Below are 54,004 nucleotides of genomic sequence, written 5' to 3' on the forward strand. Positions count from 1 at the left end.
CGTCCGCTTGGCGGCGACGATGACGGCTTCGCGCATCGAAAGATCCTGACGTTGCGTGTTGGGGAGGATGGAAGGACGGCGGGACGGCCCAGGCCGTCCCGCCGCGCTTTGGATCAGGCCTTGAGGTCGGAGAACTTCTTGCCCTCGGCGACCAGCTTCTCGAGCAGGGCGGCCGGCTTGAAGTCGTCGCCCATGGCGGCCTGGAACTCCTGCATCTTGGCGAGCACCTTCGCCGGGCCGACGAGGTCGCCGTAGAACATCGGGCCGCCGCGATAGACCGGCCAGCCGTAGCCGTTGACCCAGACCACGTCGATGTCCGACGGGCGGATGGCCTTGCCCTCCTCGAGGATCTTCGCGCCCTCGTTGATCATCGGATAGACGCAGCGCTCCAGGATCTCCTCGTCGGAGATGGTGCGGGCGTTGACGCCCTTCCTGGCGCGGAAGTCCTGGATGATCTTCTCGGTCACCGGCGAGGGCTTGGCGGTGCGGTTCTCGTCGTAGTCGTAGAAGCCCGCGCCCGTCTTCTGGCCCCGGCGGTCCATCTCGCAGAGCACGTCGCGCAGGGTCTCGCCATTGGACTTCTCCTTCACCCAGCCGATGTCGAGGCCGGCCAGGTCGCTCATCGCGAAGGGACCCATCGGGAAGCCGAAGTCGTAGAGCACGCGGTCCACGTCCCAGGGCATGGCGCCTTCCATCACGAGCTTGTTCGCCTCGCGCTGGCGCTGGGCCAGGATGCGGTTGCCGATGAAGCCGGGGCAGACGCCCGCCAGGACGGCGATCTTGCCGATCTGCTTGGCGAGCTTCATCGAGGTGGCGATCACGTCCTTGGCCGTGTGGTCGGCGCGGACCACTTCAAGCAGCTTCATGACGTTGGCCGGCGAGAAGAAGTGCAGGCCGATCACGTCCTGCGGCCGCTTCGTCACCGAGGCGATCTCGTCGATGTTCAGCGCCGAGGTGTTGGTGGCCAGGATCGCGCCCGGCTTGCAGATCGCGTCCAGCTTGGTGAACACGTCCTTCTTGATGTCCATGCGCTCGAACACGGCCTCGATCACGAGGTCGCAGTCGGCGAAGGCGTTCATGTCGAGCGAGCCCGACAGCAGGCTCATCCGCTTCTCGGTCTCTTCCGGCTTGGCGCCGCGCGAGCGCTCGTAGTTCTTGCGGATCGTCGCGAGGCCACGGTCCAGCGCCTCCTGCTTCACCTCGACGATCACCACCGGGATGCCGGCGTTGGCGAAGTTCATCGAGATGCCGCCGCCCATGGTGCCGGCGCCCAGCACGCCCACCTTCCGGATCGGCCGCACGGGGGTGTCGTCCGGCACGTCGGGGATCTTCTGGGCCTGGCGCTCGGCGAAGAAGTAGTAGCGCTGGGCGGCCGACTGCGAGCCGGTCATCAGCTCCATGAACAGCTTGCGCTCGACGGCCAGGCCTTCCTCGAAGGAGGCCGAGTTCACCGCCGCCTCGACGCAGCGGATGTTGTACTCGGGCGCCAGGAAGCCGCGGAACTTGCGCGCGTTGGCCTTGCGGAAGTCGGCGAAGATCTCCGGGTGGCCCTTGGCGGCTTCCAGCTTCGTGTTGTTGTCGCGGACCTTCACCAGCGGCCGGTTCTCGGCCACCAGCTTGCGGGCGAAGGCGACGGCGCCCTCCTTCAGCTTGCCTTCCTCGACCAGCTCATCGACCAGGCCCATGGCGAGCGCCTCGCTGGCCGGCGCGTGGCGGCCCGAGGTCATCATCTCGAGCGCCTTCTCGACGCCGGCGATGCGGGGCAGGCGCTGGGTGCCGCCGGCGCCGGGCAGGAGGCCCAGATTGACTTCCGGCAGGCCGAGGCGGGCCGAGGGGACCGCCACGCGGTAGTGGGCGCACAGCGCCACTTCCAGGCCGCCGCCGAGCGCCGTGCCGTGGATCGCGGCGACCACCGGCTTGGGCGAGTTCTCCATCATCGCCTGGACGTCGGGCAGGCTCGCGCCCTTCATGGCCCCGCCGAACTCGGTGATGTCGGCGCCGGCGATGAACGTGCGGCCGTCGCAGATCAGGACGATGGCCTTGGCGTCGCTGTCGATGGCCTGCTTGAAGCCCTCGTAGAGGCCGTCGCGGACGTTGGCCGACAGGGCGTTCACCGGCGGGGAGTTCAGGGTGACGATGGCGATCTCGCCGTCGCGGGTGAGCGTGGTCACCGAATTGATCTCGGTCATCGGAGCGTCCCTCGAAATTGGCTGGCCGACCGCTTTCTCAAATTCTCGCGGCCCGGAAATTCAAACGCGTGTTATAGGCCCCGCGAGGCGGCTCCAAGTCAATCGGCGCCGCAGAGGAAACGGGAGGATCGGATGGCTTCGAACCTGTTCTCGCTGGAAGGGCGCGTGGCCCTCGTCACCGGCGGCTCGCGCGGCATCGGCAAGATGATCGCCCGCGGCTTCATCGACCAGGGCGCCAAGGTCTACATCTCGTCGCGCAAGGCGGACGCCTGCGAGGCGACGGCGGCCGAGCTGGGGCCCAACTGCATCCCCCTGCCGCAGGACGTTTCCACCGTTGAAGGCGTGAAGGCCCTGGCCGCCGCGTTCCAGGCCCGGGAGCCGAAGCTCGATATCCTCGTGAACAACGCCGGCGCCGCCTGGGGCGCCGATTTCGACGAGTTCCCGGAGAGCGGCTGGGACAAGGTGATGAACCTGAACCTGAAGTCGCCCTTCTTCCTGACCCAGCAGCTTCACGGCGCGCTGAAGGCGGCGGCCAGCGATGAGGCGCCGGCCAAGGTGATCAACATCGCCTCGATCGACGGCATCGCCCTCAATCCGCTTGAGACCTATTCCTACCACGCCTCGAAGTCGGCCCTGATCTACCTGACCCGGCGCATGGCCGCCCGGCTGGTCAAGGACCGCATCGTGGTGACCGCCATCGCGCCCGGCCCCTTCGCGTCCGAGATGAACCGCGCCGCCCGCGACCACGGCGACCAGATCGCCAAGCGGGTGCCGCTGGGCCGTATCGGCAAGGACGACGACATGGCGGCCTGCGCCATCTTCCTGGCCTCGCGGGCCGGCGACTATGTGGTCGGCGCGACCATCCCCGTGGACGGCGGCGTGGCCCTGGCGAGCCTGCCGCGCGAGGCGATCGCGGGCTGAGGGCCCCGGCCGTCATGGCCGGGCTTGTCCCGGCCACCCGGAAGCGCGGGTGAGGCCGCAAGGCAGTCCTGAGAGCCCGGTGCGTCTGGGTCCCCGGGACCAGCCCGGGGATGACGGAAGGGGGGCGGATGCCTCCGAAACGACGAAATGCGTTATGCAGGGTCTTGCACTGCATAGCCGAGCCTGCCCTTGACCGACGCCGCCGCCAGAACCCGTCCCCTGCGCCTGATCCTGGCGCTGGCCGCGGTGGCGCTGGTGGTCCTGGCGGTCCTGCTCTATCTGAACCGGCGGACCCTGGCGCGCGAGGCGCTGACCGGCTGGCTGCGCTCCAAGGGGATCGCGTCCGAGGCCGAGGTCTACGGGATCGGCCCCTCGACCTTCGCCGCGCGCCTGCGGATCGGCGACCCGGCCCGCCCGGACTTCACCGTAAGCCGGGCCGAGGTCCGCTACCGCCTGAAGGGCCTGGGTTTCGAGGTGGTCTCGGTCACCCTGCGCGAGCCCGTGGTGCGGGCCAGCCTGAAGGGCGGACGCTTCAGCGTGGGTTCGCTCGATCCCCTGGTGGAGGAGTTCCGCCGCCGGCCGCCCCGCCCCGACGCCGCCAAGCCCCGGATCGCGGTCGACGACGGGACCCTGCTGCTGGCCAGCGACTACGGGCCCCTGCGGGTGCGGGCCGACGCGCTGGTCCAGGATAACAGGCTCATCGCGCTGACGGCCGGGGCCGATCCGGCGCGGCTGCGGGGCCGGGGCTTCGCCGCCGACCTGGGCCGCTCGACGGTCAGCGTCCGCACACGCGGCGGGCGGGCGGGCGTGCGCCTGAACGCGCCGGTGACGGTGGCCAGTGCGGGGAATCTTTCCCTGCGGTCCGGCCGCCTGCAGGTCACGGCCGAGGCGCCCTATCCGGACCTGATGAAGCAGCGCGGCGACGGCGCGCTGACGGTCCACGTCCGCCTCACCGGCGCACAGGCCTCGGCGGGCGAGCGGGCGCTGGAGGACGTTGAAGCCCAGGCCGGCTTCGTCGGACGGACGGCCGGCTGGATTCCGGACCTCGTGGTGAGCGGGAAGCTGGCGGCGGACGTGCGCGCCGGGTCGGGCGATCTCGGCGGCGCCCAGGTCCGGCAGGTCCGCGCCGCCGTGACCAGCGACGACCTCCGCTGGAGCCGCAAGGGCGGGGACCGCGTCACCGCCGCGCTGCGCCTGACTGGCTCGCTGGACCGCGCCCAGGCCGCAGACCTGACCTTGCAGAAGGTCACGACGGCGCTGGCCGGCCCGCTCGCGGTCGACCGGTCGGGCCTGCGCCTGACGCTGGCCGGCAGCGCCCTGGGGCACGGCGGCTGGGAGGGCCTCGGTCCGCCGACCGTCGAGGACGCGGGCGACATGGTCGCGGTGAAGCGGGCGGCCCGCGGTTTCCGCGTCGCCGCGCCCGGCGTCCGGCTGGCGCTCGCGCCCGACGCGGCCCCGGCCGCGAGCCTGTCGCAGCCGATCGTGCTGCGGCCCGACGCGGGCGGCGAGGTGCGGCTGGCGAGCCTGCCGGGCGGGGCCTGGCGGCTGACCTCCTCGGGCGGCGGGCTGCCCCGGGCCGAGGTCACGGCGCGCGACGTGATCCTGGCCGGCGGCGGGGCCTCGGCGGCGCTGGCCTTCAGCGTCCGCACGTCCCTGGGGCCCGTGGAGCAGGGGGCCGTATCGGGCGCCGGGCGGCTGCGGATCGCGAACGGCGGGGCGATCTTCGCCGCCAGCCGCTGCGTCGACCTCTCGGCGGCGAAGCTGGAGTTCGGCGAGAACGATATCGAAGAGCTCTCCGGCCGGCTCTGCCCGGCGGGCGAGCCGCTCTTGCGATTCGGCTCCGGCGGCTGGCGGATCGCGGGCCGGGCCGAGGCGGTGAGCGCCTCCGCGCCCTTCCTTCAGGCCCGGATCACGGAGGCGAGCGGCAAGGCGACCTTCGGCGGGCGGAACGGGCGGCTTTCCGGCCAGGCGGACATCGCCGCCGCCCGGGTGCTGGACACCGCCCCCGAAGCCCGCTTCCACCCGCTGGCGATGACCGGCCAGGCGCGGCTGGCGGGCGCACTGTGGACCGCCGGCCTCGATTTCCGCCTGCCGGATGGCGTCCACGTGATGGCGGCGGCCCTGCGCCACGACGCCGCGAGCGGCCAGGGCGGCGTCGACCTCGACACCGGGATGCTGGCCTTCGCCGAGGGCGGCCTGCAGCCCCTGCAGATCTCGCCGCTCGCCGCCGCCATCGGCTCCCCGGCCACGGGGCAGGCCCGCTTCACCGGCGGCTTCGCCTGGAACCCGGACGCCGGAATCAGCGCCGGCGAGCTCACCATCCCGCGCCTCGATTTCCTGAGCCCGGCGGGCCGCGTCACGGGCCTTTCCGGCAAGGTGGTGCTGACCAGCCTGGCGCCGCTCGTCGCCGCCCCGGGCCAGGAACTGCGCGCCGAGCGTGTGGAGGCCGCCGCCATCCTGACCAACGTCACCGCCACCTTCGGCCTGAAGGACGAGGCGCTGCAGCTTTCGGGCGGCGTGGCCGACGTGGGCGAGGGCAAGGTGCGCATCGAGAGCCTGGAGCTGCCCTTCGACCGGACGGCGACGGTGCGCGGCGTCCTGCGCTTCGAGGGCGTGCAACTCCACGACATCGTCGAGGCCTCCCCGTTCGGCGACAAGGTCGAGCTGAACGCCAGGGTGAGCGGCCGCATCCCCTTCGAATCCACGGCGAACCGGGTGCGCGTGACGGGCGGGGACCTGAAGGCCATCCAGCCCGGGCGCCTGTCGATCCGGCGCGAGGCGCTCACCACCCTGCAGGCCCCCAGCGGCACGGCCGAACTGGGCGGCAAGCCGGTAGCCGAGATCCAGTCGGACACCTTCGCCGACTTCGCCTACCAGGCCATGGAGAACCTGGCCTTCGACGAGCTGGACGCCACGATCAACAGCCGATCGGACGGCCGCCTGGGCGTGCTGTTCCACATCAGGGGCCGGCACGATCCGCCGAAGAAGCAGGAGATCCGGCTGAGCCTCATGGACCTCATCCAACGCAAGTTCCTGGGCCGCAAGCTGCCCCTGCCCTCGAACACTGGCGTCAATCTCACCCTCGACACGACGCTGAACCTGGACGATCTCTTGGCGGACTACGCCGAATACCAGCGGCTTCGCAGTTCAGGCCCCGTTCAGCCGTGACCTGTCATTCCCGCCGCGAGACACGGAGACCCGACCGCATGCAGCTCCGAAAGACGACCCTGGCCGGATTTGGCGCGCTTGCGCTCCTGGCCCTGGGCGCCTGCACCCCGACCGTCCGCGTCGAGGTGGCCCCGATCAACATCTACGCCAAGCTGGACGCCGACGTCCGGCTGCGGCTGGACGAGGACGTGAAGGCCTTGATCCAGCAGAACCCGAACCTCTTCTAGCGAGGCATGCCCATGCGTTCTGACTTCTTCAACGTGGGCGCCGCGGTCCTGGCGGCGCTGGCCGTCAGCCAACCCGCGATGGCCCAGGCCGCCAACGCCAAGGCCCTGGTCGACGCCGCCAAGGCGCAAGGGATCGTGGGCGAGCAGTCCGACGGCTTCCTGGGCTACGTGAAGCCCACCGCCGACACCGCGCTGAAGGCCGCCGTCGATGAGATCAACGAAGGCCGCGCCAAGCTCTACCGCGAGGCGGCCGCCAAGAACGGCGTCTCGGTGGAGGCCGCCGGCGCGTCGGCCTTCACCACGGTCGTGCAGAGCAAGCTGAAACCCGGCGAGTTCTACAAGCCCAACGGCGGCGGCTGGGTGCAGAAGCAGTAGGGTCGACGAAGGACCGGGGGCTCCAGTTGGTCTCGGCGCCTGACCCGAGGGCCCTGAATCCACGGGCCCAGGGCGTCCTGCTGATGGCGCTCGCCATGCTCATCATCCCGTCGGTGGACGGGCTGGCGAAGCACCTGTCGGCGACCTATTCGCCGCTGATGATCGGCTGGGTCAGCTTCGCGGCCTCGTCCCTGATCGTCACGCCCATCGCCGTGCGCCTGCACGGGCCCGCCCTGCTGCCCCGGACGCAGAAGTGGCTGCACCTGCTCAGGCTGGTCTTCCTGCTGGCGGCGGCCACGATGTATTTCGTCGCCATCTCCCGCATCCCGCTGGCGACGGCGGTCAGCGCCTACTTCATCGGGCCGGTGGTGGCCGCCCTGCTGTCGGTCGTGGTGCTGAAGGAGCGGATGACGATCGCCAAGGGGCTCAGCCTGGCGCTGGGTCTGGCGGGGGCGATGGTGATCCTGCAGCCCGGCGCCGGTCCGATCGAGCCCGGCCTGATCCTCGCCTTCGGCTCGGGGGTGGCCTACGCCTGCTTTCAGGTGACGACGCGCCGGATCGCCGAGGCCGCCTCGCCCTTCCAGACGCTGGCCTTCCAGTACCTGATGGGGCTGGTGCTGCTGGCGCCCCAGGCGGCGCTCAACTGGACCACGCCGCGCATCTCGGATCTGTGGCTGTTCGCGGCCATGGGCTCGTGCGGTGTGTTCGCCCATGTCCTGTCGGTGCTGGCCTTCCGCCGGGCGGAGGCCTCGACGCTGGCGCCGCTCAGCTACCTGGAGCTGCTGGGCTCGGCCCTGATCGGCTACCTGGCGTTCGGCGACACGCCGGGCGGCTCCGTGGTGATCGGCGCCGCCCTCATCGTCGCGGCCGGGGCGCTGCTGCTGCCCCGGCGCATGGTCAGTCCAGCACCCGGTACGCCGGCAGCGTGAGGAACTCCTCCAGCGTGTCGGCCAGGCACATGTCGACGAAGATCTTCGTCGCCTCGGCGAAGCGGCCGTTCTCGAAGGAGCCGGCCGGCAGGGTCTGGCGAAGCGCCGCCATCTCCTCGTCCAGCACCTGACGGAACAGCTCGGGCGTCACCTCGCGGCCGTCGGCCAGCTTGGCCTTGTGGTGCACCCACTGCCAGATCTGGGTGCGGCTGATCTCGGCGGTCGCCGCGTCCTCCATCAGGTTGTAGAGCGGCACGGCGCCGCGGCCGCGCAGCCAGGCCTCGATGTACTGGACGCCGACGCGGATGTTCTCGCGCAGGCCGGCCTCGGTGCGCTCGCCGTCGTGGACCTGCAGCATGTCCTCGCGCGTGACGGTGATGTCCTCGCGCAGCTTGCCGAGCTGGTTCGGCGTCGGCATCAGCCGGTCGAAGACCTCCATGGCGACGGGCACGAGGTCGGGGTGAGCCACCCAGGTGCCGTCGTGGCCGTTGGTCGCCTCGCGCTCCTTGTCGGCCCGGACCTTGGCGAAGGCGGCCTCGTTGGCGGCGGCGTCGCCCTTGACCGGGATCTGTGCCGCCATGCCGCCCATGGCGAAGGCGCCCCGGCGGTGGCAGGTCTGGATCAGCTTGAACGAATAGGCCTGCAGGAAGGCCTTGCCCATGGTCATCACCGCCCGGTCGGGGGTCAGGGCGTCGGGCTGGGCCTTCAGGCGCTTGATGAACGAGAAGATGTAGTCCCAGCGGCCGCAGTTCAGGCCCGCCATGTGCTCGCGCAGCTCGTAGATGATCTCGTCCATCTCGAAGGCGGCCGGCAGGGTCTCGATCAGCACCGTGGCCTTGATCGTGCCGTTGGGGATGGCGAGTTCCTTCTGGGCGAAGACGAAGACCTCGTTCCAGAGGCGCGCCTCCAGGTGGCTCTCCATCTTGGGCAGGTAGAAGTAGGGACCCGAGCCCGCCGCCATCGACGCCTTGGCGCAGTGGAAGAAGTAGAGGCCGAAGTCGAAGAGCGCGCCGCTCATCTCCTCGCCGTCCACCAGGGCATGGGCTTCCGGCAGGTGCCAGCCGCGCGGGCGGACGATCAGGGTCGCGACCTTGTCCTTCAGGGCGTAGCTCTTGCCGGTGGAGGGATCGGTGAAGCCGATCCTGTTGGCCCAGCGGTCCATCAGGTTGATCTGGCCGTCGATCATGTTGCGCCAGGTCGGCGCGCTGGCGTCCTCGAAGTCGGCCATGAACACCCGCGCGCCCGAGTTCAGGGCGTTGATGATCATCTTGCGGTCGACGGGGCCGGTGATCTCGACGCGGCGGTCCAGGAGGTCGCCGGGGATCGGGGCGACCTTCCAGTCGCCGTCGCGGATGGCCTTGGTCTCGGCCAGGAAGTCGGGCTTGGCGCCGGCGTCGAAGCGGGTCTGGCGCTCCTCGCGCAGCGCCAGCAGTTCGAGCCTGCGGTCGTTGAAGCGCTTGTGCAGCTCGGCCAGGAACGCCAGGGCCTCGGGCGTCAGCACCTCGGCGTCGCGGCCCTCCAGGGCGCGGGTGAGCTGAACGGTCGGCCGGGTGGCGAGGTCGAGGGACATGGGGGACGCTCCGAGATCGAGGGCCGCGTGCGCGGGCCGCGTCGCGGCCGCGCTGAAAAGACGGCTCCCCGCCCGGGCCCTCGGAGAGGGGCGGGGAGCCGCGAGATACTTAACGACGTCAGGCCGGCAGGACGAGATGCTCTGTGGCGATCGCGTACCTGGCGGTGGCGCAGGCGCGGGTCTCGTCCGACTTGCGCCGCCAGGCCGCCTTGGCCTCCTCGCGGGTGTCGTACGGGCCCAGCACCTCGGGCGCGCCGGTCTTCAGCGACTTGAAGGCCAGGCAGCTGTACTCGCCGCCGACGACCCAGAACCTTTCCTTCGTCATCATGGTCACTCCGATGGCCGCTTGGGCGGCCCGGCCTCGCGGCCGGGCGCCTCCTGAGAGGTTAGGCGAACTGGTTCATCGTGTTGTGGACGCCGCCGGCCTTCAGGGCCGCTTCGCCCGCGAAGTACTCCTTGTGGTCGTCGCCGATGTCCGAACCCGACATGTTCTGGTGCTTCACGCACGGCACGCCCTTGCGGATCTCCTCGCGCTGGACGCCCAGGACGTAGCCCAGCATCCCCTGCTCGCCGAAGTACTCCTTGGCCAGGTTGTCGGTGGACAGCGCGACCGTGTGGTAGGTCGGCAGGGTGATCAGGTGGTGGAAGATGCCCGCCCGCTTCGCGCCGTCGGCCTGGAAGCTGCGGATGCGCACGTCCGCCTCGACGCCCAGCGGCGTCGCGTCGTACTCGGCGCTCATCAGCTTGGCCTTGTCGTAGGCCGAGACGTCCTTGCCTTCCTTCGCCCAGTCCTCGAACACCTGCTCGCGGAACTTCAGCGTCCAGTTGAACGACGGGCTGTTGTTGTAGGCGAGCTTGGCGTTCGGGAAGACCTCGCGGACGCGGTCCACCATGCCGGCGATCTGGCCGACGTGCGGCTTCTCGGTCTCGATCCACAGGAGATCGGCGCCGTTCTGCAGCGAGGTGATGCAGTCGAGGACGCAGCGGTCCTCGCCCGTGCCTTCGCGGAACTGGAAGAGGTTGGACGGCAGGCGCTTCGGACGCAGCAGCTTGCCGTTGCGGGTGATCACCACGTCGCCGTTGCCGACCTGGCTCGGATCGATCTCCTCGCAGTCCAGGAAGCTGTTGTACTTGTCGCCCAGGTCGCCCGGCTCCTTCGAGAAGGCGATCTGCTTGGTCAGGCCCGCGCCGAGCGAGTCGGTGCGCGCGACAATGACGCCGTTGTCGACGCCCAGTTCCAGGAAGGCGTATCGGACGGCGCGGAGCTTCTGGATGAAGTCCTCATGCGGGACGGTCACCTTGCCGTCCTGGTGGCCGCACTGCTTCTCGTCCGAGACCTGGTTCTCGATCTGGATGGCGCAAGCGCCGGCCTCGATCATCTTCTTGGCCAGCAGGTAGGTCGCCTCGGCGTTGCCGAATCCCGCGTCGATGTCGGCGATGATCGGAACGACGTGGGTCTCGAAGTTGTCGATCTTGTCCAGGACCTGCTGCTCCTTGGCCGCGTCGCCGGCCTTGCGGGCCGCGTCGAGGTCGCGGAACAGGCCGCCCAGCTCGCGGGCGTCGGCCTGCTTCAGGAAGGTGTAGATTTCCTCGATGAGCGCCGGCACCGAGGTCTTCTCGTGCATCGACTGGTCCGGCAGCGGGCCGAATTCGGAGCGCAGAGCCGCGATCATCCAGCCCGACAGGTAGATGTAGCGGCGCCTGGTGGTGCCGAAGTGGCGCTTGATGGCGATCAGCTTCTGCTGGGCCACGAAGCCGTGCCAGCAGCCCAGCGACTGGGTGTAGTTGGCCGGGTCGGCGTCGTAGGCGGCCATGTCGGCGCGCATGATGCCGGCGGTGTACTTGGCGATCTCCAGGCCGGTCTTGAACCGGTTCTGCAGGCGCATGCGGGCCACGGCCTCGGGGTCGATCCCGTCCCACGCGCCGCCCTTGCCCTTGATGAGCTGGCCCATCTCGATGATGTGGTCTTGGTACGCCATGTGCCTCTTCCGCAATTTACCGGTGCAAGCTGTCAGCCTTTGACAGCGGTCGGGCGCCAATAACGCTTTAAATTCCTAGAGGTGAAGCGCCCCGGTGGAGGCAAAAGGCCGCGTTGTCACAGTCAAACCTTGTAAATCTTGTAAAAGTGTGACAACCGCACAGCCATGGCCCTGGCCCCTACCGACCGGAAGCTGTTCCTCGGCGCGCGCATGAAGCGCCTGCGCCGCGACCTGGGCCTGACCCAGACCCGGATGGCCGAGGACCTGGGCGTCTCCCCCAGCTACCTGAACCTGCTGGAGCGCAACCAGCGGCCGGTGACGGCCCAGGTGCTGCTCAGGCTGGCCGAAGCCTACGACCTGGACCTCAAGACCCTCTCCTCGGACCAGGAGTCGGCCAGCGCCACGGGGCTCGCCGAGGTGTTCTCGGACCAGATGTTCCGCGACCTGGGGGTCGCGCGCCACGAGGTGAACGAGGTCGCCGAGAGCGCCCCCGGCGTGTCGGAGGCCATCGTCCGTCTCTACCGGGCCTATCTCGACCAGCGCCGACTCACCGAGCTGGGCGCCATGGGCCGGCCCGAGGAGGGCGATTTCGAGAACTCGGTGGTCACGCCCTCGGACTGGGTGCGCGACTACATCCAGGCCCAGAAGAACTATTTCGGCGAGCTGGAGGAGGCCGCCGACGCCCTGGTCGCCGAGCTGCGGCCCGAGCCGCAGGACTTCGCCGCCGCCGCCCGCGAGCGCCTGCTTAGGCGGCACAACGTCCAGGTCCGCGTGGTGCCCGTCGACGTGCTGCCCGAAAGCGTCCGGCGGTTCGACTATCACAGGAAGCGTCTGTTCCTGTCCGAGGTGCTGACCGGGGCGGGGCGCTCGTTCTCGCTGGCCTACCAGCTCGCCATCCTGGAGCGCGGCGAACTGCTGAACGCCCTGGCCGACCGCGCCGCGCCGCCCGACCGCCCGACGCGGTCGCTCCTGAAAGTCAGCCTGGCCAACTACCTGGCCGCCGCCCAGCTCATGCCGTACAGCGCCTTCCACGAGGCGGCCGAGCGCACGGCCTATGACATCGAGCTGGTCCGGGCCCGCTTCGGCGTCTCGTTCGAACAGGCCTGCCACCGGCTGACCACGCTGGCCCGGCCCGGCCAGCGGGGCGTGCCGTTCTTCATGGTCCGGGTCGACTCGGCGGGGAACATCTCCAAGCGCTTCGCCGGCGGCGCCTTTCCGTTCTCGCGCTTCGGCGGCGCGTGTCCGCGCTGGAACATCCATTCCAGCTTCCGCACGCCGGGCCGCATCGTCACCCAGATCGTCGAGACGCCGGACGGCCAGCGCTACTTCACCCTCTCGCGCACCGTCTCGCGGATCGCCACGCCCTACGCCGGCGAGGACTCCGAACTCGCCATCGGCATGGGCTGCGAGCTGAAGTACGCCGAGCGCCTGGTCTATTCCCGGGGGCTAGACCTGAAAGAGCCCATGCCCACGGCCATCGGCCCGGCGTGCCGGATCTGCGAGCGTCCGGCCTGCCCACAAAGGGCCGCCGAGCCCATCAGCCGGACGCTGACTGTCGACGATTTCACCAAGTCGATCTCGCCCTATCCGTTCGCCTCGTCCTGACGCTGCATCACCCTTTGCGCGCCGGGGATTTCCGGGGCAAAAAGGCGTTTCAGCGGAGTAACATGGCTTCATGGCCCCACGCGGCGCGGCGGCGCGATCAACGGACCGGTTCGAGCGCAAGCGCGAGGCCATCCTGGACGGGGCGACCCGCATCCTGAACCGCAAGGGGGTCAAGGGCCTGACCCTCGGCGACGCCGCCTCGGCGGTGGACCTCTCGACCACCAGCGTGACCTACTACTTCAAGCGCAAGGACGACCTGGCCGCCGCGGTGATCGCGCGCGGCATCGAGGCCTATCACGACATGGCCGAGAGCGCGCTGGACTCGCCCGTGCCGTCCGAGCGGCTGCACGCCCTGCTGACGCTCTACTTCGAGCGGGTGCGCCAGACGGTGGTGGAGGGCGCAGCCCCCCTGCCGGTGATCTCGGACATGCGCGCGCTGAACGAGCCGCGCCGCGAGGAGGTCGCCCAGGCCTATGGACGGCTGTTCCGCAAGGTGCGCCAGATCTTCGACGCCCCAGAACTCGCCTGGATGACCCGGGGCCGGCGCACGGCGCGGACCCGCATCCTGCTGGAGCAGATCTTCTGGGCCCACAACTGGCTGCCCAAGTACGACCCCGAGGACTATCCCCGCGTGCGCGACCGGATGCACCACATCCTGGTCCACGGCTTCGCGGGCCCCGGCGCGACCTGGAGCCCCGCCCCGATCCCCATGGAGGAGCTGGCGGCGCGCGAGGGACCGGAACTGGCGCGGGAAACCTTCCTGCTGGCGGCCACGCGGCTGATCAACAAGCGCGGCTACCGGGGCGCCTCGGTGGACAAGATCTCGGCCGAGCTGAACGTCACCAAGGGCAGCTTCTACCACCACAACGACGCCAAGGACGACCTGGTGGTCGCCTGCTTCGAGCGCACCTTCGAGGTGATGCGCAAGGCCCAGCGGCTGGCCCAGGAGCTTCCGGGCGCCCAGTGGGACCGGCTCTGCGCCTGCGCCGCGGCGCTGGCCGAATTCCAGCTCTCGGACCACGGGCCGCTGCTGCGCACCTCGGCCCTCACCGCCCTGCCGGAAAAGATGCGGCGGGTGACGGTGGAGCACGCCAACCGCGTGTCGGACCGCTTCGCCTCGATGATCTCGGACGGCATCGCCGAGGGCTCGATCAGTCCGGTCGACCCCTTCATCGCCGCCCAGATGCTGAACGCCACCCTGAACGCCTGCGCGGACCTGGGCGCCCTCGTCCCCGACGTGCGGCCCAAGGCGGCCCCGGCGGTCTTCGCCAAGCCGATGATGATGGGCCTCTTCGAGCGCTAATCCACCGTCAGCACCACCTTGCCGACGTGGGCGCCGCCCTCCAGCCAGGCGTGGGCCTCGGCGGCCCGCGCAAGGGGGAAGGTCCTGTCCACCTGCGGCTTCACCTTGCCGGCGGCGATCCACGGCCAGACCACGCGCTCGATCTCGGCGGCCAGCCGGGCTTTCTCGTCGGCGTCGCGGGGGCGCAGGGTCGAGCCGGTGATCACCGCGCGCTTCTGCATGATCCGGAACACCGGGACGGTGATCTCGCCCCCGCCCTGGGCGGCGATGTAGACGATGCGGCCCCCGGTCTTCAGCGCGTCCAGATTCTTCGGGAAGTAGTCGCCGCCGACCATGTCGAGCACCACGTCGACGCCGCCGGCGTCCTTGGCCGCCTGGGCGAAGTCCTCGGCGGCGGCGTCCACCGCGAGGTCGGCCCCGAGGGCCAGCGCGGCCTTGGCCTTCTCCGCGCCCCGGGCGGTGGCGATCACCTTGGCGCCCGCGGCCTTGGCCATCTGGATCGCGGTGACGCCGATGCCCGAGGTGGCGCCGTGGACGAGCAGGGTCTCGCCGGCCTTCAGGCCGCCGTGCTCGAAGACATTGGCGTAGACGGTGAACACGGTCTCGGGCAGGCCCGCGGCCTGGACGAAGTCGAGATCCGCCGGGATCGGCAGGGCGTGGCGGGCGTCGCAGACCGCATACTGGGCGTAGCCGCCGCCGCCCAGCAGGGCGCAGACGCGGTCCCCGGCCCGCCAGCGGCCCTCGGCCCCCACGACCTCGCCCGCCACCTCCAGGCCCAGGGTCTCGGGCGCGCCGGGGGGCGGGGGATAGAAGCCGTTGCGCTGGACGATGTCGGGGCGGTTCACGCCCGCCGCGCGCACGCGGATCAGCACCTCGCCGGCCTTCGGCTGCGGGACCGGCGCGCGCACCGGCTTCAGCGCTTCCGCCGGCCCCTTGCCGCCCTCGATCCCGACGGCGGTCATTTCCGTGACGCTCATGCGACGCTCCCGCGCTTGCGCTTGCCCTGGTTGCGGGGTTGGATAGCGCCCAAAGTCGAACGCCGCAAAGGGAGGCCGGACCATGGAAGAACCGGCGGAAGTTCGGATCGGACGGGGCCAGCGGCTGGCGGAAGCCTTCCGCGAGGACCTGGAGCTGTACGGCGTGGCCGAGCTGGAGGAGCGTCTCGAAATGCTCCAGGCCGAGGCCGCCCGGGTGAAGGCCCAGATCGACCGCAAGCGGGCCGGCCGGGCCGCGGCGGACGCGCTGTTCCCGCCCCGGGCGGAGTAATCGGGGCCGGTGGGTTGAGGCGATTAACCAGCGGGTAACCATCCTGGCACGCGCGTTGCAGGATGGGTCCGGACGCGGACGAAGCGTCCAGCCGTGGGAAAGCTGAAGGGTCAAGGGACGACATGCACGAGACCAACGCCTTCGGCGGCGCCTGGCGAGCCAATGTGATACAGGACTTCGCCCGCTCGGAACTGTTCGAGCGGACGTTCCACGAGGGGATGGAGCTGGTCGAGGAGACCGCCGCCTACCTCGACGGGGCCGGCCGCCAGGAATCCAAGCTCCTGTCGCGCAACGCCGCGCTCGCCTACGCGTCGGAGAGCATGCGCCTGACCACCCGCCTGATGCAGGTGGCCTCCTGGCTGCTGGTCCAGCGGGCGGTGCGCGAGGGCGACATGGCCCCGGCCGCGGCCTGCGAGGACCGCTACCGCCTGGCCGAGGATGCGGGCCGCGACGCCGAGCACGCCGCCGAGGACCTGCCCACGGGCCTGCTCCTGCTGCTGGACCGCGCCGAGCGGCTCTACGAGCGCGTCCGCCACCTGGACCGGCGCATGTACGTGGAGGGCGAAGGCCTTGCCCAGCCCAACCAGGTGCTCTCGCACCTCGACCGCCTGAAGACCGCCTTCGGGGCCTGAGCCTCTATGCGTCCGTCTGATCACGGGAAGCTTAACCCCTGGAATCGTCATCCCGGCCGCAGCATAGCGAAGAGCCGGACCCAGGGCCGCACGCCCTGCAGAACCCCTCTGGGTCCCGGCTCTACAGCCCGCGCGGCGGGCTTCCGGCCGGGATGACGGCCTTGCTTAAAGAATACCGTTGGATGCAGCTGTGACAGGCGAATAGCATCCGGCGGTCGTGGCGGGAGAAGGCTGGATGGATCGGCTTCGGCAGTTCGCGACGCCGACCGCCATCCTCGTCGGCTCAGTTCTCATAGCGATGGCGTTGCTCTTTGGGGGGCGATACCAGACCATCGACTCGGGGTTTCCGCCCATTGTTTGGCGGTTGGATAGATTCACCGGCGAGGTCGCGGCGTGCGATTGGCGCTCTGGCCGCTGTGTGAACTTGAGTCCACCGCCGCGACAGAGGTCCTTCACATTTGAAGAGGCGACCAAGGGGAATCCCTTCATGGAGCCGTAGAGGGCTCGTCTGTCGTCTCCCGTGGTCTCCGAGACGGAAAACGCCGCGAAGGGCGGTCCCCTCGCGGCGTTTCGAATTCCTGAAGACCCTGGTTCCCGCCTGCGCGGGGATAAGTCCGGCCTTACGGCCGGCTCACTTGCGGGTGAAGGCGCCGAACTTGGCGTTGAAGCGCGACACGCGGCCGCCGCGGTCCAGAAGCTGGTGACCGCCGCCCGTCCACGCCGGATGCGTCTTCGGGTCGATGTCCAAGTTCAGGGTGTCGCCCTCTTTGCCGAGGGTCGAGCGGGTCTTGTAGGTGGTGCCGTCCGTCATCACCACGGTGATGAAGTGGTAGTCGGGGTGGATGTCTTGTTTCATCGCGTCGGCGCCTGACGTAAAGGAGCGGCCAAATTGGAGCGGCCGCCGGCAAGGGCGGCCAAAAGGAAGCCGGGCGTATAGAGAAACCCCGGGGGAATTGCAAGGTGCGCGTAGATGAGTGAACCGGGGCCCGAGGTTTCCGCGCCAGGACGCCCCAGCGCGGGCCAGGCCCTGGCCCAGAGCCTCGCCGAGGCCGCCGACCGCCGCGGGCGCAGCCGCGACGTCCGCGCGCTCGGCCGCCTGTTCCCGTTCGTCCGGACCCACTGGGGAGACGCGACCCTCTCGGGCCTCTTCCTGCTGCTTTCCACCAGCGCCACCCTGGGCATGTCGGGCGCCATCCGGCTGTTGGTCGAACACCTCACCAAGGCCAGGTCCGACCCGGGCTCGATCGACCGCTGGTTCCTGCTGATCGGCGGGGTGGCGCTCGTCCTCGCCTTCGCCACGGCCCTCCGGTACTTCTTCATCACCAAGCTCGGCGAGCGGGTGGTGGCCGACCTGCGCAAGGCGGCCTACGCCCACATCCTGACCCTGGACCCGGCCTTCTTCCTCCAGACCCGCACCGGCGAGGTGCTTTCGCGGCTGACCACCGACATCGCCATCGTCGAGAACCTGCTGGGCAGCTCGATCTCGATCGCGCTGCGCAATTTGTTGACCCTGATCGGCGCGGTGGCGCTGCTGGTGATCGTGAGTCCCAAGCTGACGGGTCTCGTGCTGCTTTCCTTCCCAGTGGTGCTGGCGCCGCTGTTCCTGTTCGGCCGCCGGGTCCGCAAGCTGACCGCCACGGCCCAGGACCGGTTCGCCGACGCGGTGGGCTTCGCGGGCGAGAATCTCGACGCCCTTGAGACCGTGCAGGCCTTTGGCCGCGAGCGGGCGGCCGCCGAGGCCTTCGGCGTGGCGGTGGAGAGCGCCTTCCGCACCTCGGTCCGGCGGATGAGCGCACGCGCGGTGATGACCGCCCTGGTCATCGCCCTGGTGTTCGGCGGTATCGTGGGCGTCTTCTGGCTGGGGGTCCATTCGGGCCTCCGCGGCGAGATGAGCTGGGGCGCGCTCTTCCAGTTCGCCTTCCTGTCGGTGATGGCCGCGGGTTCGGTGGGCGCCCTGGGGGAGACCTGGGGCGACGTCCAGAAGGCCGCCGGCGCCATGGAGCGGGTGGGCGAGCTGCTCGACGCCCGGCCCGGCGTCGCCGCGCCGCCGAACCCGACGCCCCTGCCCAAGCCGGCGCGCGGCGAGGCGGTGTTCGAGGCGGTGACCTTCGCCTATCCGGGGCGCCCCGACCTGCCGGCGCTGAACGGCTTCTCCCTGCGTGTGCGGCCCGGCGAGCGGGTGGCGCTGGTCGGCCCCTCGGGCGCGGGCAAGAGCACCGTGCTGCGCCTGCTGCTGCGCTTCTACGATCCGCAAGGCGGCCGGGTTCTGCTGGACGGGGTGGACCTGCGCGACGCCGACCCGGCGCAGGTGCGCGCCCGCATGGCCCTGGTGGCCCAGGAAAGCCCGCTGTTCTCAGGCTCGGCCATGGACAACGTGCGCTTCGGGCGGGCCGAGGCCTCGGACGAGGAGATTCGCGCGGCCGTACGCGCCGCCCGCGCCGAGGGCTTCCTGAAAGCCCTGCCCCAGGGCCTGGACACGCCCGTGGGCGACCGGGCCCGCACGCTGTCGGGCGGCCAGCGCCAGCGACTGGCCATCGCCCGGGCTCTGGTCCGCGAGGCGCCGATCCTGCTGCTGGACGAGGCCACGAGCGCCCTGGACGCCGAGAACGAGCGGCTGGTGCAGCAGGCGCTGGACAAGGCCATGCACGGCCGCACCACGCTCGTCATCGCCCACCGGCTCGCCACGGTGCTCAAGGCCGACCGCATCGTCGTCATGGACGAGGGCCGCGTGGTGGAGGAGGGGACCCACCACGATCTGGTGGCCCGAGACGGCCTCTACGCCCGCCTCGCCGCCCTGCAGTTCGGGAACGCGGCCTGAATTCTAGCCGCGGGCCTTCACGGCCAGGCCCGGGAAGTCGCTGAACAGCCCGTCCACGTCGGCCCCGTAGAGCGCCTTGAACACCGCCTCGACGTCGCCGTGGGCGGCGGGCCCGCCCGGCCGCTGCAGGGCCTTGGGCAGGAAGGCGTTCTCGGCCCGGACGGTCCAGGGATGCACCTGGAGCCCCGCCGCGTGGGCGTCCCGCACCAGGGCCGTGGGCGGGGCGAGCGCACCGTCGGCGATCGGCACGACCAGCGTCCACTCGGGGCCCAGCCCCTCCGCGAAGCCCGCGATCTCCTTCAGGCCGGCGGGGGTCAGCATCTGGGCGTAGGTCGTCCCCGGGCGGTCCGCCGGCCCGCCCTCGCGGGAGACGAGGAACACCCGGCGCGCCTTCGACAGCGTCCCGAACGTCTTGAGCGGCGCCGCCTCGAAGCACTGGACGAACACCGGGGCCGCGCGGCTGTCGAGGCCGTTCGCCTTCAGGGCGTCGGCCAGGCGGGCCTCCACGGGCAGGCCGAGGTTCCGGAAATAGCTCGGGTGCTTCATCTCCGGATAGACGCCGATCGTCCGCCCGGTGCGCCGGCCCTCGGCCCGGGCGAGGTCCAGCACCTCCTGGAAGGTGGGGATCGCCTCCTGGCCGTCGAAGGCCGCGCTCGCCGGCCGAAGCGCCGCCAGCCGCTCCCGGGCCCGCAGGGTCTTCAACTCGGCCAGGGTGAAGTCCTCGGTGAACCAGCCCGTGACCTGTTCGCCGTCGATGGTCTTGGTCGCCTTGCGGTCGGCGAACTCGGGATGCTTGGCGACGTCGGTCGTGCCGCCGATCTCGTTCTCGTGGCGGGCCACCAGATGACCATCCTTGGTGGGCACGAGGTCGGGCTCGATGAAGTCGCAGCCTTCCTCGATGGCCAGCCGGTAGCCCATCAGGGTGTGCTCGGGCCGCTCGCCGCTCGCCCCACGGTGGGCGATGACGATGGGGCGTTTCGGCTTGGCGAGGGCCGGGCGTGCGAAGGCGGGGGCGGCTGCGGCCACGAGGCCGGAGATGGAGAGGGTGCGGCGGGTCAGGCTCATGGCCCCCACCTTAACCGCTTCTGTGACAAATCTACCGGCGATCAGGCCGCGGCCTGCAGGCGCTCCAGCAACAGCGGATGAATGTCGAGGTTGCCGGCGCAGATCGAACCCTTGGTCAGCATGTCCTCGCCGCCGTCGGCGTCGGTCACCTTGCCGCCCGCCTCGGCGACCATAAGCAGCCCCGCCGCCAGGTCCCAGGCCTTCAGGTCGCGCTCCCAGTAGCCGTCGAAGCGGCCGGCCGCGACCCAGGCGAGATCCAGGGCCGCCGAGCCGAAGCGGCGGACGCCCGCCACCCGCTGGCTGATCTGGTGCAGTTCCTTGAGGAACTTCGCATGCTGGCCGTGGCCGAGGAACGGGATGCCGGTGGCCAGCACCGACTCGTCCAGCCGCTGGCGGGCGGCGACCCGCAGGCGGCGGTCGTTGACGTAGCAGCCCTTGCCCTTCTCGGCCCAGAACAGCTCGTTGGTGGCGGGGTTGTAGGTCACCGCGGCCACGATCGTCCCCTCGCGCTGGAGGGCGATGTTGATGGCGAAGTGCGGGATGGCGTGCAGGAAGTTGGTCGTGCCGTCGAGGGGATCGACGATCCAGGTGTGGGTCTTGTCGGTGCCTTCGACCAGGCCGCGCTCCTCGCCCCAGAAGCCGTAGCCGGGGCGGGCCTTGGTCAGGGCCTCGAACAGCACCTGCTCGGCCTTGAGGTCGGCGGCGGACACGAAGTCGGCGGGCGCCTTCTTGGCCACCTGCAGTTCGGCGAGCTCGCCGAAGTCGCGGTTGAGCCCCCGCGCGGCCTTGCGCGCGGCGTCGCTCATTACTTTCAGGAGGGCCGATTGGGCGATCATGGGCGGCGGAACCTAGTGGTCGGGCTTCTGCAAAGCAAGGCGCGCGCTCAGGGACGCTCCGCCACGCCCTTCGCGATCTCGGCGTTGAGGGCCCTGACGGCGGCCGCCGGGCCCTCGCCGTGGGACCACACGCCGGCCGAGACGGCCAGGAAATCCGCCCCGGCCCTGGCGAGCTCCCGGGCGTTCTCCACCGTGATCCCGCCGATGGCGACACAGGGGACCTCCATGGTCTCCTGCCAGATGGTCAGGATCTCGGGATCTGCCCGGGTCTTCGGGTCCTTGGTGGTCGTCGGATAGAAGGCGCCGAAGGCCACGTAGTCGGCGCCGGCCTCGGCGGCCTCCATGGCCAGGTGGCGGCTGTCGTGGCAGGTGACGCCCACGATCCTGTCCTTGCCCACCAGCCGGCGGGCCTCGGCGTAGGGGGCGTCGTCCTGGCCGATATGGACGCCGTCGCAGCCCAGCTTCGCGGCCAGGTCCGGCCGGTCGTTCAGGATCACCGCCACGCCCCGCGACTGGGCGATGGGGGCGAGCGCGTCCACGGCGGCGGCGACCACCTCGTCGGGCTGGTCCTTCAGGCGGATCTGGAGGGCCGCCACGTCGCCGGCGTCCAGGGCGTGGGCCAGCACGTGGCCGAAGGCCGCCAGGTCGTCGATCCGGGGCGGTGTGATCAGGTAGAGGCGGCAGGGGCTTTCGGCCATGCCGCCCTAGAGCCCATCTGGGCGACGCTTTCAAGGCTCGGGCCGCCGCCGCCGCGTCTTCTAAATATGCGAATGACTTGCAAAGTCGTTCGCATTTGGGTAGGGAGAAGTCCTTGGACCGGGAGGCTCCGCGCGCCCCATGTACGTGTGCAACTGCAACGGCATCCGCGAACGCGAGGTCCGCGCGGCCATCGCCGCCGGCGCGACCCGGCCTGCCCAGATCTTCAAGGCCTGCGAGTCCCGGCCCCAGTGCGCGCGCTGCGTCTGCGACATGAACCGGATGTTGCGGGACGAGGCCGAGGCCCTGCGCTACGCGGCCGAGTAGGCGCCCGGCCAGACTTCGGGGGCGAGCGCCACTCACTCGCAATCATAGGCTTTGACAGGCGCCGCGGGCCGCCCGACCTTCCGCGCTTCGGCGAACCACGGAGTCTCGAAGGCCATGCAGGGCGACAAGGCGATCATCCGGCTGCTCAACGCGGTGCTGACCAACGAGCTGACGGCCGTGAACCAGTACTATCTGCACGCCCGGATGTACGAGAACTGGGGCTTCGTTCGTCTCGGCAGGATCACCTACGAGGAATCGATCGGCGAGATGAAGCACGCCGACAAGCTGATCCGGCGCATCCTCTTCCTCGACGGCCTGCCGAACCTCCAGGACCTGCACAAGCTGGCCATCGGCGAGAGCGTGGCCGAGGGCCTGGCCGCCGACCTGGCGCTGGAGACCGGGGGCCGGGTGACGCTGATCGACGGGATCAAGCAGTGCGAAGCCGCCGCCGACTTCGTCTCGCGCGAGGTGCTGACCGAGATCCTGTCCGACACCGAGGAGCACATCGATTTCCTCGAGACCCAGATCGGCCTGCTGAGGAGCCTGGGCGAACAGAACTACCTACAGAGCGCCATGGGCGAGCTGAAGGACGCCGGCTGACGGTCGGTCTTCAGGCGGTCGCGTTTCATGCATTGTCCGCGGGGAGGTTCACATGAGACGCATCCTTGAGTCCGCCGGAGCGGGGATTTTCGCCCTGTCGCTCGCGGCCTGCGCCTACAATCCCGATCTGGGCCGGAGCCAGTTCCTGCTGGTGAACGACGCCGCGCTCGCCCAGTCGGCGCAGCAGGCGTGGGCCCAGACGCTGGCCACGAGCAAGGTCTCGGACGACCGGGCCGCGCAGGCGCGCGTGCAGAAGGTGGGCGCCCGGCTGGTGGCGGCCGCCGGCCTGGGCGACCGGTCGTGGGAGTACGTCGTCTTCGAGGACCCGCAGGCGAACGCCTTCGTACTGCCCGGGGGGAAGGTGGGGGTGAACACCGGCCTGCTCGCCATTGTCGAGAACGACGACCAGCTGGCGGCGGTGATCGGACACGAACTGGCCCACAGCGTCGCTAACCACGCCGCCGAGCGCTATTCCCAGACCGCGGCGACGCAACTCGCGCTGGGGATCGGCCAGTCGGCGCTCGGCGGGCGGGTCGGCGCCGAGACGGCCCAGCGGATCGCCGCGTTCGGCGGGATCGGAGCCCAATTGGGTGTGCTGCTGCCCTTCTCGCGGCGGCATGAGCTGGAAGCCGACCGCCTAGGCGTCGATTTCATGGCCCGCGCGGGCTACCGCCCCGCCGAGGCGGTCAAGCTGTGGCGCAACATGCAGGCGGCCGGCTCCGGCGGCCGCCTGCCGCAGTTCCTCTCGACCCACCCGTCGGAAGCCACGCGGACCGCCGAACTGGAGCGCTACATCGCCGGCATGCCGCCGGCCCGTCCCTGACGGCCGCGCGCGGGCCTACTCGGCCGCGACCCGGGCGGAGTCGATCTTGGGCGCGAGCTCGCCTGAGGCGTAGCGCTTGGCCATGGCCGACATCGGCAGCGGCTTGATCTTGGAAGCGTGGCCGGCCGTGCCGAACTCCTCGAAGCGCTGGATGCAGACCTTGCGCATGGCTTCCTTGGCGGGCTTCAGGTAGCCGCGCGGGTCGAACTCGCCGGGCTTCTCGGCGAACACCTTCCGGATGGCGCCGGTCATGGCCATGCGGTTGTCGGTGTCGATGTTGATCTTGCGGACGCCGTGCTTGATGCCGCGCTGGATCTCTTCCACCGGCACGCCCCAGGTCTGGGGCATCTCGCCGCCGTACTTGTTGATGATGTCCTGAAGCTCCTGCGGCACCGACGAGGAGCCGTGCATCACCAGGTGGGTGTTGGGCAGGCGGCGGTGGATCTCCTCGATCACGTGCATGGCCAGCACGTCGCCGTCGGGCTTGCGGGTGAACTTGTAGGCGCCGTGGCTGGTGCCCATGGCGATGGCCAGCGCGTCGACCTCGGTGGCCTTCACGAACTCGACGGCCTGGGCCGGATCGGTCAGGAGCTGGTCGTGGCCGAGCTTGCCCTCGAAGCCGTGGCCGTCCTCCTTCTCGCCCATGCCGGTTTCCAGGCTGCCCAGCACGCCGAGCTCGCCTTCGACGCTCGCGCCCACCCAGTGGGCCATGTCGACGACGTTGCGGGTGACGCGGACGTTGTAGTCGTAGTCGGCCGGGGTCTTGCCGTCGGCCTTCAGCGAGCCGTCCATCATCACGCTGGTGAAGCCGTACTGGATGGCCGTGGCGCAGGTGGCTTCGTTGTTGCCGTGGTCCTGGTGCATGCAGATCGGGATGTCCGGGTACATCTCGGCCATGGCGTCGATCAGGTGCTTCAGCACGATGTCGTTGGCGTAGGCGCGCGCGCCGCGGCTGGCCTGCATGATCACCGGCGAGTCGGTGGCCTCGGCGGCCTCCATGATCGCGAGGGCCTGCTCCATGTTGTTGATGTTGAACGCGGGCACGCCGTAGCCGTGCTCGGCCGCGTGATCCAGAAGCTGTCGAAGCGTAATCCGGGCCATCGCCTTGGTTCCCCACTGTCTCTCGTTATTGGGCCAGGGCCGCCACTCCGGGCAGCGCCTTGCCTTCCATCCATTCCAGGAACGCGCCGCCAGCGGTGGAGACGAAGGTGAAGTCCCCGGCCACGTGGGCCGCGTTCAGGGCCGCCACGGTATCACCCCCGCCCGCCACGGCCACCAGCTTCCCCGCCTTGGCGAGCGCGGCGGCGTGCCGCGCGGCCGCGACCGTCCCCTTGTCGAAGGGCGGCATCTCGAAGACGCCGAGGGGGCCGTTCCAGATCAGGGTCCGGGAGTTGTCCATGGCGCGGCAGAGCCGTTCGACCGTCGCCGGGCCGGCGTCGAGGATGCGTTCCTCCTCGTCCACGTGGCCGACTTCGCGGATCCGCGCCGGCGCGCCCGGCGCCAGCTTTTCGGCCACGACGATGTCGATGGGAAGGAAGAGCTTGCAGTTGTTCTGGCCGGCCAGGCGGATGATGTCGCGCGCGGTGTCGGCGAGCTCCTTCTCGCAGTAGGAGGCGCCGACGTCGTGGCCTTGGGCGAAAAGGAAGGTGTTGGCCATGCCGCCGCCGATCGCGAGCTTGTCCAGCTTGGTGACCAAGTGGGTCAGCAGGTCGAGCTTGGTGGACACCTTCGAGCCCCCGACGATGCCCAGCACTGGCCGCTCCGGATGGCCCAAGGCGGCGTCCAGGGCGTTCAGTTCCAGCCGCATCTGCTCGCCCGCATAGGCCGGCAGGAGATGGGCCAGGGCTTCGGTGGAGGCATGAGCCCGATGGGCGGCGGAGAAGGCGTCGTTGACGTAGAGGTCGCCGTTGGCGGCCAGGGCGTCGGCGAACTGGCGGTCGTTGGCCTCCTCGCCGGCGTGGAAGCGGACGTTCTCGAGCAGGAGGATCTCGCCGGGCTTCATCGCCTTGACCGCCTCGCGGGCCTTCTGGCCGATGCAGTCGTCGGCGAAGGCCACTGGCGCACCCAGCACCTTCGACAAGGGCTCGACGACGGGCCGCAGGCTCATCGACGGCACCACCTTGCCCTTCGGCCGGTCGAAGTGGGCCAGGAGGACGACCTTGGCCCCCGCCTTGCGCAGCTTGTCGATGGTGGGGACCGCGGCCCGCAGGCGGGTGTCGTCGGTCACCCGCCCGTCCTCCATCGGCACATTCAGGTCCACGCGCACCAGGGCGCGCCGGCCCTGGAGATCGGCGTCGTCGAGGGTGCGGAAGGTCATGGGACGCCTCGGCTTAGAGGAACTTCGCCATGTGGACGGCGGTGTCGCTCATCCGGGTCGAGAAGCCCCACTCGTTGTCGTACCAGGAGAGAACCCGGCCGAGGCCGCCGTCGATCATCTGGGTCTGCGGCAGGGCCACGGTGGACGAGGCCGCCACGTGGTTGAAGTCCATGGAGACCAGCGGCTCCTTGGTCACGGCCAGGACGCCGCGCAGCGGGCCCGAGGCCGCGGCCGCTTCCATCGCGGCGTTGATCTCTTCCACGCTCACCTTGCGGCCCGGCACGAAGTTCAGGTCGACGACCGAGACGTTCGGGGTCGGCACGCGGATCGAGCTGCCGTCCAGCTTGCCGGCCAGTTCCGGGATCACCAGGCCGAGCGCCTTGGCGGCGCCGGTGGAGGTCGGGATCATCGACATGGCCGCGGCGCGGGCGCGGTAGAGGTCCTTGTGCAGGGTGTCCAGCGTCGGCTGGTCGCCCGTGTAGGAGTGGATCGTCGTCATATAGCCGCGCTCGATCCCGCAGAGATCCTGCAGGACCTTGGCCACGGGGGCGAGGCAGTTCGTGGTGCAAGAGGCGTTGGAGATGACCAGGTCGTCCTTGGTCAGGGTCTCGTGGTTCACGCCGTAGACGATGGTCCTGTCGACGCCGTCGGCCGGGGCAGAGACGATGACGCGCTTGGCGCCGGCTTCCAGGTGGGCCGACGCCTTGTCCTTCGAGGTGAAGAGGCCGGTGCACTCCAGCGCGATGTCGACGCCCAGGTCCTTGTGCGGCAGCTCGGCCGGGTTGCGGACCGCGGTCACCTTGATCGGGCCGAAGCCCACGTCGATCGTGTCGCCGTCCACCGTGACGTTGCCCGGGAAGCGGCCGTGCACGCTGTCATAGCGCAGCAGGTGGGCGTTGGTCTCGACGGGGCCCAGGTCGTTGATGGCCACCACCTGGATGTCGGTCCGCGCATGTTCGACGATCGAGCGCAGGACCAGACGGCCGATGCGACCGAAACCGTTGATGGCGACGCGGACGGGCATGGCGGGGGCTCCTTCGACGGATTTCGTTGTGTGGCGGGGGTCCTTTCAGGCGGGGGACGGGAAGTCAACCCCTGGGCCGGGCCTCGGAAGGCGTGGGAGCGCTCACCTCCCGCAAGGGGAGGGCCGCGCGGCTCAGCCCCTAACCGGCCTGACCTTGGCCGCCGCGGTCCGCGCCCGTTCGCGGGCCTCGTCCACGTCCGCCCCCCTGGCCAGGGCCACGCCCATGCGGCGGCGCGCGAAGGCTTCGGGCTTGCCGAACAGGCGCAGGTCGGCGCCAGGGACGGCCAGCGCCTCGGCTGCGCCCTCGAAGGCGATCCCCCGGGCCTCAAGGCCGCCGTAGATCACCGCGCTGGCGCCCGGCTCGCGCAGGGAAACGTCGGTCGGCAGGCCCAGGATGGCGCGGGCGTGCAGGGCGAATTCGCTGAAATGCTGGGTCGCCAGTGTGACGAGGCCCGTGTCGTGCGGCCGGGGCGAGACCTCCGAGAACCACACCTCGCCGCCCTTCACGAAGAGCTCGACGCCGAAGATGCCCAGGCCGCCAAGCGCCTCGGTGACGGCGGCGGCGATCTCGCGGGCGCGCGCCAGCGCCTTCGGGCTCATGGCCTGGGGCTGCCAGCTCTCGACATAGTCGCCCTTCACCTGGCGGTGGCCGATGGGAGCGCAGAAGCTGGTCTCGACCCGGCCGTCCTTCAGGCTGCGGACGGTGAGCTGGGTGATCTCGAAGTCGAAGTCCACGCGGCCCTCGACGATCACCCGGGGCTGCTCGACCCGGCCGCCTTCCAGGGCGTAACGCCAGGCTGCCGCGATCCCCTCGGGCCCCTCGACGTAGGACTGGCCCTTGCCCGACGAGCTCATCACCGGCTTCACGAAGCAGGGGAAGCCCGTCACCTCGGCGGCGGCCCTGGCCAGCTCCGCTTCCGAGGTGGCGAAGGCGTAGGCGCTGGTGGGCAGGCCCAGCTCCTCGGCGGCCAGCCGGCGGATGCCCTCCCGGTTCATGGTGAGCTGGGCGGCCCGCGCGGTGGGGATGACGGTGGCCAGGCCCTCGGCCTCGATCCTCACCAGCTCGTCGGTGGCGATGGCCTCGATCTCGGGGACGACCAGGTGCGGCCGCTCGGCCTCGATCACCGCGCGCAGGGCCGCCGCGTCGGTCATGGCGATGACGTGGCTGCGGTGGGCCACCTGCATGGCCGGGGCGTCGGGATAGCGGTCGACGGCGATCACCTCGCAGCCCAGCCGCTGGAGCTCGATCGCCACCTCCTTGCCGAGCTCGCCCGAGCCCAGGAGCATGACCCGGACGGCGGTGGGCGAGAGCGGCGTTCCGAGGCGCATCATCCTCTCCCCCGGCGAGGGCCTACAGCTTCGCCTTGACGGCGGCGGCCAGGTCCTCGGCCGTGATGCCGAAGTGCTTGTAGAGCGCCTTGTCCGGGGCGCTGGCGCCGAAGCCGGTCATGCCCACGAACACGCCGTCCGCGCCGATGAAGCGGTCCCAGCCCATGCGCACCCCGGCCTCGACGGCGGCCTTGACCTCGGTCTCGCCGATCAGGGCTTCCTGGTAGTCGGCGGGCTGCCGCTCGAAGAGCTCGAACGAGGGGACGGAGACCACCCGGGTCCCGATCCCGTCGGCTTCCAGCAGGTCGCGGGCGGCCAGCGCGATGGCGACCTCGGTGCCGGTGGCGAAGATGGTGGCCTGGGCGGGCTTGCTCGCCGCGGCGAGCTGATAGGCGCCGCGCGCCGACAGGTTCTCGCCGATGGCCTGGGTGCGGACGGCGGGCGTCTTCTGGCGCGACAGGGCCAGGACCGAGGGCGTCGCCTTGGCCTCCAGGGCCAGCTTCCAGCACTCGGCGGTCTCGACCGCGTCGGCCGGGCGGAAGACGTTCAGGTTCGGCATGGCGCGCAGCGAGGCCAGGTGCTCCACCGGCTGGTGGGTCGGGCCGTCTTCGCCGAGGCCGATGGAGTCGTGGGTGCCCACGTGGATCACCCGGATGCCCATCAGCGCCGCCAGGCGGATGGCCGCGCGCGCGTAGTCCGAGAACACCAGGAACGTGCCGCCGTAGGGGATGACGCCGCCGTGCAGGGCCAGGCCGTTCATGGCCGCGGCCATGCCGAACTCGCGCACGCCGTAGTTCACGTAGCGGCCCGCGTAGCCGGGGGCGTCCAGGATGGCGGTGTTCTTGACGTAGGTGTTGTTCGAGCCGGTCAGGTCGGCCGAGCCGCCCACCAGCTCGGGGATCGCGCCGAAGACCTGCTCCAGCACCGCGCCGGAGTGCTGGCGGGTGGCGGCGGCCGGCGCCTTGGCCTCGGCCTCGGCGATGAAGCGGTCCAGCGCCTCGAAGGCGTGCTTCGGCAGCTCGCCCGACATGGCGCGCTCGAACTCGGCGCGGTTCGGCGAGGCGGCGAGACGGGCTTCCCAGGCCTTGCGGGCCTTGCCGCCGCGGCGGCCGGCGGCGCGCCAGGGCTTCAGGGCCTCGTCCGGAACCACGAACGGCTCATGCGGCCAGCCCAGGTGGTCGCGGGTCCTGGCGACCTCGTCCTTGCCCAGCGCCTTGCCGTGGACGTCGTGGGTGCCCTCGTAGGTGGGTGAGCCCTTGCCGATGCGGGTGCGGCAGGCGACCAGCGTCGGGCGGTCCTGCTTCACCGCCCAGGCCAGCGCCCGGCGGATCTGGGCCACGTCATGGCCGTCCACCGCGCGGACAGCCCAGCCGGCGGCCTTGAAGCGGGCGAGCTGGTTGGTGGTGTCCGACAGCGTGACGTCGCCGTCGATGGTGATGCCGTTGTCGTCCCAGAGCACGGTCAGCTTGGCGAGCCTCAGCCGGCCGGCGAGCGCGATGGCCTCGTGGCTGACGCCCTCCATCAGGCAGCCGTCGCCGGCCACCACCCAGGTGCGGTGATCCACCAGGTCCTCGCCGAAGCGGGCGGCCAGGTGGCGTTCGGCCATGGCCATGCCGACGGCGGTGGCCAGGCCCTGGCCCAGCGGGCCGGTGGTGGTCTCGACGCCCGGCGTATGGCCGTACTCGGGGTGGCCCGGGGTGTTGGAGCCGAGTTGGCGGAAGTTCCGCAGGCTGTCGATCGTGACCGCCTTCACCCCGGTCAGGTGGAGCAGGGAGTAGAGCAGCATCGAGCCGTGGCCGGCCGACAGCACGAAGCGGTCGCGGTCGGCCCAGTCCGGGCGGGCAGCGTCGAACTTGAGGAACCGGCTCCAGAGCACCGTGGCGACGTCGGCCATGCCCATGGGCATGCCGGGGTGGCCCGAATTGGCCTGCTCGACGGCGTCCATCGAGAGTACGCGGATGGCGTCGGCCATGGTCTTCAGCGGCGCGGGCATCGGTTCTTCGAGTCTTTCAAGGGGGCGGAATCCGGGCGGCCTCGCACGCGCAGGGCCGCCCCGTCAAGAAAAGGGCCGATTCACAGGCGAGGCGACGCGGGTCTATAGATGCACGGATGCAGCCTTTGGGGAGTCGCGCATGAACCCGGGCGAAAGCGCACTGGAACTGGCGGCCAAGCGGCTTGAGCGGGCGCTTCACCAGCTGGAACAGCGCCTGGCCGAGAAGCTGCGCCAGGCCGGCGCCGAGGCCGGCGGCCTGTTCGACCAGGACCGCGCCAAGCTGGCCGCCGAGCTGGACCAGGCCCGGGCCCGGGAGCGCGCGCTCGAGGAGGCCGGCGCCGAGGCGTCCGCGGCGCTGGGTCGCGCCATACAGGAAATCAAGGCCGCCCTGAACGGGCAGGCGCCGCAGGAGTAATCGCCATGGCCCAGATCAGCGTCGAGGTGAACGGCCGGCCCTATGCGGTGGGCTGCGAGGACGGCCAGGAACAGCACCTGCAGGAGCTGGCCCGCCTGTTCGACCAGCAGGTCCGCTACGTGTCGCAGGACATGGGCCAGCTCGGCGACACCCGCCTGTTTCTGATGGGCGCCCTGCTGCTCGCGGACGAACTCTACGACGCCAAGAACCGGCTGGCGGCGATGCAGGCTGAACTCGCCCGCCTGCAGGCCGACCGCGCCCGCATCGAGACCCGCGCGGTGGCCGCGCTGGAGAACGCCGCCAAGCGCATCGAGACCCTGGCGACCGACCTGGCGGCCTAAAGGGTCTTCCTGGCCAGCTTGGCCAACGCCGGGACGAGCTCGCGCTCCTCCACCTGGCGATAGGGGCTGTCCGGCGACACGTGGGCGACCATGCGCGCGTGGGCGGCGCCCAGGTTGTGGTAGGGCATCCGCGGCAAGAGGTGGTGCAGGGCGTGGTAGCGCAGGCCCACCGGAGCCCACAGGTACGGCAGGACGGCCGGCGGCGGCACGTTCACCGAATCCAGGAACTGACCCTCGAAGCTCATCCGCCCGCCCTCGTTCTCCCAGTAGTGCGCGACCGCGGTGCGGAGCTGGTTCACGAAGGCGAAGACGGAGTAGATCGCCACGCCCGTCACGACCGCGCGCAGGGGTATCAAGCCGGCCAGCGTCAGGCCGATCACCGTCCAGCTCCACAGCCAGCAGGCTATCTCCTGGGCGAGCCACGGCGCCTTGGCCGCGCGGTCGAAGTCGTCGCGGGAGAACTGCGGATTGATGGTCATGGCCGAGGCCTTGGCGACGGCGAAGCGGCGCGCCGGCGGGACCAGGAAGCCGACCGGGGCCAGCACGGCGAAGCGCAGGATCACGCCCACGGGCGCCAGCAGGGCGATGAAGATGAAGCCGAGCAGGCTGGAGAGCGGCAGGTGGGCCAGCGGCATGTATTCCGGGTCGCGGACGGTGCCGTAGCGGTCCTTGGCGTGGTGCAGCATGTGCACCCCCTCGTAGAGCAGCGAGGGGGTCAGGAAGGGGACGCCGATCAGCAGGTTCCAGCCGAAGTGGAAGCCGGGCAGCTCGTCCCGCCGCTGGTGCGTCAACTCGTGGATGAAGCTCACGCCGCGGTAGAGGGCCAGCACGCAGACCGCGCCGGCGATCAGCGCGCCGGCCAGGCTGTGGGCCGTGGCCGCGACCCAGAGGCTGGCGTAGGTCACCGCCGCCGTGGCGATCAGGTCCAGCCAGTAGATCGCGGGATTGGGCCGCATGAGGTCGCGCGTCAGGTCGTTGGCGACGCGGGCGAGGCCGGGAGAAGGGGAGAGGGTATCGGTCACACGGCCAGACTTAGTGGTCCCGGGCCGCGCCTTGAAGTGCGAATTCGCCAAGTACGAATTCTCGGGCCGCGCGGACCCGCCGCGCTTGAGCCCGCCCGCCGGGCTCACTACCTTGGGCCTCCGGCGGGTCCTGCTGCGGCTCTCGTCGAAGGCGACATATCCCAGCGACCTTAATTCACTCGAAGGGAGCTGTCCCTGCCCAGGGCCGTGGTCTTGGGTATACGGCGCCCACCTGGTCTGCCAGGTCGAGGGGATGAAACAGTCCTTCACGGCTCACGCGGCGCCGCCACCTCTTTCCGCTATAGAGGCGGCGTGACCCCTCCGACCGACAAGACCGCGCTCCGGGCGCGCCTCAGGACCCTGCGCAAGGGGCTGGCGGCGGCGGCGCCCGACGCCGCGATGCGCGCGGCGGCCCGCCTGCCGCTGGATCGGCTGCCCGAGTTCCAGAGCTTCGCCGGCTACATGGCCCAGGGCTCGGAGATCGACCCCTCGCCCCTCATGCGCCGGCTGATCGACACCGGAGCCGAGGCCGCCCTGCCGATCGCCGTCAGCCGCCACGAGCCGCTGGAGTTCCGGCTGTGGGACACCCGCAGTCCGCTGGAACGCGACGCCTTCGGCATCCTGGGGCCGCCTGGCTGGGCCGACACGGTGGAGCCAGACCTGGTGATCGCCCCGCTGCTCGCCTTCGACCGCCGCGGCGGCCGGCTGGGGCAGGGCGCGGGCCACTACGACCGCACGCTCGCGAACCTGCGGGCCACGAAGCCGGTCTTCGTCCTGGGCCTCGCCTATGCCGGCCAGGAGGTGGACGAGATCCCCATGGAGCCGCACGACCAGCGGCTCGACGCGATTCTGACCGAGACGGATTTCATCGCCGTCGCTAGAGAGACTTGATGCGACTTGCCTTTTTCGGAGACGTGGTCGGCCGTGCGGGCCGCGACGGCCTGGCCGAGTTCCTGCCCGGCCTGAAGCGCCAGCTCCAGCTCGACTTCGTGGTGGTCAACGCCGAGAACGCCGCCGCCGGCTTCGGCATCACCGAGGCCACGGCCAACGAGCTGTTCGAGGCCGGCGCCGACTGCCTGACGCTCGGCAACCACTCGTGGGACCAGAAGGAGGCGCTGACCTACATCGTCCGCGAGCCGCGCCTGATCCGCCCGCTGAACTATCCGCCGCTCAGCGACGCGCCGGGACGCGGGGCGCAACTGTTCGACACCGCCTCGGGCCGCCGGGTGCTGGTCGTGAACCTGCTGGGCCGGGTCTACATGGACCCCCTCGACGATCCCTTCGCCGCGGTGGACCGCGAGCTGGAGTCCGCGCCCCTGGGGGCGGTGGCCGACGCGATCATCGTCGACATGCACGCCGAGGTCAGCTCCGAGAAGATGGCCATGGGTCACTGGTGCGACGGGCGGGCGAGCCTGGTGATTGGCACCCACACCCACGTGCCCACCGCCGACGCCCAGATCCTGCCCGGCGGGACCGCCTACCAGACCGACGCCGGCGCCTGCGCCGACTACGACAGCGTGATCGGCAACCAGAAGGACGAGCCGCTGCGCCGGTTCACCACCAAGATCTCGGGCGGCCGCTACAAGCCGGCCGAGGGGCCGGCCACGGTCTGCGGGGTGTACGTCGAGACGGACGACAGGACGGGCCTCGCCCGCCGCATCGAGCCGATCCGCGTGGGCGGACGACTGAAGCCGACCGTTCCCAGCCTGGAGACCGCCGAGGTCTAGGCAGCCGACCGCGAGCGTCGCGGCGCGTACATCACCCGGCGGATGGCCGCGAACAGCTCGGCCGGCTGGATGGGCTTGTTCTGAAGCGCGTCGAAGCCCGCCGCCTTCAGCCGCTCCTCCTCGCCGGGTTCGCCGCCGGCGGTCAGGGCGATGATCGGGATGTCGGCCGAGCCGGCGAAGCCCGCGCGGATGCGGCTCACCGCCTCCTCCCCGTCCATGACCGGCATCCGGACGTCCATCAGCACGAGGTCGAAGAGGTCGACCTGCAGCCGCTCCAGGGCGTCGGCGCCGTGGACGGCGGTCTCGACCGAGGCGCCGGCGGCCTCCAGCAGCGCGCGGGCGACGGCCAGGTTGATCGGGTTGTCGTCGGTGACCAGCACCCGCAGCGGCGGCAGCTCCAGCGCCTCGGTCTCGCGCACGTCCACCGGGCCGCCTTCGGCGGCGGGCAGGGGCAGCCAGACGCGGAACGTCGAGCCCCGGCCCGGCTCGCTCTCGACGCTGATGTCGCCGCCCATCATCGACGACAGGGTCCGGCAGATGGAAAGGCCCAGGCCCGTGCCGCCGTACTTGCGCGCGGTCGAACTCTCGGCCTGGCTGTAGGGCCGGAACAGACGGGCGACCTGTTCGGCGGTCATGCCGGGGCCGGTGTCGATGACGCGGATCTCGACGCCGCCCTCGCCGTCGGCGTGCAGGTCCTGGCGGAGCGCCAGGGTCACGCGTCCCGTTTCGGTGAACTTGAGCGCGTTGGAGAGCAGGTTGAGGATGATCTGCCGCACCCGCGTCTCGTCGCCCAGCAGGTGGGCCGGCAGCAGCGGGTCCACCTCGAGCTCCAGGTCCAGGCCCTTGGCGGCGGCGGCCTCGGTCCAGAGCTTGATGGACTGCTGGCCCACGGCGCGCAGGTTGAACGGCGCGACCTCCAGCTCCATGCGGCCGGCCTCGATCTTCGAGTGGTCCAGCACGTCGTTGAGGATGGCGAGCAGGCTGTCGCCCGAGCGGACGATGGTCTCGGCATATTCGCGCTGGCGCGCCGTGAGCGGCGTCTGCTGCAGGGCGCGGGCCATGCCGAGCACGCCGTTCATGGGCGTGCGGATCTCGTGGGTGACCATGCTCAGGAACACCGACTTGGCCTCGTTGGCCTCGTTGGCGCGCCGCTCGGCGTCGGCCAGGGCGGCGGCGTTCCGGGCGGTCGCCCGGGCGGCCACGGCCACGTACGACAGCGCCATGGCGAAGCCGAAGGCCACGATGAGCAGGTCGCCCAGGCCATAGCCGCCCAGCAGGGGCAGCGCCATCCAGAGCGCCGCCGCCGGCAGTCCCATGGCGAGGAGGGCGGCGGGCGTACGCGACGAGAAGCCCTGGGCGTGGACCAGCACGGTGACCAGGATGGCCACGCCGGCGAGCCGCAGCGACTCCTCGCCCGACATCCAGCCGCGCAGGGCCAGGCCGCACCAGGCGAGGCCGGCGAGGCTCATGAGGACGAAGTAGGCCAGCCGGGCCGACGGCGTGAGGGCGCCGCCCCCGAGGGCGTTGCGCGAGGCGAACCGGGCGCCGGCCTCGGTCACCGCGAAGAAGGCGAACCAGCCGAGGCTCCAGGCCAGGCCGAAGGGCTTGATGGACAGCAGGGTGGCGATGGCGGCGGCGGCGACCCGGACGGCGAGCACTTCCCAGGACGTGCGGGCCACGATGTCCAGCCGCTCGTCCAGCACCTTCCAGCGCGCCTTGTCCACGCGGCCGCCCCCCGATGTTCCCCGCCGGAATCGCGGCGGAGCCGCACCGGCCGTCAAGCTTAACCTTTCGGCGAACAGCGTCCAACCGCGGTTGCAAGAACTCGGGTATCGGTTGTACCGCCCCCCTAGCGGGGGCGTGGGGCCGCGCCGGGCAAGGGCGGAAGCGTGTCGAGGGTAAGACGCCCTGCGCCGGTCTTGTCGAGCAGGCCGAAACGGCTGCGCGCCGTCCGAACCCACTCGTCCAGCGTCACCTTGCGGTCGCCGTCCAGATCCGAGCCGGTCACCGGCTGCGGGATGTTGAGCAGCGAGAAGCGCGCCGCGCCTTCCCGGCCGGCGACGGGGCCGCCCCGTCGACCGCCGCCGCCCTTGAGCCGGCCGCCGCCGTCGTGGCGGCGGACCTCCCGCGGTTCCCCGCCCGGGCCGCCTTCGCCGCTGCGGGGTCCGTCCCCGGCGCCGGCCGGTCCCGCGCCGTAGAAGCCGACGATCTCCGGCGCGACCTCCTGCTCGTAGGCCTGCAGCTCGGGCCCGCGCAGGGCGCCGTTCCCGTCCTTGTCCAGCACCTTGAAGAAGCGTTCGGCGTCGGCCCGGAACTCGTCGGGCGTGAGCGCGCCGTCGTGGTCGGCGTCCGCGCCCGCGAACCAGGCGGCCAGCCCGTCGCCGCCCCGGAACGGCTCGCCCGCCGGGCTGATGTAGAGCCGGCCCCGGGGGCCGCCCGGAGGTCCTCCCGGCGGCCCTCCCGGTGACCCTCCGGGCGGCGGCCCCTCGCCCGGGTGGGGCTGGGCCTGGACCTGGCCGGCGAGGGTCGCTGCGGCCGCGAGGGCGAGGATGGCTGCGCGCATGGAGTCTCCCGTTCCGTTCGGCGACCAGCCTGGCCGCGCGCGGCGGCGGGAATGCGGCCCGGGTTGTAACCTTCGCGAAACGAAGCTCTAGTCCCGCGAAACGGAGGCGCCCATGCTGGCCAGGTTCATCGTCCGCGCGGTCTTCGCAGCCCTGGGCCTATGGCTGGCGGCCAAGGTCGTGCCCGGGGTCAGGGTCGACGACACCGGCACGCTGATCGTGGCCGCCGTGCTGCTGGGGATCGTCAACGCCCTGGTCCGGCCGGTGGTGGTGATCCTCACCTTGCCGCTCACCATCGTGACCCTGGGCCTGTTCCTGCTGGTGGTGAACGCCGCCATGATCGGCCTCGTGGCCATGCTGCTGGGCGGCTTCTCGGTGGCCGGCCTGGGCCCGGGAATCCTTGCGGCCATCGTCACCGGCGTGGTGAGCTGGATCGGGAACATGGTCGTCGGCGGGTCCGAAAGGGGCTAGGGCGGCGTCATGTCGATCGAGAATCATCCCGGCTACGCCCGCTGGCAGGCCGCCAAGGACCGGCTGGAGGACGCCAAGCTGCTCCTGGACCAGGTGACCACCGACGCCGAACGCGCGGTCGCCCAGCGCGAGGTCGACGAGGCCCAGGAAGAGTACGACGCCGCCGTCGACGCCATCGTCAGCTGAGGCCGCTCAGGTCTCGATCTCGACCGCGTAGGCGACGGTCTGTCCGGCGGCGAGGCCCGCACGACGGCGCACCTCGGCCTTGACCGGCAGCAGGAACGACCCCGCCCTGCGGTCGGCGAACAGTGAGGTCTTCCAGCGCACCTCGCCGATGACCGCCGTCACCCTCAGCGAGCCGAACGGCGCCAGCCGCCCGCCGACCGTGCGGACCCCCTCGGCCATCTCCGGCGGCAGGGTGATGAAGTGCCAGCCGCCGGGGCCGGAGTAGGCCCAGACCTCGCCTTCGGCCTCGTACCGGAACGACATCGCGCCTCATCAGGGGAAGGTTCAAAGAAAAAGGGCGGAGCCTCGCGGCCCCGCCCTCAATCAACACGCTGAGCGCTGGATTAGAAGTCCATATCGCCCATGCCGCCGGGCATGCCGGGGGCCGCGGGCGCGTTCTTCTTCGGCGCTTCGACGATGGCCGCTTCCGTGGTGATCAGCAGGCCGGCGACCGAAGCCGCGTCCTGCAGGGCCGTGCGGACGACCTTGGCCGGGTCGATGACGCCGGCCTGCACCAGGTCGACGTACTCTTCCGTCTGGGCGTTGAAGCCGAAGGTCGGCGAGGCGTTCTCGAGCACCTTGCCCACCACGATCGAGCCCTCGACGCCCGCGTTCTCCGAGATCTGACGGATCGGAGCCTGCAGGGCGCGGCGCACGATGGCGATGCCGGCTTCCTGGTCGTCGTTGTCGCCCTTGAAGCCGTCGAGCACCTTCGAGGCCTTCAGCAGGGCCACGCCGCCGCCGGGGACGATGCCTTCTTCCACCGCAGCGCGGGTGGCGTTCAGGGCGTCGTCGACGCGGTCCTTCTTCTCCTTCACCTCGACTTCGGTCGCGCCGCCGACGCGGATCACCGCGACGCCGCCGGCGAGCTTCGCCAGACGCTCTTGCAGCTTTTCCTTGTCGTAGTCCGAGGTGGTGTCCTCGATCTGCTTCTTGATCTGGGCGATGCGGCCCTCGATGCCGGACTTGTCGCCCGAGCCGTCCACGATCGTGGTGTCTTCCTTGGTGATCGTGACCTTCTTGGCGCGGCCCAGCATGTCGAGGGTGACGCTCTCGAGCTTGATGCCCAGGTCTTCGCTGATGAGCTGGCCGCCGGTGAGGATCGCGATGTCCTCCAGCATGGCCTTGCGGCGATCGCCGAAGCCCGGCGCCTTGACCGCCGCGACGCGCAGGCCGCCGCGCAGCTTGTTGACCACGAGGGTCGCGAGCGCTTCGCCTTCGACGTCTTCAGCGATGATCAGGAGCGGGCGGCCCGACTGGACCACGGCTTCCAGCACCGGCAGCAGGGGCTGCAGGGAGGAGAGCTTCTTTTCGAAGAGCAGGATCAGCGGCTCTTCGAGTTCGGCCTCCATCTTCTCGGCGTTGGTGATGAAGTACGGCGAGAGGTAGCCGCGGTCGAACTGCATGCCTTCCACGACATCGAGTTCGGTCTCGGCGGTCTTGGCTTCCTCGACCGTGATGACGCCTTCGTTGCCGACCTTTTCCATGGCGCGGGCGATCATCTCGCCCACTTCAACGTCGCCGTTGGCCGAGATGGTGCCGACCTGGGCGATCTCGCTGTTGGCCGAGACCTTCTTGGCGGTCGACTTGATCTCTTCGATGACCTTGGCCACGGCCTTGTCGACGCCGCGCTTCAGGTCCATCGGGTTCATGCCGGCCGCGACCGACTTCAGGCCTTCCACGACGATGGCCTGGGCCAGCACGGTGGCGGTGGTGGTGCCGTCGCCGGCCTTGTCGTTGGTCTTGGAGGCCACCTCACGGATGAGCTGGGCGCCCAGGTTCTCGAACTTGTCGGACAGTTCGATTTCCTTCGCCACCGACACGCCGTCCTTGGTCGAGCGCGGCGCGCCGAAGGACTTCTCGATGACGACGTTGCGGCCCTTGGGGCCGAGGGTCACCTTGACCGCGTTGGCCAGGGTATTGACGCCGCGCAGCATGCGGTCGCGGGCGTCGGAGGAGAAATAGACGTCTTTGGCAGCCATGTGTGCTGTCCTTCTAACTGGATGTTCTGATCGGACGCGGGCTTAGGCGGCCTTGGCGGCCTTGTCGGCCTCGAGCACGCCCAGGATGTCGCTTTCCTTCATGATCAGCAGGTCTTCGCCGTGCAGCTTGACCTCCGTGCCGGACCACTTGCCGAACAGGATGCGGTCGCCGACCTTCACGTCGAGCGGTTGGATCTTGCCGCTCTCGTCGCGGGCGCCGGGGCCGACGGCGATCACTTCGCCTTCCTGCGGCTTTTCCTTGGCGGTGTCGGGGATGATGATCCCGCCCCGGGTCTTCTCTTCTTCCTCGACGCGCTTGACGAGGACGCGGTCTCCCAGAGGACGAAACGCCATGATGCTCTTTCTCCGTTCGAGACGGTGTGGATAACGGGGACGTAAGCCCGCAACGGCCGCCTGTTAGCAGTCTCGGCCCTTGAGTGCTAACGTCGGCTGCGAGGTAGGAAAAGGCCGTCCGGGAGTCAAGACGCCCAAGGGCCGGCGCCCCGCAAATCCTCGCGGAACCTTGGCTCGGCCGTCGTCGTTCCTAGCTATGTCGGGTGATGTGGGGTGCAGCATGGGCTTGCAAGCTTTCCTGCAGAAGACGGTCCGCGAGGGCGATCTCACCATAAGGCTGCCGGGCGGCCGGACCTTGAGGCTGGGCGACGGCTCGGGCCCGCCGCTTGTCGCCCGGATCACCAGCCCGCTTTGGGCGGCCCGGATCGCCGCCAAGCCCGGCCTGGGCGTCGGCGAGGCCTATGTGGACGGCGGTCTCGTGCTCGAACAGGGCGACGTGGCCGACTTCATCGACCTGATCGGGGCCAACGCCAAGTTCAAGACGCGCAAGAAGCGCGGCCCCCTGCGCCGCTGGCTGCGCGACCGCCGGCGGGAGGCCAACCACCGCAAGGCCGCGCGCAAGAACGTCCATCACCACTACGACCTCTCCAACGAGCTCTACCGGCGCTTCCTGGACGAGGACATGCAGTACTCCTGCGCCTACTTCGCCCGGCCGGACATGACGCTGGAGGAGGCCCAGCTCGCCAAGAAGCGGCACATCGCCGCCAAGCTCGCCCTTCAGCCCGGCCACAAGGTGCTGGACATCGGCTGCGGCTGGGGCGGCATGGCGCTCACCTTGGCCGAGGAGACCGGCGCCGAGGTTGACGGGATCACGCTCTCCACGGAACAGCTCGGCCTCGCCCAGCAGCGGGCCGAAGCCAAGGGCCTCTCGAACCGCGTCCGCTTCTCGCTGACCGACTATCGGGACGTGGCCGGCCCCTACGACCGCATCGTCTCGGTGGGCATGTTCGAACATGTGGGCCGGCCCAACTACCAGGCCTATTTCGATGGCGTGGCCCGCCTGCTGAAGGACGACGGGGTGGCCCTGATCCACTCCATCGGCCGCCCCGAGGGACCGAACGTCACCAACGCCTGGATCGCCAAGTACATCTTCCCCGGCGGCTACATCCCGGCGCTGTCCGAGGTGCTGCCGGCCATCGAGCGGGCTGGGCTCTACGTCACCGACATCGAGATCCTCCGGCTCCACTACGCCGAGACGCTGAAGAACTGGCGCCAGCGCTTCGCCGCCCGCCGTGGCGAGGTGGCCCAGATGCTGGACGAGCGGTTCTGCCGGATGTGGGAGTTCTACCTCGGCGTCTCCGAGATGGCCTTCCGCCACCGCGGGCATTTCGTCTTCCAGGTCCAGCTCGCCAAGCGGATCGACGCCCTGCCGATCACCCGTGACTACATGGGCGAGGCCGAACGGGCCCTGAACGCGCCCGCCAAGCGGGTGGCGTAAGCCCCGCGCCGCCGCTAGGTTCGCTTCGAACAGATGTTTGGAGTGAAACGCCCATGCGCCGCGCTATCGCGCTCGCCGCCCTGATCGCCTTCGCCGCCCAAGCCGGCGCGGCCCAGGCCGAGACCTGGTCCAAGTTCATCGACGGCCCGAACGGGACCGAGTGGTCCTACGACGCCGACTACACCTACAAGGACAGGCAGAGCGGCCGGATCGTGGTGATGCAGGCGGTCTCCAAGCCCGCCGCCAAGATCGGGCCGTCGGGCCCGGGCAAGCCGGACGGCGTCGGCTACGTCTACGCGATCGACTGCGCCAAGAAGAACCTGATCTCCATGGGCGCCTACACGCCCTCGAAGCCGCTGGCCATCGCCGACGGCTGGCGCGACGAGAAGCCGAAGAAGGCCGAGGGCCCCGAGAACGAGGCCCTGCTGGGGGCGGTCTGCCCGCACGCCGAGCATGTGCCGGTGAAATAGGGCCGGAGAAGCGGGGTCGGAAAAATAACGCCGGTCTTAACTCAAGCTTGACCGTAGGCGGGTGACACTCCGCGCCATGGGACTGTGGATCAAACTCGTTCCGGCGCTGACGACGGCCATGCTCGTGGCCACGGCCTTCGTCATGACCGGCCAGCGCCCGCTCTACATCTGAGCTCCCAGCCGCCTCAGCGGATGCCGACCGGCACGCGCTCGGCGTCCTTCTCCGCCCGGATCTTGGCCTGCAGATCGCCGTACCTGGCCATCTCCATGCGGGCGATGGTGCGGTTGTGGACCTCGTCCGGGCCGTCGGCCAGGCGCAGGGTCCTGAGGTTGGCGTAGGCGCGGGCCAGGCCGAAGTCGTCCGCGACGCCGGCCCCGCCGTGGGCCTGGATGGCGTCGTCGACGATCTTCAGCGCCATCGTGGGCGCCTGGACCTTGATCATGGCGATCTCCAGCCGGGCGACCTTGTTACCGGCCTTGTCCATCATGTCGGCGGCCTTCAGGCAGAGCAGGCGGGTCATCTCCAGGTCGATACGGGCCCGCGCGATCCGCTCCTCCCAGACCGAGTGCTCGGACAGGTGCTTGCCGAAGGCCTTCCGGCTCATCAGCCGCTTGCACATCTTCTCCAGCGCCACCTCGGCGGCCCCGATCGTGCGCATGCAGTGGTGGATGCGGCCGGGCCCGAGGCGCGCCTGGCTGATCTCGAAGCCGCGGCCCTCGCCGAGGATCAGGCTGTCCTTCACCGGCACGCGGACGTTCTCCAGCACCACCTCGGCGTGGCCGTGCGGGGCGTCGTCGTAGCCGAACACCGGCAGCATGCGCACGACGCGGATGCCGGGCGCGTCCATCGGCACCAGCACCTGGCTCTGCTGCTGGTGCAGGGGCGCGTCGGGGTCGGTCTTGCCCATGACGATGGCCACCTTGCAGCGCGGGTCGCCCACGCCCGACGACCACCACTTGCGGCCGTTGATGACGTAGTCGTCGCCGTTCCGCTCGATGCGGGTCTCGATGTTGGTGGCGTCCGAGGAGGCCACCGCCGGCTCGGTCATCAGGAAGGCCGAGCGGATCTCGCCTTCCATCAGCGGCTTCAGCCAGCGGTCCTTCTGCTCGCGCGTCCCGAAGCGCTCCAGCACCTCCATGTTGCCGGTGTCCGGCGCCGAGCAGTTGAACACCTCGGAGGCGAAGCCCACGCGGCCCATGATCTCGGCGATCGGGGCGTATTCCAGGTTCGAGCAGGTCAGGCCCTCGAAGCGGAAGGTGTCCTCCACCGGCGGATGGCCGGACGACGGCGGCATGAACATGTTCCACAGGCCCGCGGCCTTGGCCTTGGCCTTCAGCTCCTCCAGCACCGGGATCACCTTCCAGCGCTCCCCCTCCTCGTGCTGCTGCTCGTAGGTCGGCACGGCGGGATAGACGTGCTGCTCCATGAAGGCCGTGACCTTGCCGATCAGCTCCTTCTGGCGGGGGGAGTAGTCGAAATCCATCGCGCGGCTCCGGGTTCAAACACTTGTTTGAATATGATATGCCCCCGGGGGACGAACAGTTGTTTGATTTTCCGCAAATCTGCGCCCATGGTCCGTCAACCCGACGACCGGCTCCAGCGCTCTGGGAGGAGTGAACATGAACAACATCGCTGCGGAACGCGCGAATTCGACTTTCGGCCTGAGCCCGCAGGACGAGCTCAACGACCTGCGGATGTCCGACAAGGCGCTGCCGCTCTACAACGCGGTGAAGGCGTTCATCCGCGAGGTGGTGGAGCCCGCCAGCGAGGAGTTCCACCGGCTGGGCGAAGGCCGGCCCGATATCTGGGACTATGCGCCGGGCCAATTGGAGGTCCTGGAGGCGGCCAAGGACAAGGCCAAGGCCCAGGGCCTCTGGAACTTCTTCCTGCCGAACGCCGAGACCGGCGAGGGCCTCTCGAACCTGGACTACGCCTACATCGCCGTCGAACTGGGCAAGAACCGGCTGGCGTCCGAGATCATGAACTGCGCCGCGCCCGACACCGGCAACATGGAGGTGCTGGAGCGCGTCGGCACGCCCGAGCAGAAGGAGAAGTGGCTGAAGCCCCTGCTGGAGGGGAAGATCCGCTCGGCCTACTGCATGACCGAGCTGAACACGGCCAGCTCGGACGCCAAGAACATCGACACCCGCGCCGTGCGCGTGGGCGACGAGTACATCATCACCGGCGAGAAGCACTATATCTCGGGCGCGGGCGACCCGCGCTGCAAGGTGATGATCACCATGGTGCGGACCGGCGGCGAGAACGACCCGCCGCACCTGCAGCAGTCGCAGATCCTGGTGCCGCTGCCCTGCGAGGGCGTGGAGATCGTGGGCGGCCAGCAGGTGTTCGGCGACTATGACGCGCCCCACGGGCACATGCACATCCGCTTCAACAACGCCCGGGTGCCGGCCTCGAACATCCTGCTGGGCGAGGGTCGCGGCTTCGAGATCAGCCAGCTTCGCCTCGGCCCTGGCCGGATCCACCACTGCATGCGCGCGATCGGCTCGGCCGAAAAGGCGCTGGACCTGATGGTGACGCGCGGCATGCAGCGTGTGGCGTTCGGCAAGCCGATCATCCAGCTGGGCGGCAACCTCGAGATCGTCAGCCGCGCGCGGATCGAGATCGAGGCCATGCGCCTGATGGTGCTGAAGGCCGCCAAGGCGATGGACGTCCTCGGCAACCGCGAGGCCCGGGTCTGGATTCACATGGTCAAGGCCATGGTCCCCGAGCGGGTCTGCAAGATCATCGACCAGGCGATCCAGATGCACGGCGCCCTGGGCGTGTCGCAGCACACCCCGCTGGCCCGCATGTACGCCAACACCCGCACCCTGCGGATCGCCGACGGCCCGGACGAGGTCCACCACATGGTGGTCGGCCGCAACGAGCTGCAGCAGTTCCGCGAGGGACCGCACGACAGCTCGATGTCGGCGGTGTTCCGGAACTAGGCCCTCACAGGCGGCCCTCTCTCCTCGGCGGGGAGGGGGCCGTCTTGGAGGCGCTGTAAGTTACCGCTAACATGTGCTGAACTCCCGGCATAACGATGTTGGGAGGATGGCGGTCATGGAGGCGCTCGACGAGGCGCGCGTTCTGCGCAAGGTGGCGCTCCGCCTCCTGCCGTTCATCGGCCTGCTCTATTTCGTGGCCTACCTGGACCGGGTGAACGTCGGCTACGCCGCGCTCACCATGAACGCCGACATCGGCCTGTCGGCGGCGGCCTATGGCGCGGGCGCCGGGATCTTCTTCCTGGGCTACTTCCTGTTCGAGGTGCCTTCGAACCTGATCCTGGAGAAGTTGGGGGCCAGGCGCTGGATCGCCCGCATCATGGTGAGCTGGGGCGTGCTCTCGGCCGGCATGGCCTTCATCGACAGCCCCGCCGCCTTCTACGTCGTCCGCTTCCTGCTGGGGGTGGCCGAGGCCGGCTTCTTCCCCGGCATGATCCTCTACCTGACCTACTGGTTCCCCTGGGGCGAGCGGGGCCGGATCGTGGCGTCTTTCATGCTGGCCATTCCGATCTCGGCGGTGATCGGCGCGCCGCTGTCGACCGCGCTCCTCGACATCTCGGTGTTGGGGCTCGCCGGCTGGCGGACCATGTTCCTGCTGGAGGGTCTGCCGGCCATGGTGCTGGGCGTGGTGGTCTTCTTCTGGATGACCGACAAGCCCGCCGTCGCCCGCTGGCTCAGCGACGCGGAGAAGGCCGTCGTCCAGCGGGCCCTGGACCGCGATCACGTGGCGGCCGAGGACGGCCGCCTCCATTCGCTGCGCCACGCGCTCTCCAGTCCCCGGGTCTGGAAGTACGCCTTCGTCTATTTCGGCGCGGTGATGGGCAGCTACGGCCTGGGCTTCTGGATGCCGCAGATCGTCAAGGGCTTCGGGGAGCTCTCCAACCAGCAGACCGGCCTGATCACCGCCGGGCCCTACCTGGTGGCGGCCATCGCCATGGTGCTCTGGGGACGCCACGCGGACCGGACCGGCGAACGGCTCTGGCACTTCATCCTGCCTGCGCTCCTCGCGGCGGCGGGCTTCCTGCTGGCCGCATTGGTTACGGACACGGCCTGGCGGTTCGCCGGCCTCGCCCTGGGCGCCATCGGGGTCAACGGCGCCTGCTCGGCCTTCTGGGCCCTGCCGACCCGGTTCCTGCGGGCCACGGCGGCGGCGGGCGGCATCGCCCTCATCAACTCGGTGGGCAACCTGGCGGGCTACCTCGGTCCCTTCGTGATGGGGTTCCTGAAGGACCGGACCGGCGCCTACGGGGCGGGCCTGATCGCGCTCTCCACCGCGCTGGTCGCCTCGGCGCTTCTGGCGCCCGCCTGGGGCCGCCGCCGGACCTTGGCCTTGAGGCCCGACCCGGTGTAAGCGAACGCCGTCACATGACGGCTTCCCACGCCCTCAGCCACGCCATTCCCCCAGGCGCTCGCCCGACGCGGCTCGCAGCGCCTGCACCTCTCCGCGCACGGTGCGCTGGAGGCCCGTCGTCCGGAGGAGCCTGTGCCTCCTCCGCGAGGCGGGCTCCTCTTCCGGAGAAAGTCCATGACCATCCTCATCGGCGGCTTCGTCGCCGCCATGGCCTTCGTCACCGCCACGCTGTCGGGCGTGTTCGGCATGGCGGGCGGCCTCGTCCTGATGGGGGCGCTGGCCCTCGTGCTGCCCGTCCAGGCCGCCTTCGTCACCCATGGGGCGCTGCAGCTCGTCGCCAACGGCTGGCGGGCCATCCTTCACCATAGGCGCGTCCGCTGGGACATCGTCGGCTGGTACGCCCTGGCCTCGCTGGTCGCGGCCCTGGCGGTTTCGCTGCTCGCCTTCACCCCCTCCAGGCCCGTCCTCTTCCTGCTGCTGGGCCTCGTGCCCTTCCTGACCTGGCTGCCGCAGCGGTGGATCAATCTCGACGCCGCCCATCCGCCCCAGGCCTTCGTCTCGGGCCTCACGGTCACCGGCCTCAACCTGACCGCTGGCGTGGCCGGGCCCCTGCTCGACATCTTCTTCGTGCGCACGGAGCTCACCCGACACGCCATCGTGGCCACCAAGGCGGCGACCCAGGTCTTCGCCCACCTGGCCAAGATCGTGGTCTACGGCGCGCCGCTGCTGGCGGCGGGCGGGCGGGCGGGCGCGGGAGGCTTGCCGCCCTGGCCGGTCTTTGCCCTGGCCATCCCGCTCTCCATGGCCGGCACCTTCGCGGGCGGCCTGATCCTGGACCGGATGAGCGATGTGAACTTCAAGCGCTGGACCCGCTGGATCGTGACCGGGATCGGGGTCCTCTACCTCGTCCAGGCCGCCCAGCTCTTCGCCCGTTGAGATCAAAAAAAGAGCCGGGCCCGAGGGCCCGGCTGGGGAAGTTCATAGGGAGGAAACGCCCAGGATGGGCACGCCTTCAGGTATGTCGGGCCGGCGGCCTTGCAAGCCTGCGGCCCGGAAATTTTTGAGCGTCTGAGCGAAAAAAATCCCGAGCCCGATTCCAGCCGGGAAAGTGGCCCGATCGGTGCGTTGAAAGTGGACCTGTCGGGCAGTCCACCCGCCCGCTAAAGGTCCGCTCCGAAGGAGGCCGCCATGTCCCAAGCCGCGCCGGCGCCGTTCCCGCCCGCCATGCAGCTCCAGCCGAAGGTGCTGGAGAACCGCTTCGTGCGCCTTGAGCCGATGGACGAGGCGCACCGAGAGGGCCTGCGCGCGGCCTGCAACGCCGACCAGCGGATCTGGGCCGAGCTCTATCCCTACTCCTGGGCGAACGAGCACTTCGACCCGACCTGGGCCAGGCTCCGCGCCGACCAGGCGGACGGGAACACCGTCCCCTACGCCGTCATCGCGGACCGGGAGGTCGTGGGCGTCACCACGTTCTACCTGATCGACCGGCCCAACGCCGTGCTGGAGGTGGGCGGCACCTACTACCGGCCCGACCGGCGGGGCGGCGCGGTCAATCCCGCCGCCAAGCGCTTGATGATGGGCGAGGCCTTCGGCAGCGGCGCGCGGCGGGTGGTTTATCGCGTGGACGCGCTGAACGCCCGCAGCCGGGCGGCGGTGACCAAGCTGGGCGCCGTGCAGGAAGGGATCCTGCGCCAGGACCGCGTCACCTGGACCGGCCGCATCCGCGACACGGTGATCTTCTCGATCCTCGCCGACGAGTGGCCCGCGGTCCGCGACCGCCTGGACGCGAGGTTGGCGGCGTTCGACTGAGGGCGACCTGGGCTCCCGTCTTCCGCCGGGCGCGGAAGAAGGCCTTGAGCATCGCCGAGCTCTCCCCGGCCAGGACGCCGCCCTCGACCTCGGGGCGCCAGTGGCAGGTGGGCTGGTCGAAGAACCGGGGGCCATGGACGACCGCGCCGCCCTTGGGGTCCTCGGCGCCGAACACGACGCGACCGATCCGCGCGTGGCTGATGGCGCCGGCGCACATGGCGCAGGGCTCCAGCGTGACGACGAGGGTCAGGCCGGTGAGCCGGTAGTTGCCGAGCTTCCAGGCGGCCGCCCGCAGCGCCACGATCTCGGCGTGGGCCGTGGGGTCATGGGCCGAGATGGGCTGGTTGGCGCCCACCGCGATCACCTCGCCGGTGGCCGGATCGACCACGACGGCGCCCACGGGCGTCTCGCCGGCCTCGGCGGCGTCTTGCGCGGCTTGCAGCGCGATGCGCATGGTGCGGCGATCATGGTCCACGATCCGCAACGAACCGGCCGGGCGTCCTCCGGTCAAGCCCGGCTCTCCGAAGACGACCCTTCAGGTGAAGACCCCACGGGCGGCGAACGCATCGCCAAGCTGCTCGCCCGCTCGGGCGTCGGCTCGCGCCGCGACGTGGAGCGGCTGATCGAGGAAGGCCGGGTGGCGATCAACGGCCAGGTGCTGACGACCCCGGCTGTGAAGGTCGAGGCGGGCGACATCATCACCGTCGACGGCGCGGTGGTGGGCGAGCCTGAGCCTGTGCGCGTGTTCCGCTACCACAAGCCCGTGGGGCTGGTGACGACCCACAAGGACCCTCAGGGCCGCCCGACGGTGTTCGAGGCCCTGCCGCGGGAGCTGCCGCGGCTGATCTCGGTGGGCCGCCTGGATCTCAACTCCGAGGGCCTGCTGCTCTTGACCAACGACGGCGGGCTGGCGCGCGCCCTTGAACTCCCGGCCACCGGGATCGTGCGCCGTTACCGCGCCCGGGCGCACGGGCGGATCACCCAGGAGCGGCTGGACAGGCTGAAGGACGGCATCACCGTCGAGGGCGTCCGCTACGGCTCCATCGACGCCCGGCTCGACAAGGCCAAGGACGGCCCGCAGGGGGCGAACCTCTGGCTCACCGTCACCCTGCACGAGGGCAAGAACCGCGAGGTCCGCCGCGTGCTGGAGGCCGTGGGCCTGAAGGTCAACCGGCTGATCCGCCTGTCGTACGGACCGTTCGCGCTCGGGACCCTGGGCGTCGGCGAGGTCGAGGAGGTGGGCCCCCGCGTGATCCGCGAGCAGCTCTCCGACTTCATCCTCCCGGAGAACCTGCCCAAGGGCGACCGGCCGCAGTACCGTTCCCCCGCCGCCAAGTCCCGCCGGGCGCGGCAGGAGGCGGCCGCCACCGAGCTCGTCCCGCCCCCGCCCGAGCCCAAGGCCAGGAAGGCCTACAAGGCCGGCTGGGCCAAGCCCAAGCCCAAGCCGGGCCACGCCAAAGGTCCCTCCAAGGCCAAGCTGAAGGCCAAGATCGAGGGCAAGACGCTGAACGCGCCGAGGACGCCCACCGGGCCGAAACCCGCGGCTCGCGCCAGGCCCGCCGCACCCGCGCGTCCAGGCCCGGCGCGCCCCGGACCTCGGCGTCCCGGCCCCAAGCGCCCAGGACAGGGCCGTCGAGGCTGACCATGCGCATCGTTTCCGGCGACTTCCGCGGCAAGGCCCTGGTCACGCCGCCCGGTCAGGGCACGCGCCCTACCTCGGACCGCGCCCGCCAGGCCATCTTCAACATCCTGGAGCACGCCCCGTGGTCCGACGGCGTGCGGGACGCGCGCGTCATCGACCTGTTCGCGGGCTCCGGCGCCCTGGGCTTCGAGGCCCTGTCGCGCGGCGCGGCCTTCTGCCTGTTCGTCGAGACGGACGAAGCCGCCCGGGGCGCGATCCGCGAGAACGTCGATGGGATGGGCCTCTTCGGCCGCACCCGCGTGCACCGGCGCGATGCGACCCAGTTGGGCGTGCGCCCCGGCGCCGACGGCCCCGCGTTCAACCTGGCCTTCCTCGACCCGCCGTACGGCAAGGGCCTGGCCGAGATCGTGCTGGCGAAGCTGGCGGAGGGCGGCTGGCTGGCGCCCGGCGCGCTCGTCGTGGTGGAGCGCGGCGTGGCCGAACCGCCGCTGCAGGTCCCCGGCTACGAACTCCTGGACGCCCGCGAGTACGGCGCGGCCAAGGTCTGGTTCCTGAGGCGCGCGGGAGCTTAGCGCCGGCCGAAGAGACGCTCGATGTCGGCCAGCTTCAGTTCGACATAGGTGGGGCGGCCATGGTTGCACTGGCCGGAGTGGGGCGTGGCCTCCATCTGGCGCAGCAGGGCGTTCATCTCGGGCGCGGTGAGCCGCCGGCCGGCCCGGACCGAGCCGTGGCAGGCCATGGTCCCGCAGACCTCCTCCAGCCGTTCCTTCAGCGCCAGGGCCTGGCCGTTCTCGGTCAGGTCGTCGGCGATGTCGCGCACCAGGCCCACGACGTCGGTGTCGCCCAGCAGGGCGGGGACCTCGCGCACCAGGACCGCGCCGGGACCGAAGGGCTCCAGCACCAGGCCGAGCGCGGTCAGCTCCTCGGCGCGGGCGGCGACCCGCTCGGCCTCGGCGGGATCGAGCTCGACCACCTCGGGCAGCAGCAGGGCCTGGCGGGCGACGCCGCCCTCGGCCATCTCGGCCTTCATGCGCTCATAGACGAGGCGCTCGTGGGCGGCGTGCTGGTCGACGATGACCACGCCGTCCCGGGTCTGGGCGACGATGTAAGTCTCGTGCACCTGGGCCCGGGCCGCGCCCAGGGGGAAGTCCACCGGATCGAACACCGGGGCGGGAGAGGGCGCCTCGGACATGCCCGCCGGTTCATAGGCGTCCGGCTCGGCGCGGGCCGACAGTTCGGAAAGGCCCGGCAGCACCTGATCCGCCACGGCGGCGGGCGTCCAGCCGCCCTGGCGCCAGGCCGAGAAGCCGGCGGCGGAAGGTTGCGGCGGCGGGAAGCCCGCGGGCCGGAAGCCGCCGAGGGCGGCCTGGGAGACGGTGGTGGAGGCGCGGTGGCCGGCGGCGGCGAGCGCGTGGCGCAGGCCGCCGACGATCAGGCCGCGCACGAGGCCCGGATCGCGGAAGCGGACCTCGGCCTTGGCCGGATGGACGTTGACGTCCACCTGGTCGGGATCGAGCTCGACGTAGAGGGCGGCCACCGGATGGCGGTCGCGGGCCAGGAAGTCGGCGTAGGCGGCCCGGAGCGCGCCCTGCAGCAGCCGGTCGCGCACCGGACGGCCGTTGACGAACAGGAACTGGTGGGCGGCGTTGCCCCGGTTGAAGGTCGGCAGGCCCACGAAGCCCGACAGGCGCACGCCCTCGCGCGCGTGGTCGATGGGGAGCGCATTGTCCGAGAACTCCCGGCCCATGATGGCCGAGAGGCGGGCGAGGCGGCCCTCCGGCCCGGCCGCCTCGGCGGGCAGGCGCAGGGTGCGGCGTCCATCGAGGTCGAGGGCGAAGCCCACCGCCTCGTGGGCCATGGCCTGGCGCTTCAGCTCCTCGGTGATGGCCAGGGACTCGGCGCGCTCGGACTTCATGAACTTCAGGCGCGCCGGGGTGGCGTAGAAGAGGTCGCGGACCTCCACCCGGGCGCCGTGCGGGCCGGGGAAGGCCGACGGGCCCACCTGGCCCACCGCCCCAGCGTCCACGAAGATGGCGTTGGCCTCGGCCTGACCTTTCGCCCGGCTGGCGATGGAGAGCCGGGCCACCGAGCCGATCGAGGGCAGGGCCTCGCCCCGGAAGCCCAGGGTCAGGATTCGCAGGAGGTCGTAGTCGCCGTCGTCGCCGGGCGCGAGCTTGGAGGTGGCGTGGCGCTCCACGGCCAGCGGCAGCTCGTCGGCGGAGAGGCCGCAGCCGTCGTCGGCCACCAGGATGCGCGAGAGGCCCCCGCCGTCGGCCTGGACCTCGACCCGGGTCGATCCGGCGTCGAGCGCGTTCTCCACCAGCTCCTTCACGGCGCTCGCAGGCCGCTCCACCACCTCGCCGGCGGCGATGCGGTTGATGAGCTCGGGCGGCAGGCGGCGGATGGGCATGGCGGAATTTCGTCTCAGCCTTCCTAGATAGTACGATTCCGAGGAGCCTGACGCCCGATGCTGAATCGCCTCGCCTCTCTCTGCGCAGTCGTCCTGCTGGCCGCCACGCCCGCCCCGGCGCAGGTCCCGCTGGTTCCGGCCGACCCGGACGCCACCCTGGTCGAGGAGCTGGTGGTCACCGGCCGCCTGCCCGGGCCGGCGTGGTGGCGCGTCTCGGACGGGGACACGACCGTCTATGTCCTGGGCGTGCCCTCGCTGGCGCCCAAGCGCATGGAGTGGGACCGGGGCGTCTTCGAGCGGCGGCTGGAAGGCGCCAACGAAGTCATCCTGCCCTTCACCAACATCCGGGCGAAGAGCGTCGGCGTCGTGGGGGCCGGCTTCAACCTGCTGCGGCTGCGCTCGGGCGGGCCGTTCGAGAAGCACCTCGATCCCGCCACCCAGGCCCGGTTCGTCGCGGTGCGCGAGCGGCTGGGCCATTCGGCCAAACACTATCCCACGTCCAATCCCCTGGCCGCCGGGGTGCAGCTCGCCTCGGACTACCGGGAGTCCTCGAACCTGACGACCACCGACCCGGCCAAGCTGGTGGAGCTGCTGGCCCGCCGGGCGGGCGTGCCGGTGGTCGAGAAGACCTACGACATCGGCCCGCTGCTGGGGGCGATCATCCGGACCTCGCCGTCGGTCGGGCGGATCTGTTTCGACGAGGTGCTGAACCAGGCCGAGGCCGGGCCGGGCGTGACGCTCGCCGCCGCCCGGGCCTGGGCGCAGGGCGACGTGCACGGGGCGCTGGAGAACGAGCGGACCTACGAGCGCTGCCTGGCCATGGTCCCCGGCGGACGGGCCTTCGACGAGCGGACCAAGGCCGATACGGCCGGGGCCATCCAGAAGGCGCTGGCCAAGCCCGGCCACGCCATCGCCCTGGTGCCGCTCCGCCCCCTGCTCGCGCAGGGCGGCGTACTGGACCGGCTGCGCCAGCAGGGGTTCGAGGTGAAGACGCCCGGAGAGGTGTAGGGCCGAGAGGTGTAGGGGCGGGCCCTAAAGTTCGGAGAGCTTCAGGTCGGGGGAATAGTCCCCCTCGACCTCCTTCACGATCGCCTGGCCGCAGATCACCCGCTTGGCCTCCGCGTCATAGGTCAGGGTCGGGCCGCCGTGCAGCGACCAGCCCTGGTTCAGGGCCGCCGTCACGCGGTGGCAGAACGCGGAATCGTCCGGCCCGGTCAGGTAGCGGTAGAGCTTCACGGCGATCAGAGGCCCGGAAGCTTGATCCGGCTCTTGCCCTCGCGCTGGATGACGATCTGCTTGTTGCCGGTCAGCTTGGCCAGGCGCTCGGCCTCGGCCGCGGCGTCCACCGGGGCGGCGACGTTGTCCAGGCCGGGCTGGGCGGCCGCCTGGGGCTCGCCCTTCTTCCAGAACATCACCCGGTCGGCGAAGCTCTTTTCCTTGTGGGCCACGTCGCCGAACTCGTCGTCCACCACATAGCGGATCAGCGGATCGGCCTTCTCGGCGCCGGCCTTGGCCACCAGCAGCTTCTCGCCGTCGGAGCGCAGCTCGGCCTCGCGCTGGCCCAGCAGGGCGTTGCGCGCGGCGCTTTCGGGCTGCAGTTCCTGGGGACGCGGCTCGCCGGGCGCCGGCGGGCGCAGGGCGTAATCCGGCGGCACCACCAGCGGCGCCTTGGTCACCACGCGGAATTCGTCAGGGGTCACCTTGGACATGCCCAGCGCCTTCTGGGTCGACTGGCATCCCGCCAGGCCGACGGCGGCCAGAGCCGCGACGGCGACGATCACTCGGTTGACGCTCATGAACTCGTACAAGCTCCTTGGGCCGCCCCCGGCCTCGAAACAACGGCAATACCTCAATCGGAAAGCCCCGCCAACGCCGTCAGGCGGGGGTCTCTCGCCGCAGGCTGTCGAGCAGCAGCACGATCACCCCGATCGTGATGCCCGAGTCCGCGATGTTGAATATCCACGGAAAGAAGCCCAGCCGGGTGACGTCGATGAAGTCCACCACAGCGCCGAAGCGCGCGCGGTCGATGGCGTTGCCGATCGCGCCGCCGATGACCAGACCCAGGCCAACGGCCGGGAACAGGCGCTCGGTGCGCTGGGCCCAGACGCCCAGCAGGACCGCCACCAGCAGGGAGAAGACCACGAAGCCCCAGCGCACGAGGTCCGAATCGGCCTGGAAGAGGCCGAAGCTGACGCCGTTGTTCCAGATCCGCGTGATCTGGAGCGGGCCGAATACCTCGTGGGGGAGGCGCTCGGGGAGCGGCAGGACCCACGACTTGGAGAGCTGGTCGGCGACGACGATGAAGATGGCGAGGCCCAGGGCCGCCCATCCCTGACGGGTGACCGACCTCATGCGTCCACCTTGCCGTGGGCGGCGTCCCAGGCGGCCACGGCGTCGGCGTCGCGCAGCGACAGGTCCGGATAGCGCGGATCGGAGCCCACCTCCGGCAGGATGCGCCAGGACCTCGCGCACTTGCGGCCCTCGGCGCGCAGCGGCTCGACCGCCACGCCCGGGACCTCTGCCAGCCGGAAGGCGCCGGGCGGGCCTTCGCCCGCGACCAGCGTCGCCTGGCTGGTGCGGAACACCTCGGCCGGATCGAGGCCGTCGAAGGCCGCCAGCAGGTCGGCGTCGGCGATGTGGACTTTCGGGGCGGCCTCGAGCGCCGCGCCGAGGCGCTTCTCGCGCCGCTCGACCTCCAGCGCCCCGGTGACGACCGAGGTCGCCTCCTGCACCTTGGCCCAGCGCGCGGCCTCGGCGTCGTTGCGCCACTCGGCCGGTGTCTGCGGGATCA

At 70.5% G+C, this 54,004-nt stretch carries 54 protein-coding genes, 1 other RNA gene and 1 pseudogene (1 of these 56 cut by a window edge); 29 read left to right on the top strand and 27 right to left on the bottom strand.

Translation table 11 applies throughout. The features are described from left to right. Window positions 1–113 precede the first annotated feature (113 nt). Entirely contained in the window at window positions 114–2,189 is a 2,076-nt protein-coding gene (locus ACK4TT_RS15020; RefSeq protein ID WP_409634652.1) for a 3-hydroxyacyl-CoA dehydrogenase NAD-binding domain-containing protein, read from the bottom strand. 132 nt (window positions 2,190–2,321) lie between these two features. On the opposite strand from ACK4TT_RS15020, the gene ACK4TT_RS15025 reads away from it, so the two are divergent. The 5 genes from ACK4TT_RS15025 to ACK4TT_RS15045 all read left to right on the top strand — a co-directional run bounded on the left by ACK4TT_RS15025 (window position 2,322) and on the right by ACK4TT_RS15045 (window position 7,809). Continuing rightward, window positions 2,322–3,110: an SDR family oxidoreductase gene (locus ACK4TT_RS15025; protein ID WP_409634649.1), complete on the top strand. Its 789-nt coding sequence runs from the start codon at window positions 2,322–2,324 to the stop codon at window positions 3,108–3,110. Window positions 3,111–3,299: 189 nt separating this feature from the next. Next, window positions 3,300–6,278, top strand: coding sequence for a YdbH domain-containing protein (locus tag ACK4TT_RS15030; RefSeq protein WP_409634646.1), 2,979 nt, complete (start codon window positions 3,300–3,302; stop codon window positions 6,276–6,278). Window positions 6,279–6,316: 38 nt separating this feature from the next. Beyond that, the gene (locus tag ACK4TT_RS15035) at window positions 6,317–6,505 is read left to right on the top strand and encodes a YnbE family lipoprotein (RefSeq protein ID WP_409634643.1); all 189 of its coding nucleotides are present in this window, start codon (window positions 6,317–6,319) and stop codon (window positions 6,503–6,505) included. A gap of 12 nt (window positions 6,506–6,517) precedes the next feature. Then, the gene (locus tag ACK4TT_RS15040; protein WP_409634640.1) at window positions 6,518–6,880 is read left to right on the top strand and encodes a YdbL family protein; all 363 of its coding nucleotides are present in this window, start codon (window positions 6,518–6,520) and stop codon (window positions 6,878–6,880) included. 83 nt (window positions 6,881–6,963) lie between these two features. Then, window positions 6,964–7,809 carry a DMT family transporter gene (locus tag ACK4TT_RS15045; protein WP_409634637.1) on the top strand — a complete coding sequence of 282 codons (846 nt, stop codon included), beginning with the start codon at window positions 6,964–6,966 and terminating at the stop codon, window positions 7,807–7,809. Here ACK4TT_RS15045 and aceB read toward each other — a convergent pair. From aceB to ACK4TT_RS15060, 3 genes are all read right to left on the bottom strand, one after another. Then, window positions 7,778–9,379: a malate synthase A gene (aceB, locus tag ACK4TT_RS15050; RefSeq protein ID WP_409634634.1), complete on the bottom strand. Its 1,602-nt coding sequence runs from the start codon at window positions 9,377–9,379 to the stop codon at window positions 7,778–7,780. The two genes, ACK4TT_RS15045 and aceB, sit on opposite strands and share 32 nt — an antisense overlap. A gap of 118 nt (window positions 9,380–9,497) precedes the next feature. Further along, window positions 9,498–9,704, bottom strand: a complete 207-nt coding sequence (locus ACK4TT_RS15055; protein WP_409634632.1) for a DUF4170 domain-containing protein — start codon at window positions 9,702–9,704, stop codon at window positions 9,498–9,500. Window positions 9,705–9,765: 61 nt separating this feature from the next. Next, window positions 9,766–11,358 carry an isocitrate lyase gene (locus tag ACK4TT_RS15060; RefSeq protein ID WP_409634629.1) on the bottom strand — a complete coding sequence of 531 codons (1,593 nt, stop codon included), beginning with the start codon at window positions 11,356–11,358 and terminating at the stop codon, window positions 9,766–9,768. A gap of 165 nt (window positions 11,359–11,523) precedes the next feature. Here ACK4TT_RS15060 and ACK4TT_RS15065 point away from each other — a divergent pair, with 165 nt between their 5' ends. Together ACK4TT_RS15065 and ACK4TT_RS15070 are read left to right on the top strand one after the other, a co-directional pair. Further along, window positions 11,524–12,963, top strand: coding sequence for a short-chain fatty acyl-CoA regulator family protein (locus ACK4TT_RS15065; RefSeq protein WP_410213329.1), 1,440 nt, complete (start codon window positions 11,524–11,526; stop codon window positions 12,961–12,963). 70 nt (window positions 12,964–13,033) lie between these two features. After that, window positions 13,034–14,266 carry a TetR/AcrR family transcriptional regulator gene (locus ACK4TT_RS15070; RefSeq protein ID WP_410213330.1) on the top strand — a complete coding sequence of 411 codons (1,233 nt, stop codon included), beginning with the start codon at window positions 13,034–13,036 and terminating at the stop codon, window positions 14,264–14,266. Here the strand turns inward: ACK4TT_RS15070 and ACK4TT_RS15075 are convergent. Next, window positions 14,263–15,228, bottom strand: a complete 966-nt coding sequence (locus tag ACK4TT_RS15075) for an NAD(P)H-quinone oxidoreductase (protein WP_410213347.1) — start codon at window positions 15,226–15,228, stop codon at window positions 14,263–14,265. The genes ACK4TT_RS15070 and ACK4TT_RS15075 overlap by 4 nt on opposite strands. Before the next feature lie 97 nt (window positions 15,229–15,325). Here ACK4TT_RS15075 and ACK4TT_RS15080 point away from each other — a divergent pair, with 97 nt between their 5' ends. Beyond that, window positions 15,326–15,532 (top strand): DUF1192 family protein, encoded by a 207-nt coding sequence (locus tag ACK4TT_RS15080; RefSeq protein WP_410213331.1) that lies wholly within the window; start codon window positions 15,326–15,328, stop codon window positions 15,530–15,532. A 122-nt stretch (window positions 15,533–15,654) separates the two neighbouring features. After that, window positions 15,655–16,164, top strand: coding sequence for a DUF1465 family protein (locus tag ACK4TT_RS15085; RefSeq protein ID WP_410213332.1), 510 nt, complete (start codon window positions 15,655–15,657; stop codon window positions 16,162–16,164). A gap of 631 nt (window positions 16,165–16,795) precedes the next feature. On the opposite strand, the gene rpmE is transcribed toward ACK4TT_RS15085, so the two are convergent. Then, window positions 16,796–17,020 carry a 50S ribosomal protein L31 gene (gene rpmE, locus ACK4TT_RS15090; protein ID WP_309093237.1) on the bottom strand — a complete coding sequence of 75 codons (225 nt, stop codon included), beginning with the start codon at window positions 17,018–17,020 and terminating at the stop codon, window positions 16,796–16,798. 114 nt (window positions 17,021–17,134) lie between these two features. Here rpmE and ACK4TT_RS15095 point away from each other — a divergent pair, with 114 nt between their 5' ends. Then, a complete protein-coding gene (locus tag ACK4TT_RS15095) occupies window positions 17,135–18,982 on the top strand; it encodes an ABC transporter transmembrane domain-containing protein (RefSeq protein ID WP_410213333.1) in 1,848 nt (615 codons plus the stop codon). A gap of 3 nt (window positions 18,983–18,985) precedes the next feature. Here ACK4TT_RS15095 and ACK4TT_RS15100 read toward each other — a convergent pair whose 3' ends face one another. From ACK4TT_RS15100 to thiE, 3 genes are read right to left on the bottom strand one after another with little or no spacing between them, the layout of a single operon-like run. Next, window positions 18,986–20,047 carry a glycerophosphodiester phosphodiesterase gene (locus ACK4TT_RS15100; protein WP_410213334.1) on the bottom strand — a complete coding sequence of 354 codons (1,062 nt, stop codon included), beginning with the start codon at window positions 20,045–20,047 and terminating at the stop codon, window positions 18,986–18,988. Between the two features lie 41 nt (window positions 20,048–20,088). Then, window positions 20,089–20,883 (bottom strand): inositol monophosphatase family protein, encoded by a 795-nt coding sequence (locus ACK4TT_RS15105; protein ID WP_410213335.1) that lies wholly within the window; start codon window positions 20,881–20,883, stop codon window positions 20,089–20,091. Window positions 20,884–20,930: 47 nt separating this feature from the next. Beyond that, window positions 20,931–21,581 (bottom strand): thiamine phosphate synthase, encoded by a 651-nt coding sequence (gene thiE, locus ACK4TT_RS15110; RefSeq protein WP_409634606.1) that lies wholly within the window; start codon window positions 21,579–21,581, stop codon window positions 20,931–20,933. A gap of 139 nt (window positions 21,582–21,720) precedes the next feature. Here thiE and ACK4TT_RS15115 point away from each other — a divergent pair, with 139 nt between their 5' ends. The 3 genes from ACK4TT_RS15115 (at window position 21,721) to ACK4TT_RS15125 (ending at window position 23,329) form a co-directional block, all read left to right on the top strand. Beyond that, on the top strand, window positions 21,721–21,906 hold the full coding sequence (locus tag ACK4TT_RS15115) for a bacterioferritin-associated ferredoxin (RefSeq protein WP_409634604.1): 186 nt from the start codon (window positions 21,721–21,723) through the stop codon (window positions 21,904–21,906). Between the two features lie 114 nt (window positions 21,907–22,020). Beyond that, window positions 22,021–22,506, top strand: a complete 486-nt coding sequence (bfr, locus tag ACK4TT_RS15120; RefSeq protein WP_409634601.1) for a bacterioferritin — start codon at window positions 22,021–22,023, stop codon at window positions 22,504–22,506. 52 nt (window positions 22,507–22,558) lie between these two features. Continuing rightward, window positions 22,559–23,329 carry a M48 family metallopeptidase gene (locus tag ACK4TT_RS15125; protein WP_409634598.1) on the top strand — a complete coding sequence of 257 codons (771 nt, stop codon included), beginning with the start codon at window positions 22,559–22,561 and terminating at the stop codon, window positions 23,327–23,329. A 15-nt stretch (window positions 23,330–23,344) separates the two neighbouring features. Here ACK4TT_RS15125 and fba read toward each other — a convergent pair whose 3' ends face one another. From fba to tkt, 5 genes are all read right to left on the bottom strand, one after another. After that, window positions 23,345–24,430: a class II fructose-bisphosphate aldolase gene (fba, locus tag ACK4TT_RS15130; RefSeq protein ID WP_409634595.1), complete on the bottom strand. Its 1,086-nt coding sequence runs from the start codon at window positions 24,428–24,430 to the stop codon at window positions 23,345–23,347. Window positions 24,431–24,455: 25 nt separating this feature from the next. Further along, window positions 24,456–25,646, bottom strand: coding sequence for a phosphoglycerate kinase (locus tag ACK4TT_RS15135; RefSeq protein WP_409634592.1), 1,191 nt, complete (start codon window positions 25,644–25,646; stop codon window positions 24,456–24,458). Between the two features lie 13 nt (window positions 25,647–25,659). Next, window positions 25,660–26,670, bottom strand: a complete 1,011-nt coding sequence (gap, locus tag ACK4TT_RS15140; protein ID WP_409634589.1) for a type I glyceraldehyde-3-phosphate dehydrogenase — start codon at window positions 26,668–26,670, stop codon at window positions 25,660–25,662. Between the two features lie 132 nt (window positions 26,671–26,802). After that, window positions 26,803–27,999 (bottom strand): formate-dependent phosphoribosylglycinamide formyltransferase, encoded by a 1,197-nt coding sequence (gene purT, locus ACK4TT_RS15145; RefSeq protein ID WP_409634586.1) that lies wholly within the window; start codon window positions 27,997–27,999, stop codon window positions 26,803–26,805. Window positions 28,000–28,021: 22 nt separating this feature from the next. After that, entirely contained in the window at window positions 28,022–29,992 is a 1,971-nt protein-coding gene (gene tkt / locus ACK4TT_RS15150) for a transketolase (protein WP_410213336.1), read from the bottom strand. A 139-nt stretch (window positions 29,993–30,131) separates the two neighbouring features. Between tkt and ACK4TT_RS15155 the strand changes: the two genes are divergently transcribed. After that, window positions 30,132–30,407, top strand: a complete 276-nt coding sequence (locus ACK4TT_RS15155; RefSeq protein ID WP_409634581.1) for a DUF4164 family protein — start codon at window positions 30,132–30,134, stop codon at window positions 30,405–30,407. 5 nt (window positions 30,408–30,412) lie between these two features. Next, complete coding sequence (locus ACK4TT_RS15160; RefSeq protein WP_409634578.1) at window positions 30,413–30,748, top strand: cell division protein ZapA; 336 nt, start codon at window positions 30,413–30,415, stop codon at window positions 30,746–30,748. On the opposite strand, the gene ACK4TT_RS15165 is transcribed toward ACK4TT_RS15160, so the two are convergent. After that, window positions 30,745–31,770 carry a fatty acid desaturase family protein gene (locus ACK4TT_RS15165; RefSeq protein WP_410213337.1) on the bottom strand — a complete coding sequence of 342 codons (1,026 nt, stop codon included), beginning with the start codon at window positions 31,768–31,770 and terminating at the stop codon, window positions 30,745–30,747. The two genes, ACK4TT_RS15160 and ACK4TT_RS15165, sit on opposite strands and share 4 nt — an antisense overlap. Before the next feature lie 127 nt (window positions 31,771–31,897). On the opposite strand from ACK4TT_RS15165, the gene ssrS reads away from it, so the two are divergent. From ssrS to ACK4TT_RS15180, 3 genes are all read left to right on the top strand, one after another. Next, window positions 31,898–32,058, top strand: a non-coding RNA gene (gene ssrS / locus ACK4TT_RS15170) — 6S RNA. A 24-nt stretch (window positions 32,059–32,082) separates the two neighbouring features. Continuing rightward, complete coding sequence (locus ACK4TT_RS15175; RefSeq protein ID WP_409634572.1) at window positions 32,083–32,661, top strand: 5-formyltetrahydrofolate cyclo-ligase; 579 nt, start codon at window positions 32,083–32,085, stop codon at window positions 32,659–32,661. Beyond that, window positions 32,661–33,497 (top strand): YmdB family metallophosphoesterase, encoded by an 837-nt coding sequence (locus ACK4TT_RS15180; protein WP_410213338.1) that lies wholly within the window; start codon window positions 32,661–32,663, stop codon window positions 33,495–33,497. The genes ACK4TT_RS15175 and ACK4TT_RS15180 overlap by 1 nt, the downstream gene beginning before the upstream one ends. Here ACK4TT_RS15180 and ACK4TT_RS15185 read toward each other — a convergent pair. Together ACK4TT_RS15185 and ACK4TT_RS15190 are read right to left on the bottom strand one after the other, a co-directional pair. Beyond that, entirely contained in the window at window positions 33,494–35,221 is a 1,728-nt protein-coding gene (locus ACK4TT_RS15185) for an ATP-binding protein (RefSeq protein WP_410213339.1), read from the bottom strand. The genes ACK4TT_RS15180 and ACK4TT_RS15185 overlap by 4 nt on opposite strands. Window positions 35,222–35,346: 125 nt before the next feature. Next, on the bottom strand, window positions 35,347–36,060 hold the full coding sequence (locus ACK4TT_RS15190) for a hypothetical protein (RefSeq protein WP_410213340.1): 714 nt from the start codon (window positions 36,058–36,060) through the stop codon (window positions 35,347–35,349). Window positions 36,061–36,172: 112 nt separating this feature from the next. Between ACK4TT_RS15190 and ACK4TT_RS15195 the strand changes: the two genes are divergently transcribed. Next, window positions 36,173–36,529: a phage holin family protein gene (locus ACK4TT_RS15195; protein ID WP_409634558.1), complete on the top strand. Its 357-nt coding sequence runs from the start codon at window positions 36,173–36,175 to the stop codon at window positions 36,527–36,529. A gap of 9 nt (window positions 36,530–36,538) precedes the next feature. After that, window positions 36,539–36,715, top strand: a complete 177-nt coding sequence (locus tag ACK4TT_RS15200) for a hypothetical protein (protein ID WP_409634556.1) — start codon at window positions 36,539–36,541, stop codon at window positions 36,713–36,715. Window positions 36,716–36,721: 6 nt separating this feature from the next. On the opposite strand, the gene ACK4TT_RS15205 is transcribed toward ACK4TT_RS15200, so the two are convergent. The 3 genes from ACK4TT_RS15205 to groES all read right to left on the bottom strand — a co-directional run bounded on the left by ACK4TT_RS15205 (window position 36,722) and on the right by groES (window position 39,090). Then, a complete protein-coding gene (locus ACK4TT_RS15205; RefSeq protein WP_409634553.1) occupies window positions 36,722–37,018 on the bottom strand; it encodes a DUF1905 domain-containing protein in 297 nt (98 codons plus the stop codon). A gap of 80 nt (window positions 37,019–37,098) precedes the next feature. Next, the gene (groL, locus tag ACK4TT_RS15210) at window positions 37,099–38,736 is read right to left on the bottom strand and encodes a chaperonin GroEL (protein WP_409634552.1); all 1,638 of its coding nucleotides are present in this window, start codon (window positions 38,734–38,736) and stop codon (window positions 37,099–37,101) included. Window positions 38,737–38,778: 42 nt separating this feature from the next. Then, a complete protein-coding gene (gene groES, locus ACK4TT_RS15215; protein WP_409634549.1) occupies window positions 38,779–39,090 on the bottom strand; it encodes a co-chaperone GroES in 312 nt (103 codons plus the stop codon). A gap of 220 nt (window positions 39,091–39,310) precedes the next feature. On the opposite strand from groES, the gene ACK4TT_RS15220 reads away from it, so the two are divergent. Next, the gene (locus tag ACK4TT_RS15220) at window positions 39,311–40,528 is read left to right on the top strand and encodes a class I SAM-dependent methyltransferase (protein WP_410213341.1); all 1,218 of its coding nucleotides are present in this window, start codon (window positions 39,311–39,313) and stop codon (window positions 40,526–40,528) included. 53 nt (window positions 40,529–40,581) lie between these two features. Then, on the top strand, window positions 40,582–40,998 hold the full coding sequence (locus ACK4TT_RS15225) for a hypothetical protein (protein WP_409634544.1): 417 nt from the start codon (window positions 40,582–40,584) through the stop codon (window positions 40,996–40,998). 185 nt (window positions 40,999–41,183) lie between these two features. Here ACK4TT_RS15225 and ACK4TT_RS15230 read toward each other — a convergent pair whose 3' ends face one another. Beyond that, on the bottom strand, window positions 41,184–42,482 hold the full coding sequence (locus ACK4TT_RS15230; protein ID WP_409634541.1) for an acyl-CoA dehydrogenase family protein: 1,299 nt from the start codon (window positions 42,480–42,482) through the stop codon (window positions 41,184–41,186). Between the two features lie 136 nt (window positions 42,483–42,618). On the opposite strand from ACK4TT_RS15230, the gene ACK4TT_RS15235 reads away from it, so the two are divergent. From ACK4TT_RS15235 to ACK4TT_RS15250, 4 genes are all read left to right on the top strand, one after another. Continuing rightward, a complete protein-coding gene (locus ACK4TT_RS15235) occupies window positions 42,619–43,944 on the top strand; it encodes an acyl-CoA dehydrogenase family protein (RefSeq protein WP_409634538.1) in 1,326 nt (441 codons plus the stop codon). A 115-nt stretch (window positions 43,945–44,059) separates the two neighbouring features. Continuing rightward, window positions 44,060–45,352 carry an MFS transporter gene (locus tag ACK4TT_RS15240; protein WP_409634535.1) on the top strand — a complete coding sequence of 431 codons (1,293 nt, stop codon included), beginning with the start codon at window positions 44,060–44,062 and terminating at the stop codon, window positions 45,350–45,352. Between the two features lie 174 nt (window positions 45,353–45,526). Continuing rightward, on the top strand, window positions 45,527–46,288 hold the full coding sequence (locus ACK4TT_RS15245; protein WP_410213342.1) for a TSUP family transporter: 762 nt from the start codon (window positions 45,527–45,529) through the stop codon (window positions 46,286–46,288). A gap of 252 nt (window positions 46,289–46,540) precedes the next feature. After that, entirely contained in the window at window positions 46,541–47,161 is a 621-nt protein-coding gene (locus ACK4TT_RS15250) for a GNAT family N-acetyltransferase (protein WP_409634530.1), read from the top strand. A 19-nt stretch (window positions 47,162–47,180) separates the two neighbouring features. Here the strand turns inward: ACK4TT_RS15250 and tadA are convergent. Further along, window positions 47,181–47,615, bottom strand: a pseudogene (tadA, locus tag ACK4TT_RS15255) (tRNA adenosine(34) deaminase TadA); the annotation flags it as partial. 12 nt (window positions 47,616–47,627) lie between these two features. On the opposite strand from tadA, the gene ACK4TT_RS15260 reads away from it, so the two are divergent. Together ACK4TT_RS15260 and rsmD are read left to right on the top strand one after the other, a co-directional pair. Continuing rightward, complete coding sequence (locus ACK4TT_RS15260) at window positions 47,628–48,803, top strand: pseudouridine synthase (RefSeq protein ID WP_409634524.1); 1,176 nt, start codon at window positions 47,628–47,630, stop codon at window positions 48,801–48,803. 2 nt (window positions 48,804–48,805) lie between these two features. After that, window positions 48,806–49,375, top strand: coding sequence for a 16S rRNA (guanine(966)-N(2))-methyltransferase RsmD (gene rsmD, locus ACK4TT_RS15265; RefSeq protein ID WP_409634521.1), 570 nt, complete (start codon window positions 48,806–48,808; stop codon window positions 49,373–49,375). Here the strand turns inward: rsmD and mutL are convergent. Continuing rightward, window positions 49,372–51,213, bottom strand: a complete 1,842-nt coding sequence (gene mutL, locus ACK4TT_RS15270) for a DNA mismatch repair endonuclease MutL (protein ID WP_409634518.1) — start codon at window positions 51,211–51,213, stop codon at window positions 49,372–49,374. The two genes, rsmD and mutL, sit on opposite strands and share 4 nt — an antisense overlap. A 57-nt stretch (window positions 51,214–51,270) precedes the next feature. On the opposite strand from mutL, the gene ACK4TT_RS15275 reads away from it, so the two are divergent. Continuing rightward, the gene (locus ACK4TT_RS15275; protein WP_409634515.1) at window positions 51,271–52,221 is read left to right on the top strand and encodes a TraB/GumN family protein; all 951 of its coding nucleotides are present in this window, start codon (window positions 51,271–51,273) and stop codon (window positions 52,219–52,221) included. A gap of 24 nt (window positions 52,222–52,245) precedes the next feature. Here ACK4TT_RS15275 and ACK4TT_RS15280 read toward each other — a convergent pair whose 3' ends face one another. The 4 genes from ACK4TT_RS15280 to ileS form a co-directional block, all read right to left on the bottom strand. After that, window positions 52,246–52,449, bottom strand: coding sequence for a DUF1737 domain-containing protein (locus ACK4TT_RS15280; protein WP_409634512.1), 204 nt, complete (start codon window positions 52,447–52,449; stop codon window positions 52,246–52,248). Between the two features lie 5 nt (window positions 52,450–52,454). Beyond that, window positions 52,455–53,009 (bottom strand): DUF3035 domain-containing protein, encoded by a 555-nt coding sequence (locus tag ACK4TT_RS15285; RefSeq protein ID WP_409634509.1) that lies wholly within the window; start codon window positions 53,007–53,009, stop codon window positions 52,455–52,457. Between the two features lie 79 nt (window positions 53,010–53,088). Continuing rightward, a complete protein-coding gene (lspA, locus tag ACK4TT_RS15290; RefSeq protein WP_409634507.1) occupies window positions 53,089–53,565 on the bottom strand; it encodes a signal peptidase II in 477 nt (158 codons plus the stop codon). Continuing rightward, window positions 53,562–54,004, bottom strand: the 3' end of a protein-coding gene (gene ileS, locus ACK4TT_RS15295; protein ID WP_409634504.1) for an isoleucine--tRNA ligase. Its footprint extends 2,482 nt past the window's final position; the window shows 443 of its 2,925 coding nt (coding positions 2,483–2,925); the start codon falls outside the window, past its right edge; it ends in the stop codon at window positions 53,562–53,564. The genes lspA and ileS overlap by 4 nt, the downstream gene beginning before the upstream one ends.

The organism is Phenylobacterium sp. (assembly GCF_046463815.1).
Classification (GTDB): Bacteria; Pseudomonadota; Alphaproteobacteria; order Caulobacterales; family Caulobacteraceae; genus Phenylobacterium.

Excerpts from the sequence above, each read along its gene's own strand:
- ACK4TT_RS15020 (WP_409634652.1), bottom strand. The coding sequence starts at position 2,189 with ATGACCGAGATCAATTCGGTGACCACGCTCACCCGCGACGGCGAGATC.
- ACK4TT_RS15025 (WP_409634649.1), top strand. The coding sequence starts at position 2,322 with ATGGCTTCGAACCTGTTCTCGCTGGAAGGGCGCGTGGCCCTCGTCACC.
- ACK4TT_RS15035 (WP_409634643.1), top strand. The coding sequence starts at position 6,317 with ATGCAGCTCCGAAAGACGACCCTGGCCGGATTTGGCGCGCTTGCGCTC.
- ACK4TT_RS15040 (WP_409634640.1), top strand. The coding sequence starts at position 6,518 with ATGCGTTCTGACTTCTTCAACGTGGGCGCCGCGGTCCTGGCGGCGCTG.
- ACK4TT_RS15045 (WP_409634637.1), top strand. The coding sequence starts at position 6,964 with ATGGCGCTCGCCATGCTCATCATCCCGTCGGTGGACGGGCTGGCGAAG.
- aceB (WP_409634634.1), bottom strand. The coding sequence starts at position 9,379 with ATGTCCCTCGACCTCGCCACCCGGCCGACCGTTCAGCTCACCCGCGCC.
- ACK4TT_RS15055 (WP_409634632.1), bottom strand. The coding sequence starts at position 9,704 with ATGACGAAGGAAAGGTTCTGGGTCGTCGGCGGCGAGTACAGCTGCCTG.
- ACK4TT_RS15060 (WP_409634629.1), bottom strand. The coding sequence starts at position 11,358 with ATGGCGTACCAAGACCACATCATCGAGATGGGCCAGCTCATCAAGGGC.
- ACK4TT_RS15065 (WP_410213329.1), top strand. The coding sequence starts at position 11,524 with ATGGCCCTGGCCCCTACCGACCGGAAGCTGTTCCTCGGCGCGCGCATG.
- ACK4TT_RS15070 (WP_410213330.1), top strand. The coding sequence starts at position 13,034 with ATGGCCCCACGCGGCGCGGCGGCGCGATCAACGGACCGGTTCGAGCGC.
- ACK4TT_RS15075 (WP_410213347.1), bottom strand. The coding sequence starts at position 15,228 with ATGACCGCCGTCGGGATCGAGGGCGGCAAGGGGCCGGCGGAAGCGCTG.
- ACK4TT_RS15080 (WP_410213331.1), top strand. The coding sequence starts at position 15,326 with ATGGAAGAACCGGCGGAAGTTCGGATCGGACGGGGCCAGCGGCTGGCG.
- ACK4TT_RS15085 (WP_410213332.1), top strand. The coding sequence starts at position 15,655 with ATGCACGAGACCAACGCCTTCGGCGGCGCCTGGCGAGCCAATGTGATA.
- rpmE (WP_309093237.1), bottom strand. The coding sequence starts at position 17,020 with ATGAAACAAGACATCCACCCCGACTACCACTTCATCACCGTGGTGATG.
- ACK4TT_RS15095 (WP_410213333.1), top strand. The coding sequence starts at position 17,135 with ATGAGTGAACCGGGGCCCGAGGTTTCCGCGCCAGGACGCCCCAGCGCG.
- ACK4TT_RS15100 (WP_410213334.1), bottom strand. The coding sequence starts at position 20,047 with ATGAGCCTGACCCGCCGCACCCTCTCCATCTCCGGCCTCGTGGCCGCA.
- ACK4TT_RS15105 (WP_410213335.1), bottom strand. The coding sequence starts at position 20,883 with ATGATCGCCCAATCGGCCCTCCTGAAAGTAATGAGCGACGCCGCGCGC.
- thiE (WP_409634606.1), bottom strand. The coding sequence starts at position 21,581 with ATGGCCGAAAGCCCCTGCCGCCTCTACCTGATCACACCGCCCCGGATC.
- ACK4TT_RS15115 (WP_409634604.1), top strand. The coding sequence starts at position 21,721 with ATGTACGTGTGCAACTGCAACGGCATCCGCGAACGCGAGGTCCGCGCG.
- bfr (WP_409634601.1), top strand. The coding sequence starts at position 22,021 with ATGCAGGGCGACAAGGCGATCATCCGGCTGCTCAACGCGGTGCTGACC.
- ACK4TT_RS15125 (WP_409634598.1), top strand. The coding sequence starts at position 22,559 with ATGAGACGCATCCTTGAGTCCGCCGGAGCGGGGATTTTCGCCCTGTCG.
- fba (WP_409634595.1), bottom strand. The coding sequence starts at position 24,430 with ATGGCCCGGATTACGCTTCGACAGCTTCTGGATCACGCGGCCGAGCAC.
- ACK4TT_RS15135 (WP_409634592.1), bottom strand. The coding sequence starts at position 25,646 with ATGACCTTCCGCACCCTCGACGACGCCGATCTCCAGGGCCGGCGCGCC.
- gap (WP_409634589.1), bottom strand. The coding sequence starts at position 26,670 with ATGCCCGTCCGCGTCGCCATCAACGGTTTCGGTCGCATCGGCCGTCTG.
- purT (WP_409634586.1), bottom strand. The coding sequence starts at position 27,999 with ATGCGCCTCGGAACGCCGCTCTCGCCCACCGCCGTCCGGGTCATGCTC.
- tkt (WP_410213336.1), bottom strand. The coding sequence starts at position 29,992 with ATGCCCGCGCCGCTGAAGACCATGGCCGACGCCATCCGCGTACTCTCG.
- ACK4TT_RS15155 (WP_409634581.1), top strand. The coding sequence starts at position 30,132 with ATGAACCCGGGCGAAAGCGCACTGGAACTGGCGGCCAAGCGGCTTGAG.
- ACK4TT_RS15160 (WP_409634578.1), top strand. The coding sequence starts at position 30,413 with ATGGCCCAGATCAGCGTCGAGGTGAACGGCCGGCCCTATGCGGTGGGC.
- ACK4TT_RS15180 (WP_410213338.1), top strand. The coding sequence starts at position 32,661 with ATGCGACTTGCCTTTTTCGGAGACGTGGTCGGCCGTGCGGGCCGCGAC.
- ACK4TT_RS15190 (WP_410213340.1), bottom strand. The coding sequence starts at position 36,060 with ATGCGCGCAGCCATCCTCGCCCTCGCGGCCGCAGCGACCCTCGCCGGC.
- ACK4TT_RS15195 (WP_409634558.1), top strand. The coding sequence starts at position 36,173 with ATGCTGGCCAGGTTCATCGTCCGCGCGGTCTTCGCAGCCCTGGGCCTA.
- ACK4TT_RS15200 (WP_409634556.1), top strand. The coding sequence starts at position 36,539 with ATGTCGATCGAGAATCATCCCGGCTACGCCCGCTGGCAGGCCGCCAAG.
- ACK4TT_RS15205 (WP_409634553.1), bottom strand. The coding sequence starts at position 37,018 with ATGTCGTTCCGGTACGAGGCCGAAGGCGAGGTCTGGGCCTACTCCGGC.
- groL (WP_409634552.1), bottom strand. The coding sequence starts at position 38,736 with ATGGCTGCCAAAGACGTCTATTTCTCCTCCGACGCCCGCGACCGCATG.
- groES (WP_409634549.1), bottom strand. The coding sequence starts at position 39,090 with ATGGCGTTTCGTCCTCTGGGAGACCGCGTCCTCGTCAAGCGCGTCGAG.
- ACK4TT_RS15220 (WP_410213341.1), top strand. The coding sequence starts at position 39,311 with ATGGGCTTGCAAGCTTTCCTGCAGAAGACGGTCCGCGAGGGCGATCTC.
- ACK4TT_RS15225 (WP_409634544.1), top strand. The coding sequence starts at position 40,582 with ATGCGCCGCGCTATCGCGCTCGCCGCCCTGATCGCCTTCGCCGCCCAA.
- ACK4TT_RS15230 (WP_409634541.1), bottom strand. The coding sequence starts at position 42,482 with ATGGATTTCGACTACTCCCCCCGCCAGAAGGAGCTGATCGGCAAGGTC.
- ACK4TT_RS15235 (WP_409634538.1), top strand. The coding sequence starts at position 42,619 with ATGAACAACATCGCTGCGGAACGCGCGAATTCGACTTTCGGCCTGAGC.
- ACK4TT_RS15240 (WP_409634535.1), top strand. The coding sequence starts at position 44,060 with ATGGAGGCGCTCGACGAGGCGCGCGTTCTGCGCAAGGTGGCGCTCCGC.
- ACK4TT_RS15245 (WP_410213342.1), top strand. The coding sequence starts at position 45,527 with ATGACCATCCTCATCGGCGGCTTCGTCGCCGCCATGGCCTTCGTCACC.
- ACK4TT_RS15250 (WP_409634530.1), top strand. The coding sequence starts at position 46,541 with ATGTCCCAAGCCGCGCCGGCGCCGTTCCCGCCCGCCATGCAGCTCCAG.
- ACK4TT_RS15260 (WP_409634524.1), top strand. The coding sequence starts at position 47,628 with ATGGTCCACGATCCGCAACGAACCGGCCGGGCGTCCTCCGGTCAAGCC.
- rsmD (WP_409634521.1), top strand. The coding sequence starts at position 48,806 with ATGCGCATCGTTTCCGGCGACTTCCGCGGCAAGGCCCTGGTCACGCCG.
- mutL (WP_409634518.1), bottom strand. The coding sequence starts at position 51,213 with ATGCCCATCCGCCGCCTGCCGCCCGAGCTCATCAACCGCATCGCCGCC.
- ACK4TT_RS15275 (WP_409634515.1), top strand. The coding sequence starts at position 51,271 with ATGCTGAATCGCCTCGCCTCTCTCTGCGCAGTCGTCCTGCTGGCCGCC.
- ACK4TT_RS15285 (WP_409634509.1), bottom strand. The coding sequence starts at position 53,009 with ATGAGCGTCAACCGAGTGATCGTCGCCGTCGCGGCTCTGGCCGCCGTC.
- lspA (WP_409634507.1), bottom strand. The coding sequence starts at position 53,565 with ATGAGGTCGGTCACCCGTCAGGGATGGGCGGCCCTGGGCCTCGCCATC.